This window comes from uncultured Limimaricola sp. (assembly GCF_964022235.1).
Taxonomy (GTDB): Bacteria; Pseudomonadota; Alphaproteobacteria; order Rhodobacterales; family Rhodobacteraceae; genus Limimaricola.
On record NZ_CAXHZL010000009.1, the window covers coordinates 114,884 to 162,740 of the forward strand.

At 64.2% G+C, this 47,857-nt stretch carries 43 protein-coding genes (1 of these 43 only partly in view); 22 read left to right on the forward strand and 21 right to left on the reverse strand.

Annotated features, from left to right (window positions below; translation table 11 throughout):
* The 3 genes from AADJ02_RS12535 to AADJ02_RS12545 all read right to left on the reverse strand — a co-directional run.
* Positions 1-331 carry the beginning of a TRAP transporter large permease gene (locus AADJ02_RS12535; protein ID WP_341213352.1) on the reverse strand. It extends 1,001 nt beyond the left edge of the window, so only the first 331 of its 1,332 coding nucleotides appear in the window; its start codon is at positions 329-331; its stop codon lies off the left edge, out of view.
* Positions 324-815, reverse strand: coding sequence for a TRAP transporter small permease (locus AADJ02_RS12540; protein WP_341213353.1), 492 nt, complete (start codon positions 813-815; stop codon positions 324-326). The genes AADJ02_RS12535 and AADJ02_RS12540 overlap by 8 nt, the downstream gene beginning before the upstream one ends.
* A 67-nt stretch (positions 816-882) precedes the next feature.
* Complete coding sequence (locus AADJ02_RS12545) at positions 883-1,887, reverse strand: DctP family TRAP transporter solute-binding subunit (protein ID WP_341213354.1); 1,005 nt, start codon at positions 1,885-1,887, stop codon at positions 883-885.
* A 155-nt stretch (positions 1,888-2,042) separates the two neighbouring features.
* On the opposite strand from AADJ02_RS12545, the gene AADJ02_RS12550 reads away from it, so the two are divergent.
* Genes AADJ02_RS12550 through AADJ02_RS12560 form a run of 3 tightly spaced genes read left to right on the forward strand, consistent with a single transcriptional unit; the run spans position 2,043 to position 5,310 of the window.
* Positions 2,043-2,885: an IclR family transcriptional regulator gene (locus AADJ02_RS12550; protein ID WP_341213355.1), complete on the forward strand. Its 843-nt coding sequence runs from the start codon at positions 2,043-2,045 to the stop codon at positions 2,883-2,885.
* Positions 2,882-4,471 (forward strand): acyl-CoA synthetase, encoded by a 1,590-nt coding sequence (locus AADJ02_RS12555; RefSeq protein WP_341213356.1) that lies wholly within the window; start codon positions 2,882-2,884, stop codon positions 4,469-4,471. The genes AADJ02_RS12550 and AADJ02_RS12555 overlap by 4 nt, the downstream gene beginning before the upstream one ends.
* Positions 4,468-5,310, forward strand: coding sequence for a hypothetical protein (locus AADJ02_RS12560; RefSeq protein WP_341213357.1), 843 nt, complete (start codon positions 4,468-4,470; stop codon positions 5,308-5,310). The genes AADJ02_RS12555 and AADJ02_RS12560 overlap by 4 nt, the downstream gene beginning before the upstream one ends.
* 33 nt (positions 5,311-5,343) lie before the next feature.
* Here the strand turns inward: AADJ02_RS12560 and AADJ02_RS12565 are convergent, their stop codons facing one another.
* The gene (locus AADJ02_RS12565) at positions 5,344-6,081 is read right to left on the reverse strand and encodes an RES family NAD+ phosphorylase (protein ID WP_341213358.1); all 738 of its coding nucleotides are present in this window, start codon (positions 6,079-6,081) and stop codon (positions 5,344-5,346) included.
* 3 nt (positions 6,082-6,084) lie between these two features.
* Complete coding sequence (locus AADJ02_RS12570; RefSeq protein WP_341213359.1) at positions 6,085-6,495, reverse strand: antitoxin Xre-like helix-turn-helix domain-containing protein; 411 nt, start codon at positions 6,493-6,495, stop codon at positions 6,085-6,087.
* Between the two features lie 277 nt (positions 6,496-6,772).
* On the opposite strand from AADJ02_RS12570, the gene hppD reads away from it, so the two are divergent.
* The 4 genes from hppD to AADJ02_RS12590 are packed head-to-tail and all read left to right on the forward strand — an operon-like array spanning position 6,773 to position 10,871.
* Positions 6,773-7,879 carry a 4-hydroxyphenylpyruvate dioxygenase gene (hppD, locus tag AADJ02_RS12575; RefSeq protein WP_341213360.1) on the forward strand — a complete coding sequence of 369 codons (1,107 nt, stop codon included), beginning with the start codon at positions 6,773-6,775 and terminating at the stop codon, positions 7,877-7,879.
* A 3-nt stretch (positions 7,880-7,882) separates the two neighbouring features.
* Positions 7,883-9,253, forward strand: coding sequence for a homogentisate 1,2-dioxygenase (hmgA, locus tag AADJ02_RS12580; protein ID WP_341213361.1), 1,371 nt, complete (start codon positions 7,883-7,885; stop codon positions 9,251-9,253).
* Entirely contained in the window at positions 9,250-10,518 is a 1,269-nt protein-coding gene (fahA, locus tag AADJ02_RS12585; protein ID WP_341213362.1) for a fumarylacetoacetase, read from the forward strand. Before hmgA ends, fahA begins: the two co-directional genes overlap by 4 nt.
* Positions 10,515-10,871, forward strand: coding sequence for a Rieske (2Fe-2S) protein (locus AADJ02_RS12590; protein WP_341213363.1), 357 nt, complete (start codon positions 10,515-10,517; stop codon positions 10,869-10,871). The genes fahA and AADJ02_RS12590 overlap by 4 nt, the downstream gene beginning before the upstream one ends.
* Positions 10,872-10,901: 30 nt before the next feature.
* On the opposite strand, the gene AADJ02_RS12595 is transcribed toward AADJ02_RS12590, so the two are convergent.
* Both AADJ02_RS12595 and AADJ02_RS12600 read right to left on the reverse strand, forming a co-directional pair.
* Entirely contained in the window at positions 10,902-12,101 is a 1,200-nt protein-coding gene (locus AADJ02_RS12595; RefSeq protein WP_341213364.1) for an aromatic amino acid transaminase, read from the reverse strand.
* 23 nt (positions 12,102-12,124) lie between these two features.
* Positions 12,125-13,072 (reverse strand): DMT family transporter, encoded by a 948-nt coding sequence (locus AADJ02_RS12600; protein WP_341213365.1) that lies wholly within the window; start codon positions 13,070-13,072, stop codon positions 12,125-12,127.
* A gap of 113 nt (positions 13,073-13,185) precedes the next feature.
* Between AADJ02_RS12600 and AADJ02_RS12605 the strand changes: the two genes are divergently transcribed.
* The 3 genes from AADJ02_RS12605 (at position 13,186) to AADJ02_RS12615 (ending at position 16,385) form a co-directional block, all read left to right on the forward strand.
* Positions 13,186-13,644: an Lrp/AsnC family transcriptional regulator gene (locus AADJ02_RS12605; protein WP_341213366.1), complete on the forward strand. Its 459-nt coding sequence runs from the start codon at positions 13,186-13,188 to the stop codon at positions 13,642-13,644.
* A 132-nt stretch (positions 13,645-13,776) separates the two neighbouring features.
* Positions 13,777-15,000 (forward strand): FAD-binding oxidoreductase, encoded by a 1,224-nt coding sequence (locus AADJ02_RS12610; protein ID WP_341213367.1) that lies wholly within the window; start codon positions 13,777-13,779, stop codon positions 14,998-15,000.
* Between the two features lie 143 nt (positions 15,001-15,143).
* The gene (locus AADJ02_RS12615; RefSeq protein ID WP_341213368.1) at positions 15,144-16,385 is read left to right on the forward strand and encodes a glycerophosphodiester phosphodiesterase family protein; all 1,242 of its coding nucleotides are present in this window, start codon (positions 15,144-15,146) and stop codon (positions 16,383-16,385) included.
* Positions 16,386-16,524: 139 nt separating this feature from the next.
* Here AADJ02_RS12615 and AADJ02_RS12620 read toward each other — a convergent pair whose 3' ends face one another.
* The 6 genes from AADJ02_RS12620 to phnD form a co-directional block, all read right to left on the reverse strand.
* Positions 16,525-17,034 carry an N-acetyltransferase gene (locus tag AADJ02_RS12620; RefSeq protein ID WP_341213369.1) on the reverse strand — a complete coding sequence of 170 codons (510 nt, stop codon included), beginning with the start codon at positions 17,032-17,034 and terminating at the stop codon, positions 16,525-16,527.
* Positions 17,035-17,245: 211 nt separating this feature from the next.
* Complete coding sequence (locus AADJ02_RS12625; RefSeq protein ID WP_341213370.1) at positions 17,246-18,157, reverse strand: HAD-IIA family hydrolase; 912 nt, start codon at positions 18,155-18,157, stop codon at positions 17,246-17,248.
* Positions 18,154-18,957 (reverse strand): phosphonate ABC transporter, permease protein PhnE, encoded by an 804-nt coding sequence (gene phnE, locus AADJ02_RS12630; protein ID WP_341213371.1) that lies wholly within the window; start codon positions 18,955-18,957, stop codon positions 18,154-18,156. The genes AADJ02_RS12625 and phnE (AADJ02_RS12630) overlap by 4 nt, the downstream gene beginning before the upstream one ends.
* Positions 18,954-19,736 (reverse strand): phosphonate ABC transporter, permease protein PhnE, encoded by a 783-nt coding sequence (gene phnE / locus AADJ02_RS12635; protein ID WP_341213394.1) that lies wholly within the window; start codon positions 19,734-19,736, stop codon positions 18,954-18,956. The genes phnE (AADJ02_RS12630) and phnE (AADJ02_RS12635) overlap by 4 nt, the downstream gene beginning before the upstream one ends.
* A gap of 71 nt (positions 19,737-19,807) precedes the next feature.
* Complete coding sequence (phnC, locus tag AADJ02_RS12640) at positions 19,808-20,584, reverse strand: phosphonate ABC transporter ATP-binding protein (RefSeq protein ID WP_341213372.1); 777 nt, start codon at positions 20,582-20,584, stop codon at positions 19,808-19,810.
* Between the two features lie 61 nt (positions 20,585-20,645).
* On the reverse strand, positions 20,646-21,632 hold the full coding sequence (phnD, locus tag AADJ02_RS12645) for a phosphate/phosphite/phosphonate ABC transporter substrate-binding protein (RefSeq protein ID WP_341213373.1): 987 nt from the start codon (positions 21,630-21,632) through the stop codon (positions 20,646-20,648).
* 143 nt (positions 21,633-21,775) lie between these two features.
* On the opposite strand from phnD, the gene AADJ02_RS12650 reads away from it, so the two are divergent.
* Positions 21,776-22,552, forward strand: a complete 777-nt coding sequence (locus AADJ02_RS12650) for a DeoR/GlpR family DNA-binding transcription regulator (protein ID WP_341213374.1) — start codon at positions 21,776-21,778, stop codon at positions 22,550-22,552.
* A 158-nt stretch (positions 22,553-22,710) separates the two neighbouring features.
* The gene (locus AADJ02_RS12655) at positions 22,711-24,150 is read left to right on the forward strand and encodes a mannose-1-phosphate guanylyltransferase/mannose-6-phosphate isomerase (protein WP_341213375.1); all 1,440 of its coding nucleotides are present in this window, start codon (positions 22,711-22,713) and stop codon (positions 24,148-24,150) included.
* A gap of 305 nt (positions 24,151-24,455) precedes the next feature.
* On the opposite strand, the gene AADJ02_RS12660 is transcribed toward AADJ02_RS12655, so the two are convergent.
* Complete coding sequence (locus AADJ02_RS12660; protein ID WP_341213376.1) at positions 24,456-25,868, reverse strand: oligosaccharide flippase family protein; 1,413 nt, start codon at positions 25,866-25,868, stop codon at positions 24,456-24,458.
* Between the two features lie 555 nt (positions 25,869-26,423).
* Between AADJ02_RS12660 and AADJ02_RS12665 the strand changes: the two genes are divergently transcribed.
* Positions 26,424-27,584, forward strand: coding sequence for a glycosyltransferase family 4 protein (locus AADJ02_RS12665; protein WP_341213377.1), 1,161 nt, complete (start codon positions 26,424-26,426; stop codon positions 27,582-27,584).
* Between the two features lie 6 nt (positions 27,585-27,590).
* Here the strand turns inward: AADJ02_RS12665 and AADJ02_RS12670 are convergent, their stop codons facing one another.
* From AADJ02_RS12670 to AADJ02_RS12685, 4 genes are all read right to left on the reverse strand, one after another.
* The gene (locus AADJ02_RS12670) at positions 27,591-28,433 is read right to left on the reverse strand and encodes a sulfotransferase (RefSeq protein WP_341213395.1); all 843 of its coding nucleotides are present in this window, start codon (positions 28,431-28,433) and stop codon (positions 27,591-27,593) included.
* 65 nt (positions 28,434-28,498) lie between these two features.
* A complete protein-coding gene (locus AADJ02_RS12675; protein ID WP_341213378.1) occupies positions 28,499-29,653 on the reverse strand; it encodes a glycosyltransferase in 1,155 nt (384 codons plus the stop codon).
* A 2-nt stretch (positions 29,654-29,655) separates the two neighbouring features.
* Positions 29,656-30,627, reverse strand: a complete 972-nt coding sequence (locus AADJ02_RS12680; RefSeq protein WP_341213379.1) for a glycosyltransferase family 2 protein — start codon at positions 30,625-30,627, stop codon at positions 29,656-29,658.
* Positions 30,620-31,480 carry a family 16 glycosylhydrolase gene (locus AADJ02_RS12685; RefSeq protein WP_341213380.1) on the reverse strand — a complete coding sequence of 287 codons (861 nt, stop codon included), beginning with the start codon at positions 31,478-31,480 and terminating at the stop codon, positions 30,620-30,622. The genes AADJ02_RS12680 and AADJ02_RS12685 overlap by 8 nt, the downstream gene beginning before the upstream one ends.
* Before the next feature lie 19 nt (positions 31,481-31,499).
* On the opposite strand from AADJ02_RS12685, the gene AADJ02_RS12690 reads away from it, so the two are divergent.
* Both AADJ02_RS12690 and AADJ02_RS12695 read left to right on the forward strand, forming a co-directional pair.
* A complete protein-coding gene (locus tag AADJ02_RS12690; RefSeq protein WP_341213381.1) occupies positions 31,500-32,453 on the forward strand; it encodes a glycosyltransferase in 954 nt (317 codons plus the stop codon).
* A gap of 469 nt (positions 32,454-32,922) precedes the next feature.
* Complete coding sequence (locus tag AADJ02_RS12695) at positions 32,923-34,488, forward strand: hypothetical protein (protein WP_341213382.1); 1,566 nt, start codon at positions 32,923-32,925, stop codon at positions 34,486-34,488.
* Between the two features lie 177 nt (positions 34,489-34,665).
* Here the strand turns inward: AADJ02_RS12695 and AADJ02_RS12700 are convergent, their stop codons facing one another.
* Together AADJ02_RS12700 and AADJ02_RS12705 are read right to left on the reverse strand one after the other, a co-directional pair.
* A complete protein-coding gene (locus tag AADJ02_RS12700) occupies positions 34,666-35,628 on the reverse strand; it encodes a glycosyltransferase family 2 protein (protein WP_341213383.1) in 963 nt (320 codons plus the stop codon).
* On the reverse strand, positions 35,574-36,581 hold the full coding sequence (locus AADJ02_RS12705) for a glycosyltransferase family 2 protein (RefSeq protein ID WP_341213384.1): 1,008 nt from the start codon (positions 36,579-36,581) through the stop codon (positions 35,574-35,576). Before AADJ02_RS12705 ends, AADJ02_RS12700 begins: the two co-directional genes overlap by 55 nt.
* 513 nt (positions 36,582-37,094) lie before the next feature.
* Between AADJ02_RS12705 and AADJ02_RS12710 the strand changes: the two genes are divergently transcribed.
* The 3 genes from AADJ02_RS12710 to AADJ02_RS12720 all read left to right on the forward strand — a co-directional run bounded on the left by AADJ02_RS12710 (position 37,095) and on the right by AADJ02_RS12720 (position 40,662).
* Positions 37,095-37,859, forward strand: a complete 765-nt coding sequence (locus AADJ02_RS12710) for a hypothetical protein (protein ID WP_341213385.1) — start codon at positions 37,095-37,097, stop codon at positions 37,857-37,859.
* A 4-nt stretch (positions 37,860-37,863) separates the two neighbouring features.
* Positions 37,864-39,342, forward strand: a complete 1,479-nt coding sequence (locus tag AADJ02_RS12715) for an FAD-dependent oxidoreductase (protein WP_341213386.1) — start codon at positions 37,864-37,866, stop codon at positions 39,340-39,342.
* Between the two features lie 141 nt (positions 39,343-39,483).
* Positions 39,484-40,662: an NAD-dependent epimerase/dehydratase family protein gene (locus AADJ02_RS12720; RefSeq protein ID WP_341213387.1), complete on the forward strand. Its 1,179-nt coding sequence runs from the start codon at positions 39,484-39,486 to the stop codon at positions 40,660-40,662.
* A 244-nt stretch (positions 40,663-40,906) separates the two neighbouring features.
* Here AADJ02_RS12720 and AADJ02_RS12725 read toward each other — a convergent pair whose 3' ends face one another.
* On the reverse strand, positions 40,907-41,590 hold the full coding sequence (locus tag AADJ02_RS12725; protein ID WP_341213388.1) for a sugar transferase: 684 nt from the start codon (positions 41,588-41,590) through the stop codon (positions 40,907-40,909).
* A 912-nt stretch (positions 41,591-42,502) separates the two neighbouring features.
* Here AADJ02_RS12725 and AADJ02_RS12730 point away from each other — a divergent pair.
* The 4 genes from AADJ02_RS12730 (at position 42,503) to AADJ02_RS12745 (ending at position 47,110) form a co-directional block, all read left to right on the forward strand.
* Positions 42,503-43,534: an NAD-dependent epimerase/dehydratase family protein gene (locus tag AADJ02_RS12730; RefSeq protein ID WP_341213389.1), complete on the forward strand. Its 1,032-nt coding sequence runs from the start codon at positions 42,503-42,505 to the stop codon at positions 43,532-43,534.
* A gap of 227 nt (positions 43,535-43,761) precedes the next feature.
* Positions 43,762-44,562 carry a class I SAM-dependent methyltransferase gene (locus tag AADJ02_RS12735; RefSeq protein WP_341213390.1) on the forward strand — a complete coding sequence of 267 codons (801 nt, stop codon included), beginning with the start codon at positions 43,762-43,764 and terminating at the stop codon, positions 44,560-44,562.
* Between the two features lie 335 nt (positions 44,563-44,897).
* Positions 44,898-45,680, forward strand: a complete 783-nt coding sequence (locus AADJ02_RS12740) for a hypothetical protein (protein ID WP_341213391.1) — start codon at positions 44,898-44,900, stop codon at positions 45,678-45,680.
* Between the two features lie 230 nt (positions 45,681-45,910).
* A complete protein-coding gene (locus tag AADJ02_RS12745; protein ID WP_341213392.1) occupies positions 45,911-47,110 on the forward strand; it encodes a hypothetical protein in 1,200 nt (399 codons plus the stop codon).
* Positions 47,111-47,857 lie beyond the last annotated feature (747 nt).

Here is a 47,857-nt window from a genome sequence, read left to right on the forward strand (position 1 = left end):
CCCAGAACAGGCACACGACGGTGCCGACCACGCCCATGCCGCCGGGCGTGGAGCCGATCAGCACGCGAAAGAACCGGATCATCCGCTCGGCGATGCCGAGAGCACCCATCAGCGTGCCCGCAAGGATGAAGAAGGGGATCGCCAGCAGCGAATACTTGGTGATGCCAGTGGCGATGAGATCGCCCGCCAGATCGAAACCGAAGCCGATGCGCCACATCGCGTACATCGCCGAGAGCCCGAGAGCGAAGGCCACCGGCACCCGCAGCGCCATCAGTCCGAAGAAAGCCAGCACCATCTGACTGCCCGCCGAAAGGCCCAGCAGATCAGACATCGGGAACCGCCCCGGGGTCCGGCACGCCGCGCAGCGTGGCAACTGCGTGTTGCAGATAGCGCAGCAGCACCAACGCAAAGCCGAAGGGCACGGCGGCCTGATAATACCACGCGGGCAAGCCAAGCGCGTAGGAGCGCATGCCGTTGCCCCACTGGTTCGCCAGCACCTGCCACGAGAACCACGCCGACATCGCCAGCAGCAGGGCCGACAGCCCCAGCGACAGAAGGAACACCGCGCGGGCCAGAGGACGCGGCAGCGCGTCGGCCACTAGCGTCACCGCCAGATGCTCCCCCCGCCGCGCCGCGATGGCCGCGCCAAAGATGGTGAGCAGCAGAAAGCCGTTGGTCAAAAGCTCTTCGGTCGCGGCGAGAGAGTAGTTCGTGCCGTAGCGCACCACCACATTGGCAAAGCCAAGCAGCGTCATGGCAAGAAAGATCACGGCGCAGACGATCTTTTCAGCGTCGCGCAGGATGAAGCCCAGCATGCGGCTCTCCGAAGGATCGGGAAGGGTCGGGAAGGGGCAGGGCGGCACCGGGCCGCCCCGCGCGCGGTCACTGCGCCGTGGCGATGGCGTCCTTGAAGGCGGCGACGATCTCGGGGCCGACCTTTTCGGACCACTGGTCGAAGGCGGGCTGCGTCGCCTCGCGGAAGGCGGCCAGCTCGGCCTCGCTCGGCTCGTAGACCTCCATGCCCTTGTCGCGCAGGAAGGCGATGCCCTCTTCGGTGCTCTGGCGGGTGATCTCGCGCTGGTAGGTCATGGCCTCTTCGGCGGCGGCGCGGATCTGCTCTTGGGTTTCGGCGTCGTAGTCGTCCCACTTGGCCTTGGAGATGCCGAGGAAGATCGGGTCGTAGGAGTAGTGCCACGCCGTCAGGTGGTCCTGCACCTCGTAGACCTGCTGCGGGATGATCACCGCGCCGATCGGGTTTTCCTGCCCATCGACCACGCCTTGCTGCAGCGCGGTCAGTGTCTCGCCCCACTGCATCTGCTGCGGGTTGGCGCCAAGCGCGTTCATCACGTCGATGTACATCGGCCCCGCCACGCGCATGTTGAGGCCCTTCATATCCTCGGGCGACTTGATCGGGCGCACCGAGTTGGTGACCTCGCGAAAGCCGTTCTCGCCCCAGGCCAGAACCTCGATGCCCTTGTCGCGCAGGATGTCCTCGAGCAGGTCGGCGGCGGGCCCTTGGGTCGTGGCATCGACCTGCGCGTAGTCGGCATAGAGGTAGGGCAGCGAGAACACCGCCATTTCGGGCACCAAGGGGGTGACGTTGATCGCCGAGGTCACCACCAGATCGAGCGCGCCACGCCCGACCATCTCGGCCTGCCGCATCTGGTCGCCGCCCGAGAGCTGCGCGTTGGGAAAGACCCTCGCGTCGATTTCGCCGCCGGTCTTCTCGGCCAGAAGCTCGGCAAAGCGCTCCGCCCCCTTGTGCCATGTCGTCGTGTCGCCGGTGTTGTGCGACAGGCGCAGCGTTTCGGCAGAGACGGTCCCGGCCATCAGGCCCCCGGCCAGAATCGAGGCCACGGTGAGCGCGCCCAGCTTTGCGAATGTCATGCGATTCCTCCCTGAATGTCGCAGGCCCCAAGGCCTTGCCGCTCCTCCCCGAGCGGTACGTTCCACATCATGGAGCAAATTACGTGGCGTCGAACAAGTAGAACTTGCCAAAATCGTGAACTCGGCCTGAACATGGGATCGGGGAGGAGATGGTTTTGGGAGAGCGTGCGAGGGGCGAGGTCCACATCGTGGAAGGGCAGGCTGGCGGCGCGCAGAGCGTCGACCGGGCGCTGGCGCTGTTGCGTCTTGTCGGGCGACAGCCGGGCGACGGGGTGCCTCTCGCCGCTCTCGTCGCGATGAGCGGCCTCAACAAGCCGACGGTGCGGCGGCTGATGCTGGCGCTGATCCGGGCCGGAATGGTCGAGCAGGACGCGGCGGGGCGCAGCTACCGTCTGGGACAGGAGAGCTATGTGCTGGGCACCCTCGCGGCGGTGCGCCACGGTCTGGCCGAGATGGCGGGCGACGCGCTGGCGGATCTGGCGCGCGACAGCGGCGACACCGCGTTCCTGTCGGTGCGGCGTGGCGACGCGGCGGTGTGCCTGCAGCGCGAGGAGGGGGCCTATCCGATCCGCACCCACGCGCTGATGCCCGGCGCGCGCCACCCTCTGGGCGTCGGCGCGGGATCGCTGGCGATGCTGGCGGCACTGCCCGAACCCGAGGCCGAGGCGGTGCTGGAGGCGAACCGCGAAACGCTCGCCCGCGACTATCCCGCGCTGCCGCCAGAGCGGCTGCGCGACCTTGCGGCCAAGGCGCGCGCGGCGGGACACGCGCTGAACCCCGGTCTGGTCTTTCCCGACAGCTGGGGCCTTGGCGTGGCGCTGCGCCGCCCCGACGGCGGTGTCGCCGGGGCGGTGTCGATCGCCGCCGTGGCGGGGCGGATGCAGTCGCCCCGCCCGCAGGAGCTTGCCCCGCTCCTGACGGCGGCGGCGACCCGGATCGAGGCGCGGCTGGCGCAAGCCTATGGCGGGCCGCCTGCAACAGGAGGAGTGGGACGATGAACGCGACACCATGGGCGGGCATGACGCCGGTCTCGGACCGGGTGATGAACCTGTCGCAGCTCTTGGGCGAAACCGCGCGGCGGCATGGCACGGCGTTGGGCTTCGTCTGGGGCGAGGCGCGTTGGAGCTGGCGCGAGATGGAGGCCCGCTCGGCCGCCTTCGCGCAGGCGCTGCTGAGCGAGTTCGGTGTGCGTCCGGGCGACCGCATCCTCGTGCAGTCGGCCAACTGCAACCAGATGTTCGAGGCGATGTTCGCCTGCTGGCGCATCGGAGCGGTCTGGGTGCCCGCGAACTTCCGGCAATCCCCCGACGAGGTCGCGTGGCTGGCGCAGGCCTCGGGCGCGCGTGGGTTGATCTGCGGTGCCGGGTTTCCCGACCACGCCGCCGCCTGCGAGGTCTCCTTTACCGTGGCGATCGGCAAGGCGGGGTTCGCCGAAGACTACGAGACGCTGGTGGCGCGGTATCTGGGCCAGACGCCCCCGCCGGTCGCGGTGGGGCGCGACACGCCCGCGTGGTTCTTCTTTACCTCGGGCACTACGGGGCGGCCCAAGGCGGCGGTGCTGACGCATGGCCAGCTTGCCTTCGTGATCAACAACCACCTGTGCGATCTGATGCCCGGCACCACCGAAGCCGACGCCTCTCTCGTGGTCGCGCCGCTGTCGCATGGGGCGGGCATACACCAGCTGTCTCAGGTGGCGCGCGGTGTGAAGACGATCCTGCCCGCGAGCGAAAAGTTCGACCCGGACGAGATATGGCGGCTGATCGCCGAGTGGCGCGTGACCAACGCCTTCACCGTGCCGACCATCGTCAAGCTGCTGGTCGAGCACCCCAGCGCCACGGCGCATGACCACTCCTCGCTGCGCCACCTGATCTATGCGGGCGCGCCGATGTACCGCGCCGATCAGATCCGGGCGATCGAGCTTTTGGGCCCGGTGCTGGTGCAGTATTTCGGTCTGGGCGAGGTGACGGGGAACATCACCGTGCTGCCGCCCGCGCATCACCATGCCGACGACGCGGTGATGCGGATCGGCACCTGCGGTTTCGCGCGCACCGGCATGCAGGTCGAGGTGCAGGACGCGTCGGGCCGCGCCTGCGCGCCGCATGAGACCGGCGAGATCGCGGTGATCGGCCCGGCGGTCTTTGCGGGGTATTTCGACAACCCGGAGGCCAACGCCAAGGCGTTTCGAGACGGCTGGTTCCTCACCGGCGATCTGGGCCACATGGATGAGGAGGGGTTTCTCTATCTCACGGGCCGGGCCTCGGACATGTACATCTCGGGCGGGTCGAACATTCATCCGCGCGAGATCGAGGAGAAGATCCTCATGCATCCCGACATCTCCGAGGTCGCGGTGCTGGGCGTGCCCGATCCGGTCTGGGGCGAAATCGGCCTCGCGGTCTGCGTGGCGCAAAGCGGGGCGCAGCCCGACGCGGCGGGCCTTCTGGCGTGGCTGGAGCCGCGGATCGCGCGCTACAAGCTGCCGCGCCGGGTGGTGTTCTGGGACGAGATGCCGAAATCGGGCTATGGCAAGATCACCAAGAAGATGATCCGCGAAGCCCTCGTATCGCGCGGTGAGATCACCCCGTGAGGGAAGCGCCCCGTCACCCCGGCCCGCCGCGCGCCGAACGCATCGCCAGCCTGGCTTGCCGTGCGCGCCCGCTGCGGCTGCGGCTGCGCGCGGGGCTGCCGCTCGATCAGGCCATGGCCGAGGCCTTTGCCGCGCAGGGGCACAAAGCGGGGTACCTGCGCCTGCGGGGCATCGACATGGCGCGGATCGACTACGTGCGCCCGGCCCCGGCGCCGGGACATGGGCCCGTGGCGTGGTATAGCGCGACGGAACGGCTGGAGCCTGCATGGCTCGCGGAGGCGGGGCTGCATCTGGGCCGCCGCGACGGCGCTGCGTTCGTGCATGGTCACGGTCTGTGGCGCGGGACCGAGGAGGGCGCGCTGCGGATGGGGCATCTGCTTGGCCCCGACTGTCGCCTCGGGGCCGAGGTCGAGGCGGTGGGCTGGGGGCTGAGCGGCGCGATGCTGTCGGTTGAGGCCGACGCGGAAACCGGGTTTTCCCTCTTCGTCCCTATCGCCGCGCCCTCGGACGATACCACCGGCGGGCATCCGGCGGCGCTTTGCGCGCTCCGACCCCATGTCGATCTGCACGCAGGTCTGGCGACGGTGGCCGCGCAGCACGGATTGGCGCGGGCGCGGATCGAGGGGTTGGGCAGCCTCGTCGGCGCGGCCTTCGACGATGCCCCCGGTCTCGACAGCCTCGCCACCGAAGTGCTGGTGACGCGGGGCGATATAGACCGAGGCCGCGTCCGGATCGCAGCGGCGGCCATCGGGTTCGACGGCGACCCGGTACAAGGGGAGCTGCGCGAAGGCGCCAATGCCGTCTGCGTCACGAGCGAGATGCTATTGATCGGCTCTTGAGGCGCATGATCCGCGCGGGGACCACGGGCATTCTCAAAGCCGCGTCACCTCTGGCACCGGTGTGCCGTTCCAGACAAAGCGCCATGTCGCGCCCTGCCGAATGTTCTGGACGAGGTTCGGGCGGAACGCCGCGAGGCAGAGCCCGCCCGCGCGGCGCTGCGAGGGATAGACCAGCCCCGAGGCCCCGGCGGCGCGCAGCTCGCGCGCGAGGGCCTGCCCCGCGGGGTGGCCCACCACCGGGTTCGGTTCGAGCCAGGGCTGAGCGCCAGAGGCCCGCAGGTCCACGAAGGGACCGATGAACCCGGCCAGCAGTTCGCGGTAATCGGTGACGTTGTCATAGACGCCGACGTTCTCGAGCTCTCGGGTGAGGTGATAGCCGACCTCGGCCCGCGCGGTTTCGCCCGCCGCATCGCCCCAAGCGGCATACCACGCGCCGCGCTCGGGGCCGTTGAAACGGTTGCCACCGGGGCGGGTGTAGCAAAAGGCGGCGTTGACATAGCTCCAGCCATAGCCATGCGCGTCGCTCAGAAGCTCGGCTCGCCGCAACCCGCTCGGCAACGGCATTTCGGCGTCCTGACGGATCGAGGTCAGCGCCTCGATGTCGGCGAGGAAATCGAGCGCATCCGCGTCATCGGCAAGCGGGGCCAGGGCGGGCTCGTCGATATAGGCGGTGCTGATCAGGCGGATCGTCGCGGGCTCGGCCAGTTCGCATAGCGGCAGGTCATGCGGAATGCGCCCCGGCGGGGTTTCCTCGGGCGAACGACGGCTCACCTCTCAGAGGCCCCCGCGCAGCGCGTCGATGTGCTGGCGCACGGCAGCCATCGCCGGGATGCCGCCGGCGATCATCATGTCGAGCGGGCGGCGTCCCTCATAGGGCGCGCCCTTGTTCGGCAAGCCCGGCCAACGCCCGGTAAGCGGGCCGTTGAACAAAAGACGAAGCCCCTTGTAGATGCCGAGGATAAGGCTGGCGCGGGTGACCTTGTCGCGATCCAGAGAGCCGTTGAAGCTGCCGGACTTCATCCGCGCCCATGTGGCGGGCGGCACGTCGAAAAGCGCTGCGGCCTCGGCCGAGGACAGCCCCCAAGAGGCAGTTGCCCGCACCACCGCCCGCACGAGGGTCGCGACCTGATCGCGATCCGACAGGGGCCTGACGCCAGTTTCGTCTGCAAAAGCTGCCTGTGCCATGACGACCTCCATATGATGCTAATAGATATATCATATGGATGAAATATCAAGGTCAGCTTGCTCCGATGCACTTTGCCCGGATCAGCGCCACCCCGGTCCTCGCCGCATGTCCGAAAACGGGCCATCATCTATATTGCACCTGCATCCCTAATGTTGACGACGCACCACGCCGCCTTCTATTCTGCAGGTGTGGTCCCAAGGCGGGCCATCCCGCGGGCCGGGCGTCCGGGACAGCATGGTGGGGCACGCAACCCATGCGCATTTCGAAAGGGAGTCCATGGGACCGTTTCCGCATGATGCGCCGAAAGCCAAGATCGACGAGTTGAACAGGGCCGGGACCGACGGGTTCGAATTCGTCGAGTTCGCGCACCCCGAGCCGGGCAAGCTCGAGGCGCTGTTCGAAAGCATGGGTTACACCGAGGTGGCCCGGCACAAGAGCCGCGACATTTCGCTCTACCGTCAGGGCAGGATCAACTACCTCGTCAACCGCGAGCCGGGCAGCCATGCCGCAGGCTTCGTGAAGGAGCACGGCCCCTGCGCGCCCGCGATGGCCTGGCGCGTGGTCGATGCGCGGCACGCGCTGAAATGCGCGCTTGATTACGGGGCCGAGGAATACACCGGCCCGGGCAAGTCGCTCGACGTGCCGGCGGTGATCGGCATCGGCGGCTCGCTGCTCTACTTCGTGGAGACCTATGGCGAGGCGGGCTCTTGCTATGAGGCCGAGTATGATTGGCTGGGCGAGACCGACCCGCAGCCCGAGGGGGCAGGGTTCTACTATCTCGACCACCTGACCCACAACGTCGCGCGGGGCAACATGTCGACGTGGTACGACTTTTACGCCAAGGCCTTCAACTTCCGCGAAATCCGCTTCTTCGACATCAAGGGTCGGCAGACGGGTCTCACCTCGCGCGCGCTGACCTCGCCCGATGGCAAGATCCGCATCCCGATCAACGAAAGTGCCGACGACACCAGTCAGATCGCGGAGTACCTGCGCGATTACAACGGCGAGGGCATCCAGCACATCGCAGTGGGCACCGAAGACATCTATGCCGCCACCGACCGGATCGCTGAGAAGGGCATCGAGTTCATGCCGCCGCCGCCCGCGACCTATTACGACATGAGCGTCGAGCGCGTCACCGGCCATGAGGAGCCGCTCGACAAGCTGAAGAAACACGGCATCCTGATCGACGGCGAAGGCGTGGTGGATGGCGGCAACACCCGCATCCTGCTGCAGATCTTCTCCAAGACCGTGATCGGGCCGATCTTCTTCGAGTTCATCCAGCGCAAAGGCGACGACGGCTTTGGCGAGGGCAACTTCAAGGCGCTGTTCGAGTCGATCGAGGCCGACCAGATCCAGCGCGGCGTGCTCAAGGCCGAGGCCTGAGCCATGGCCACCCCGCACGACGAGATCGTCATCGCCCAAAGCCGGGCGCGTTACAACGAAGGCTACATGCCCGGTTTCGGGAATGATTTCGAGACCGAGGCCATCGAGGGCGCGCTGCCGATCGGGCAGAATTCGCCGCAGCGCTGCCCTTACGGTCTTTATGCAGAGCAGCTCTCTGGCACGCCCTTCACCGCGCCGCGCGCCTCGAACGAGCGGACGTGGCTCTACCGGATGCGGCCTTCGGTGCAGCACATCGCAAAGATGCGGCGGATTGAGCTGCCCGAGTTCCGTTCGGCCCCGACGCCCAATGAGAGCGGCCTGCCGCTGGCGCCGATGCGCTGGGATCCGGCCCCGATCCCAGAGGATGCGGGGACATGGCTCACCGGCATGCGCAGCATCGCCACCGGCGGCGACGTGCTGACCCAGACGGGCTATGCGATCCACACCTACGCCGTCACCCAAGGCATGGAGGAAGAGGTCTTCTACAATGCCGATGGCGAAATGCTGGTGGTGCCCGAAATCGGCAGGCTACGCTTTTTCACCGAAATGGGCGTGATCGACGTGGCGCCGGGCGAGATCGCGGTGCTGCCGCGTGGGCTGAAATACAAGGTGCTCCTGAACGGCGACGCCAAGTGTCGCGGCTATGTCTGCGAGAATTACGGCGGGGCCTTCTCGGTGCCCGAACGCGGCCCGATCGGGGCGAACTGCCTCGCCAATCCGCGCGATTTCCTTACCCCCGTCGCGGCCTATGAACGCCGCGACGGCACGCGCCACGGCCTGACCGTGAAATGGTGTGGCCAGTTCCACCGCTGCGAGATCGACCACAGCCCGCTCGACGTGGTGGCGTGGCACGGCAACTACGCGCCCTACAAGTACAACCTGCGGCATTATTCGCCAGTGGGGCCGATCTTGAACGATCACGCCGACCCGTCGATCTTTACCGTGCTGACCGCCCCGAGCGGCGAGCCGGGCACCGCCAACATCGACTTCGTGATCTTCCCGCCGCGCTGGCTGGTGGCCGAGAACTCGTTCCGCCCGCCGTGGTATCACATGAACATCATGTCCGAGTTCATGGGGCTGATCGAAGGCGTCTATGACGCCAAGCCCGAGGGCTTCGTGCCGGGGGGGATGTCGATCCACAACATGATGCTGCCGCACGGCCCGGACGCCGAAGCCTTCTACAAGGCCTCATTGAAGGATCTCGGGCCGGAGCGGCTCCAGAACACCATGGCCTTCATGTTCGAGACCCGCTTTCCGCAGCAGGTGACACGCTATGCCGCCGGGCTGCCGACGCTGCAGGCGGGCTATCCGGAGGTCTGGGCCCCGCTGCGCAACCACTTCGACCCCGACCGCCGCGACTGGCAGGGCGAATGAGCGGGCTGAACGCCACCCACGACCCGGCGCGGCAAAGCTGGGTCGAGAGCGCCAATGCAAAGGGGACGGATTTTCCGATCCAGAACCTGCCCTATGGCGTCTTTTCCCAAGACGATGGGCCGCGCCGCGTCGGTGTGGCGATCGGCGAGATGATCCTCGATCTCACCGCCGCCGAGGCGGCGGGGCTGCTGCGCCCCGCCCCGACACCGGTGTTCGACGGCGGTACGCTCAACGCGCTGATGGCGCGCCCCCCCGACGACTGGTCGCGCACCCGTGCGGCGGTGGCGGCCTTGCTCGATGCCGAGGCGGGCCCGCGCGACGATCTGGTGCTGCTGCGTCAGGACGCGGTGCGGATGCACATGCCGGTCTTCGTGCGGGGCTTTACCGATTTCTATGCCTCCAAGGAGCACGCGACCAACGTCGGCGCGATGTTCCGCGACCCCAAGAACGCCTTGCTGCCGAACTGGCTGCATATCCCGATCGGCTACAACGGACGCGCTTCGACGGTGGTGGTCTCGGGCACCGGCATCCGCCGCCCGCTGGGACAGATCAAGGGCCCGGACGATGCCGCCCCCCGCCTTGGCCCCACCGCCCGGCTCGACATCGAGCTGGAACTGGGCGCGCTGGTCGGGACGCCTTCGTCGATGGGTCAGCCGATATCGGTGGCACGGGCGCAGGAAATGATCTTCGGCTTCGTGCTGCTCAACGACTGGTCGGCGCGGGACGTGCAGGTGTGGGAGTATCAGCCGCTCGGGCCGTTTCAGGCCAAGGCCTTCGGCACCACGATCAGCCCGTGGATCGTCACGCGCGAGGCGCTCGAGCCCTACCGCGTGCCGACGCCCGAGCGGGGGACGCCGCTGCTGCCCTATCTGCGCGAAGAGGGCGATTACAACTATGACATCCGGCTCGAGATCGACATCGCCCCGGCGGGCGGCACGCCGCGAACGGTGAGCCGCACCAACGCCTGCCACCTCTACTATGCCGCGGCCCAGCAGCTCGCCCATCACGCGATCTCGGGCTGCGCCATGGAGACGGGCGATCTGCTTGGCTCGGGCACGATCTCGGGGCCGGACCGCGACAGCTACGGATCGCTTTTGGAGATGACGTGGAACGGGAGCGATCCGCTCGACCTCGGTGGGGTGCGTCGCGGCTTTCTGGAGAATGGCGACATGGTCCGGCTGCGCGGCTGGTGCGAGGGGGCGGTGCGGATCGGCTTCGGGGTCTGCGAGGGCACGATCCTGCCCGCCCCGGAACAGCCGGCATGAGCTGGCGCCGCCTGCCGCGCGCGCCTGCTCCGGGTGCGGAGGTCTGCGCGGCGGATGCGCTGCCGGATCGCGGCACGCTGGGGGTCGAGATCGACGGGTTTCCGCTGCTTCTGGTGCGTCTTGAGGCGGGGCTGTTTTGCTATTTCAACGCCTGCCCGCATCAGGGCCTGCCGCTCGACTGGCGCGGCGGCGGCGTGCTCGGGACACAAGGCGCGGTGCTGCGCTGCTCGAACCACGGGGCGGGGTTCGACGCGGCCACAGGGCAGGGCTGCGAGGGGTTGGGCAGGGGCTGCGCGTTGATCGCGGTGCCTGTCGTCCTTCGGGGTGACAGGGTCATCGTCGAGGGTGATTGACCCTGCCACCAAACCGCTCGCGGCGCGTCTCTAGGCCGCCGATGCGTGGTGCTCTGGTCCTGCAACCCGTACCAAGGCCCGTGCCAGAGGGGCGATCTGCGCGGATGTCAGACCGGCGACGTTGATGCGGCCCCCGTCGGTGCCATAGATCGCGTGCTCTTCGCGCAGCCGCTGCATCGCCCGAACCCCAAGCGGCAGCAGCGAGAACATCCCCTTTTGCCGCCCGAGCGAGGCGAACCCGGCCCCCGCACCCTCGGCCTCCAAAGCCGCGCCAAGTTCCGCGCGCAGCACGGCCACGCGTTGCCGCATCGCCTCGACCTCGCGCAGCCAGCCCTCCGGGGCGGCCAGAAGCGCGGCGGCCACGGCGGCACCATGCTCTGGCGGCATGGAGTAGCTGGCCCGCGCGATCCGCTCCAGCATCGGGCCGACCGGGGCCAGCGCGGCCGCGTCCGGGCCGACGACCATCGCGGCACCGGTGCGGTCGCAATAAAGCCCCATATTCTTGGAACAGCTCGCCGCGACCAGCACGGTCGGGTTCTCGTCGACCACCCGGCGCAGACCGGCGGCGTCGGCCTCCATCCCGTCGCCAAAGCCCTGATAGGCCATGTCGACCAATGGGATCAGCCCGCGCCGCGCGCAAAAGGCCGATACCTCGGCCCAGTCATCGGCGGCCATGTCGATGCCGGACGGGTTGTGACAGCAGCCATGCAGGATCACCACGTCGCCGGGCCGCGCCGGGGCGAGATCCTCCAGCATCGTGCCAAGATCGAAGCCGGTGTCGTCCTCGCGCAGCCGGTAGGTCTCGAACCGCAACCCCGGCGCGGTCATCAGGGGCCGGTGATTGACGTAACCCGGATCGCTCGACCAGACCGTGGCATCGGGCGTGGCCCGCGCTACCAGCTCGGCCAAAAGCCGCAGCGCCCCGGTGCCGCCGACGCTCTGCATCGTGTGCTGGCGCGCCAGCCGCGCGGGGTCTTGCCCCAACAGGAGGTGTGCCATCCCTGCGTTGAACGCCGCGTTGCCCCCAAGCGCGCGGTATGCCTTGGACGCGCCCGCCTCGGCCAGCCGCAGCTCGGCCTTGCGCACCGAGGCCAGCACCGGCGTGGTGCCGGTCTCGTCGCGGTACATGCCGACCACGAGGTCCATCCGCTCGGGCCGGGGATCGGCGCGAAAGGTGGAGATCAGGCTCCACAGCGGGTCGGGGCTGGCATGGGGCAGGTCTGCGAGCATGGGGCTCTCCTTGGTCCGGATGGTCAATGGCGGGTGGCGCGAAACACGCCGAAGGTAACGAGAGCGATGCCCGCGACGACGATGGGCGTCAGCGCCTCGCCCAAGAGCGGCACCGCGCCCAATGCGGCCAGCGCCGGAGCGAGCGAGCCGATGGCAGCGCAGCGGGCGGGCCCCAGACGCGAGATCGCGGCGGCATAGGCGAGGCTCGCCAGCACGCCGACACCGAAGCCCTGCACCGCCACGAAGGGCAGGATCTCGGACAGCGGGGCCTGCGCAATGCGCGTCTCGACCGCGCCCGCACCAATCAGCACCAGCAGCAGCGCCAGCGACGGCAGGCCAAGCAGCAGGGTGCAGCCCACGGGGTCGAGCCCGGCACGTCGCAGGCCCAGCGTGTAGGCCCCCCAGAGCAGACTGGCGCAGAGCAGCAGCCCGGCCCCGGCGAGCACGGCCCCGTCGAGCGCACCTTGCCCCGCCACCAGCAGCACGACGCCGCCAGAGATCAGCGCCAGCGCGGGCCCGAGGCCGGGGGTGATGCGGCGACGCTCGACCACGCGCAACAACAGCGCCACCGACAGCGGCGTGGTGCCCGCAATCAGCGCGCCGACATGCGCCGCCGAGGTCAGCGCCCCGCCCATCGAGGCCAGAAAGAAGAACGGCAGCCCCGCGCCCGCGGCGATGAGTATCGCGTCGAATGGCCGGACCCGGCGCAGCGCCGCGATCCGCGATGGCAGCAGCGGCGCCAGCACGAGCACCGGCACGCCGAACCGGATCAGCGCCACATCCGCCGGGGCCAGCATCGAGGCCCCGATCCCCCGGATCGACAGGGCAAACCCCGCCCAGATCGTCACCGCCACCGCGATGGCTGCATATCCAAGCACGGTCGCGGCACCGGGAAGGGAACTGGGCGCGGAGTCGGACAGAGTGCCGGGCAGAGTGCCGGCGGCGGGGCGGGTGATCGGGGTGCTGCTCATGGGTTGCTCCTGCGGTCTTGGTCGCAGAATGGCGTGGCCTCGGCGCAATCGGATTGCTATCTCTGCCATCCAAGGCAGTGATATTGGCATGATCTGCCAGAGAGGCGCGCGAAATGGACGACAAGGATCGGCAGATCATCGCCGCGCTGCAGGCGCATGGTCGGCTGACAAATCAGGAATTGTCGCAAAAGGTGCACCTCTCGCCATCGCCCTGCCTGCGGCGGCTGCGGATGCTTGAGGATGCGGGCATCATCCGCGGCTATGCGGCGATCGTCGACGAGACCGCCTACGGCCTGCCGATCACCGCCTTCGTGCGGGTCCGGCTGGAGCGGCACAGCGAGGCGGCGGTGGGGGTGTTCGAGCGCAAGGTGCGCGACATCGACGCGATCCTCGACTGCTACATGATGACCGGGGACGACGACTACCTGTTGCGGGTGCTGGTCTCGAGCCTGCAGGATTACGAGGTCTTCGTGCGCCAGCAGCTGCACCAGATCGGCGGCATCGCCGCGATCGAAACCAGCTTTGCCTATGGCACCGTCAAACGCGGCACGGTGTTCCCGCGCCTTGACTGATCGCGACGGCGCAACCGCGATATCGACAAGCGGAGCGCGACAGGTATCGTCGCGAGAGTCGCAAAGACGCCGTCAGGGGGCACCGATGATCCGCAGGACGACACCGCGCGCCTCCGCGCAGGCCCGGCCCATATGACGCGCGAGGTCATCGTCGTGGGCGCGGGCGTCATCGGGCTGTCGGTGGCGCTGGCCGCACAAGCACGCGGGTTCAAGGTGCGGGTCATCGACCGGTCGGGTCCGGCGGCAGGCGCGAGCGCCGGCAACGCGGGGGCCTTTGCCTTTCCCGAGATCCTGCCGCTGGCCTCGCCCCGGATCCTTCGACAGGCACCGAAATGGCTGCTCGATCCCCTCGGCCCTCTCAGCGTGCCACCACGCTACGCGCATCGTATCGCGCCATGGATGTGGCGGTTCTGGCGGGCTTCGAGACCCGCACAGGTGCGGGCGTCGACCGAGGCCCAAGCGGCGCTGATGCGGCTGTCCCAAGAGGCGCTCGATCCGCATCTGGCGCGCACGGGGCTTGCCCATATGCTGCGCCGCGATGGGCAGCTCCAGCTTTACGAAGGCGCTCGGGCGTTTCGGGCCTCTCTTCCGGGCTGGGCCGCGCGCGAGGCCGAAGCCATCGCGTTTCGCCATCTCGAAGGGGCCGAAATCGCGGAGTATCAACCGGGCCTCGCGCCCCGCTTCACCCATGCGACCTTCACCCCCGGCTGGTTTTCGATCTCCGATCCCCGCGACTACACCCATGCCCTGGCCGAGCGGTTCCGGGCGACGGGCGGCGAGATCGAGATCACGGAGGCGCGCGCATTGATCCCCGGCGGGCTGCGCACCCAAGCGGGCGACCGCGCGGGCCGGGTGGTGATCGCGGCAGGCGCCTATTCGCACCGCTTGGCACGAACGGTGGGGGTGAAGATCCCTCTCGAAACTGAGCGGGGCTACAACACGACCCTGCCGCACGGCGCCTTCGATCTGCGGCTGCATTTGACCTTCGGCGGTCATGGCTTCGCGGTCTCATCGCTGGCCTCTGGCCTGCAGGTCGGGGGGGCGGTGGAGCTGGGCGGTCTCGACCTGCCGCCCAACTTCGCGCGGGCCGACGCGATGCTGAAAAAGGCGGCTGCCTTCCTGCCGGGGCTGAAAACCGAGGCTGGGCGGCAATGGATGGGCTTTCGCCCCTCGCTGCCGGACAGCCTTCCGGTCATCGGCGCGCTGCCGGGGCGGGACGCGGCAATCTGCGCCTTCGGTCACGGGCATCTGGGCCTCACGCAATCGGCGGGGACGGCGCGGATCGTGGCGGATCTTCTGGAGGGGCGCGCCCCCGCCATCGACCTCGCCCCCTTTGCGCCGCTGCGGTTTTCGTGACGTGATCTAGCGCACGACACCGCTGGCCCCCGGCCCCTGATTGATCGCGTCACAAAAGATTATTCCGAACGTCATCTTTCGCATAGGCTCCTCGATCAGAAGACCGGCACACAAGATGCCCGGATTCACAGGGAGGACGACACATGAAGACGATGACACTGCTCGCGCTTGCCACGGCGCTGCCGTCGATGGCGCTCGCCGAAAGCCACATGGAGGCGGGCGGCGGCGCGCTGAGCTATGGCGAACGCCCCTTCTACCTGATCGATGCGATGGAGGACGGCGCGCTCAAGGACAAGCTGATGTCCTGTCAGGGCCAGACGCCCGCGCGCTCGGCCTTCTCCATAGCCCACCGCGGCGCGGCCCTGATGCTGCCCGAGCATACCAGGCAATCCTATGTCGCGGGCGCGCGGCAAGGCGCGGGGATCGTCGAATGCGACGTGACATTTACTGCCGACAAGGAGCTGGTCTGCCGCCACGCGCAGAACGACCTCGCCACCACGACGAACATCCTCGTCAGCGATCTGGCCGGGAAATGCACCACGCCCTTCACCGCTGCTGCCGGCGAAGAGGATGCCTCGGCCGAGTGCCGGACCTCGGATCTGACGCTGGCCGAGTTCCGCGAGCTCAAGCCCAAGATGGACGCCTCGAACGCCAAGGCCACCACGGCCGAAGAATTCCAGGGCGGCACGGCGCCCTGGCGCACCGAGCTTTATGTGCCCGGCGCCGAGGTGATGACCCACGCGGAGTCGATCGCGCTCATCGACAGCCTTGGCGCGGACTTCACGCCCGAGCTGAAATCGGCCTCGGTCGAGATGCCCTATGACGGCTTCAGCCAAGGCGATTACGCGCAGAAGATGATCGACGAGTACAAGGACGCGGGCATCGATCCCTCGCGTGTCTGGGCGCAGAGCTTCAACCTCGACGACATCAAGTACTGGATCGAGAACGAGCCCGAGTTCGGCGCGCAGGCGGTCTATCTGGATGACCGTTACGAGGCCGAGGACGACGACGAGGGGCTGATCGACGCCAACGACCCCGCGACCTTCAAGCCGACGATGCAGGAACTGGCCGACATGGGGGTGAACTACATCGCGCCGCCGATGTGGATGCTGGTGACGACCGACGAGGCGGGCGAGATCGTGCCTTCGGCCTATGCCGAAGAAGCCAAGGCCGCGGGCCTCGAGATCATCACCTGGACGCTGGAACGCTCGGGCCCGCTGGCCGAAGGGGGCGGCTGGTATTTCCAGTCGGTCGAGCAGGCCATCGACGATGATGGCGACACCTATGCCATGCTTGACGCGCTGGCGCAGAAGGTGGGGGTGAAAGGCGTGTTCTCGGACTGGCCGGCGACGGTGACGTATTACGCGAACTGCATGGGGCTGTGAGCGGCTCCTGAGATCAGGGCAGGGGGCTATCCGGCCCTTTGCCGAAATGTCCACAAGATTCAAATGACGGCGCCGTGCGTCCGGTGCCTCGAAGCGAAGACGCCCTCGCGGATATCCGCGAGGGCGCTGTGATCCCTAGTCAGTTCAGACGGGAGGAATAGACGTTGTTCAGATAGCTTTCCATGCCGATGCGGAAATGCGTCTCTCCGACATGCTCGAAGCCTTTCCGGAGATAGAACGCGATGGCGGGCGCGTTTTCCGCGTTGGTCGTGAGCCAGACCGTATCGGCCTGCGTTGCGCGACAATGCCCGAGGGCCGCGTCGAGCAGGCGCGACCCGATCCCTTTCCCATGGTGACGCGGCTGGACGTAGAAGGTCGCGATCTGCAGGTCGGAACATCCATTCACAGGCGGCTTGCCGCCTGCGGATACGCGTATGAATCCGTCGATGCCCTCATCGTTCTGCGACACCATCACGAACTCCGACGGATCGGCTATGAATTTCTCGGCATTGGCTGCGGTAAACATGTCCAGGACATAGTCCGCGAAGAAGGGGCTGACGCCGCGCTTCAGATAGGTGCTGATCCACACCTCCAGGGAGAGGGCGGCGATGCTCGAAGCGTCCGAAATCTGGGCCGGTCTGAGGGTCATGGCTCTGATATGCCTTTGACCGAAGCAGGGGTAAACGCTGAATGTGGGAGGGAAGTGCGGATACTTTACTTCCTCATCTCTAGCTCAGGCCGATGAGATGAAGGCGCCCTGTTCAAGCAGACTCTGCTTATGAACCAATCATCGACGTGACGAACCGCGACCTGTGATCTATCCGTCGACGGACCTGCCCAAGCGCGGCCCTCTCCAGCCTTCAAATATGCGGGATCACGAAGTCGGGCATGATGCCCGCGCGGTCGATTGCTGCGATCACGTCCTCGCCCGCGAGCGGCCCGTGTTCGGTGACCAGCGCCGAGGCGAAGCCCATGGCCCGCGCGCCCAGAATGTCGGTGTGCAACGTGTCGCCCACCATCAGCACCCGGTTGGGCGCGGGGGGCGGGTCGAGGCGCGAGAGCGCCAGATCGAAGATCGCGCCAAACGGCTTGCCAAAGAACTCGGGAGCGCAGAGACCGGCATCCGCCAAGGCATGGGCGAAATGGCCGGGCTCAAGCGACAGGCCGGTCTCGCGCGGGGCGACGAGGTCGGGGTTGCCTACGAGCACGGGGCGGGTGCGGGCCTGTAGGCTCGCCGTCAAAAGGCGCTGCCGCTCCACGGTCCAGCCGTCCGAGCCGACGAGCAGGAAGCCATCGGCCTGATCATAGCCTGCCGCGTCGTCGAGCAGCAGGTGCGCGTCGATCTCCTCGAACTCGCGCAGACCGTGGCCAACCCCCAGCATCACGCCCCACAGGCGCGGCGGCGCTTGGGCGAGATGGGCGAGCAGCGCCTCGCGGCTTGTGACCACCTCGTCCGGGGCAAAGTCGAAGCCGAGCCGCTCGAACCGCTGCATCATCGCGCGCTTGGGATATCCGGCGGAGTTCGACACCACCATGATCCGCTTGCCCCGGTCACGCAGCTCGGCGATCCGCGCGGCCGCCCCGAGGATCGGCGTCTCTCCGACATTGAGCACGCCGTAGGCATCGAACAGGATGACGTCGAACGGATCGGCGATGGCGCCCAGATCCGGCGCGTGGCCAAACCCGCCCCCCAAGGGCGCCTCGGGCAGGCGGTGACGGACCGCGACATAGGCGTCGAAGGCCGTGCGCCCGCTGGGGGGCGCGCCGGTCACAGGATCCGGCGGCGCAGCCAGGCCGAGACGATCTCGCCCAGGATCACCAGCCCGAGGATCGCGATCAGCACGGTCGCCGCCTCGCGCCAGTTGAAGGTGTCGATCGCGCCTTGCAGGATGATGCCGATGCCGCCTGCGCCGACGAGGCCGAGCACCGTGGACTCGCGCAGGTTGATGTCCCAGCGCAGGATCGACACGGCCCAGAAGGTCGGCATGACCTGCGGAACGATGGCATAGGCGATGACCTTGAAGCGCGAGGCGCCCGTGGCCTCCAGTGCCTCGACCGGGCGCTTGTCGATCTCCTCGATGGCTTCGCCCAGAAGCTTGCCCACGAAGCCGATGGAGCGGAACATGATCGCGACGATGCCCGCGACGATGCCGGGTCCGAAGATGGCCACGAACAAGAGCGCCCAGATGATCGTGTTGATCGAGCGCGACGACACGAGGATGAAGCGCCCGACCCAGAGCGTGGCGCGGTTGGGCGTGGTGTTCTGCGCCGCGAGCCACGCCACGGGGAGCGACAGGATCACCGCGAAGGCGGTGGCGATGGTGGCGATGTTCACCGTCTCCCACAGCACCCGCAGGATCACGCCAAGGTTCGACGGATCGGGCGGGATCATCCGGCCAAAGAGGTCGCCCATCTGTTCCGGTGCGTCCCAGACCCAATCCCAGATCACCTCGATCGAGGTGATGGCCCAGGCGATCGCCAGAGCGGTCAGCGCGAAGACGGCGTAGCGCTGCAGCCGTTGTTTGAGGGTGAAGCGGGTCCAGTCATCGCGTCCGAGGTCCGAAAGGGTCATATGCGCTTCCTGATCTGGCCGGACACGGCCTCGGACAGAAGGATCGCGCCGACGATGACCATGGTGATGGCCAGCGCGAAGTCATAGTCATAGCGCCCGAAGGCGTTGGCGAGCGTCGAGCCGATGCCGCCCGCGCCGACGATGCCGACCACCGCCGAGGCGCGCAAGTTGCTGTCGAGCTGGTAGATGGTGAGGCCGATCTGGCGCGGCATGATCTGTGGCACCACGGCATAGATCAGCGTCGACAGATAGGGCGCACCGGCGGCGCGCATCGCCTCGACCTGGCCGAAGTCGATCTCCTCTATCCGTTCGGCCAGCATCTTGGCGACGAAGCCGATGGAATAGACGATAAGGGTCAGCACACCCGCCAGCGGGCCAAAGCCCACCGCCTTCACGAAGATGATCGCGACGATCACCGGGTGAAAGCTGCGCGCGACGATGATGATGGCGCGGCCGAGATAGAACACCGCCTTGGGCACCACGTTGCGCGCGGCCATGAAGGCGATGGGAATCGACAGGATCACCCCGCCGAAGGTGGCAAGGATCGCGATCTTCAGGCTTTCGAGAAAGCCGTCGATCAAGAGCCCCGAGCGTTCGAAGCTCGGCGGGAACGCCCCGCCGAAGATCCGGCCCGCCCGCTCTACGCCTTCGGCCACGCGAGCCCAGTCGATCGGCAGGGTGCCGAGAGTCCAGACGACATAGAGGATCGCGCCGCCATAGACGAGCCAGCGGATCACCGGGTTGGCGATGAAGCTCTTCTTGCGCCAGTGGTCCCGCATAGCGGTCGCACCCGACGTGGCGCCGCCCGCGGCACCGGCGGGTACGTCCGGGCCATCCATCCGGCCCGTGCTCATGACGCCTCCTTCAGTCCGCTCGCACGGTCGGCGGCGGGGCTGCCGGAATAGATCCGGTCCATCGCGTCCTGATCGAGCATGCCCGGCAGGTCGTCGAAGATGATCCTTCCATAGCGCATGCCGACGATGCGGTCGGTGTACTCCTTGGCCTCGTGGACGTTGTGGATGTTGATCAGAACCGGGAGCTTCAGCTCGCGCGAGAGGTCGCGCAACAGCCCCATGATCTGCTCGGAGGTCTTGGGGTCGAGAGAGGCGGTGGGCTCGTCGGCGAGCAGGATCTCGGGCTTTTGCATCAGCGCGCGCACCACGCCGACGCGCTGGCGTTCGCCGCCCGACAGTTCGTCGGCGCGCTTGTCTGCGTAATGCGCGATGCCCACGCGCTCCATCAGCTCGAAGGCGCGGCGGATGTCTTCCTTGGGGTAGCGCCGCGACAGCGCGGCCCATGTCGAAATGTAGCCCAGACGCCCTGACTGGACGTTCTCCATCACCGTGAGCCGGTCGACGAGGTTGAAGCCCTGAAACACCATGCCGATCTTGCGCCGCGCGTTGCGCAGGTCGCGCCCGCGCAGCGTCGTCAGCTCCGTACCGTTCAGCTCGACGCTGCCCGATGTCGGCTCGACCAACCGGTTGATGCAGCGCAGAAGCGTCGATTTTCCGGCCCCCGAAGAGCCGATGATCGACACCACACTCTCGCCCTCGATGGTCAGGTCGAGGTTCTTCAGGACCGGCTCGCCCTTGCCATAGCGCTTCACGAGATCCGTGATCTTCAGCATCGCAGTCTCCTTGCGAACCCCGGCCCGCCCGGTCTGGGGAACCGGGCCGGGGTCATGGGCGTCACTCGGCGGCGAGGCCTTCGGGGGTGTATTCCACGCCGTTCGCGGCTTGGATCTGCCGGATCACCGCCCATTGGTCCTTGTAGGTGATCGGGATGAACTTGCTGACGCCGGTGAACTCCTCACCCAGAGCCGTGCCTGAGAAGTCGTAGCTGAAGAACGCCTCCTCGATCTTCTCCTTCAGCTCGGGTGTCAGATCATGGGCATAGGTGTAGGAGGTGGTCGGGAAAGGATCGCTCTCCCAGACGATGCGCACCTCCTCGGGGTCGTAGAGGCCGCGCTCGGCCATGCGGTCGACCACCTCGGAGGCCACGGGGGCCGCATCGTAATCGCCCGCGACAACGCCGAGCATCGATTGGTCGTGGCTGCCCGAATAGGTGACCTCGTAATCCTCGTCAGGGGTCACGCCGAGATCGGGAAACAGCGCGCGAGGCGCGAGGTTGCCCGAGTTCGATGTCGGCGAGGTATGCGCCACGCGCTTGCCCGCGAGATCCGAAGGCTCCTGAATGTCGCTGTCGGCTTGGGTATAGAGTTGCAGCTTGTAGCCGAACTGGCCGTCATCCGAGCCCATGATCGCGAAGGGTACCGCGCCTGCGAGGTTCACCGCATAGGGGGTGGGGCCGGTCGAGAAGCCCGCGATATGTAGCCGCCCCGAGCGCATCGCCTCGACCTCGGCCGAGTTCGACTGCACCGCGAAGAACTGCACCTCTTTGCCCGTCACTTCCGAGAGATGCTCGATGAACGGCTCCCAAATGTCGGCATAGATCGCCGGATCCTCGACCGGCGTATAGGCAAAGACCAGCGTGCCGGGGTCTTGCAGTTCGCCTTCGTCGGTCGGCGCGTCGGCGACGAGATCGCCGTCGGCGTCGCAATACATCGGGTCGAGCGTGCCGCGCTCGGCGCAGTCGTCCTGCGCCGTGGCCGCATGGGCCGAAAGCGCGATGGCGGCGATCGTCGCCGCGCCAAGAATCGTCGGGTGCTTGAGCATGTCGAGTGGTCCTCCTCCCAGAGACAGTCCGCAGCGTCACTCCTCAACGACGCTGTAGATCGCTTGGATCGAAGCACTTCGAGTTTGACAGTGCAACATTTTCTTGCCTGAGAATGTCTGAGGTCGGACATCGGAGGCAGGACATGGCCATTGGCGCGCGCCCCGCCAAGGCGGACCGGCAGGCACAGATCCTGATGGAGCTGAAGCTGCGCCCGCATGTGCGCATTGCCGATCTGGCCGAGCGGTTTTCGGTGACGCCCGAGACGATCCGCCGCGATCTCGGCGCGCTCGACGGGCGGGGGCAGATCCTGCGCGCCTATGGCGGCGCCACCGCCCCGTTTCCGGGCACGCAGCGCGATCTCGAGGCGCGGCAGGGCACGCAGGTCGCGGAGCGCGCGCGGATCGGACGGCACGCGGCCGCGCTGGTGACCCCGGGCGAGACGCTGATGATCGACGCCGGCGCCACGACCATCGAATTCGCCCGCTACCTCGCCATCGCCGCCACACCGGTCACAGTGATCACCAATTGTCTGCAGGTGGCGCAGCTGCTGGGCGGGGTGTCCGGCTCGGAGGTGCGGCTCTGCGGGGGAAGGCTGCTCGCTCGAGAGGGGGCGATGATCGGCGAGGAGGCGGTCGAGGCACTGTCGCGTTACCGGGTCGATGCGTGCTACCTCGGGGCCTCGGCGATCAACGCGGAGACGGTGAGCGAGGCGGTGCGCGGCTTCGACATGGTCAAGCGCGCGATGGTCACCGCGAGCGAGCGGGCTGTGCTGCTCATCGATGCGAGCAAGCACGGTCTGACGCATTTCGCACGCGTTGGCCCGCTGTCGATGTTCGATCTCATCCTGACCGACGCCGCGCCGAATGCGGGTTTGGTGCAGGCCTGCGCCGATCAAGGCGCGACGCTGCGCGTGGTGTGACACGGTCGGATCGCGGCCCCGCGTTTATGGTCCCGAACCGTCAACACTGCCTGTCGCGAGAAACAGACCTTCCAGCCGAACACCGGTTTGCGTAACAGCATCCGTCTGATATGCCTTTCAGATCCAAGGCGCTCCAGTTTTTACGGGGGATATCGACCATGATTCACCCCGTTCTTCTTTGTGGCGGTTCTGGCACGCGACTGTGGCCCCTGTCGCGCAAATGCTACCCCAAGCAGTTCGTGCCCCTGACGGGTGAGGAAACGCTGTTTCAGGCTTCGGCCAAACGCCTGAACGGAGAGGGTCTTGGCCACGACGGCCGCCTCGGCTTTGCGGCGCCGCTGGTGCTGACGAACGCCGACTTCCGCTTCATCGTGACCGAACAGCTCGGCCTTGCCGGTATCGATCCAGGCGCGGTGCTGATCGAACCGGAGGGGCGCAACACCGCGCCCGCAATCCTTACCGCGGCACTATACCTATGCGCGACCGATCCTGAGGCGGTGATGCTGATCTCACCCTCGGATCACGTCGTTCCGAACGTGACCGCCTTTCACGCCGCAATCGAACGCGGGCTCGAGGCGGTCCGGGCCGGGCGCCTTGTCACCTTCGGTATCCAGCCCGATCGCCCCGAAACCGGCTATGGCTATCTCGAACTTGGCACCGCGTCCGTCGATGGCGCGCCGCAGCCGCTGGCCCGCTTCATCGAAAAGCCCGACGCGGCGCGCGCCGAGGCGATGCTCGCCTCGGGCAATTTCCTGTGGAACGCAGGCATCTTCATGGCGCGCGCGGCAGACATGGTCGCGGCCTTCCGCACCCATGCGCCAGAGATCTTCTCGCCGGTCGAGGCCGCGCTTGCCGCCGCCAAGACCGACTTGGGCTTCTTGCGCCTCGACCCCGACGCTTGGGCCGCTGCGCCGGATATCTCGATCGACTACGCGGTGATGGAAAAAGCCGAGAATCTCTCGGTCGTCCCCTTCATGGACGAATGGTCGGACCTAGGCGGCTGGGACGCGGTCTGGCGCGAGAGCGGACCCGACGACGACGGCGTCGTCACATCTCGCGGCGCCACGGCCATTGACTGCCGTGACACCCTGTTGCGGTCGGAAAGCGCGCAGCTGGAGATCGTCGGCATCGGGCTTGAGAACATCATGGCGATTGCCACGGGCGACGCGGTGCTGGTGGCCGACATGTCCCGCGCCCAAGACGTCAAGAAGGCGGTCGAGGCCCTCAAGAAAAGTGGCCGGCCCCAAGCGACCCGATTCCCCAAGGATCATCGGCCCTGGGGCTGGTTCGAAAGCCTCGCAATCGGCGGCCGTTTCCAAGTGAAGCGCATCATGGTGCACCCCGGCGCGGCGCTGTCGTTGCAAAGCCACCACCACCGTTCCGAGCATTGGATCGTGGTCGAGGGCACGGCGCGGATCACGGTGGACGATGAGGTCCGGCTCCTGACCGAGAACCAGTCGGTCTATATTCCGCTCGGTGCTGTCCACCGCCTCGAGAACCCCGGCAAGCTGCCGATGGTGCTCATCGAGGTGCAGACCGGTGCCTATGTCGGCGAAGATGACATCGTGCGCTATGAGGACCTTTACGCGCGCGGATGAAAGTCGGGTTAACGTCGGTTTCGGAAACAACGCGCCAACTTGAAGCTGAAACATCGGTCCGGTGGATTTCAGAATAGCCTTATAAACTTATAGGGGATTAATGGCTCTGTTGCGCAACAGAGCCCCGGCGAGGCCCCATTGCCGCTCAATAGCAACAAAGGCAGTTCCTGCCATGCGAAACGAAACCTGGACCTAATTCGCGCAGAAAATGTTGGCGGGAAATCTTTTGGAACCGCCATTACACACTTGCTCGCTCGCAGTCGTGGCGCGACCAAGCGACCGGCCAAGAGGATAGGTGGCGTCCGTCATGGGCTCAGTATCGAGGCCGCCCGGTGAAGGCGCGACATTTGCGGCAGAATGGCGAGAACCCATGTCAGAAGAAGAGTTGCACACGACAGCCCGAGCATCTGCCACGCCCCATAAAACTGGGCGCTATAGAACATGGCGACCCATCCGATAGCCGAGGCCAAAGCTCCAATGGTCATGGCGCTTAGTACGGCACTGCCGTTGATCGGCGCGACCCGCGCCGCGAACCAGAGGTAGCGCGGCAGGTAGGCGATGGAGAATAGCGTTAGCGCAAGCGCCACCGCCTCGATCCCGAACGGCAAGGCGATCGCGACAGCGATCGTACGCAGCAGCGTCCGCTCCGCGATCATCCTGAGCCGCAACCGGGTCCGGTCGAGCGCCTGCAGCATAACCCCGACGCTAGCGGTCGCTGTATCGATCATTACGCCGGGAGCGGCGAGGGCGACGATCACCGACGCAGAGGCCCACGTATCTGAAAGCAGAAAGGGAAACAGGCTACCACCGCTGCCGGCCAGCACGGCCATCGGCGGAAAGACAGCTACAGCAAGAACCCGGCAGCTCGCGACATATATCTCCGCGACCTCCTCCCGCGCAGCTTGAGCCTTGGCAATGCGCACGAAGACCACCTGCGACACGGGCCCGGCGATGGCATTCCGTGGCAAAGTCAGAAAACGCTGAGACATCGAGAACAGCCCCGCTGGCACGGCACCAAGAATGCCTCCAATCAAAAGGATGGGGCCCTGTCGTTGGGCGCTGAACAACAGCGAGACGCCGATGTTATCGGTTGCGAACCGAATATGTCCCCCTAGAGGGACGAAATTGTGCGGCCTTGTAGGGCGAAAACTGCTTTGGATCCAGGTTCCGAGACTTTGGACCATGGCGATCACGACTTGCTGCCCCACGAGCGACCAGGCCCCGGCGCCGAACACGGCCAGCACCAAGACGGTGACCAGCCCTGCGACACCGGCCCCGACCCGGATTAGGGCGAGACGTGGGAAGCGGCCTTCTCGCTCCATATGGGCTGTTGCGACCGCGGTGAGAGCATTTAGGAACGGGAGCACCGAAAGAACTGCCACTAGCCAGAGCAACGCCGGCCTATCGAACAGGGCAGCCCATACCGGTGCGAGAGCGGCAATACCTAGGGTGAGAAGCGTCCCGACTGCGGCCAGTAGCCAAAACACGCTGTTCCACTCAGCGGGGTCATAGCTGGGCTGGCGGATCAGCGACCGGCCCATGCCCGCGTCGCTCAGCATCTGTGCGAAGACAACGATGCTCATCGCGATGGCCATGTCCCCGAACTCGGACGGGGTGAGATAGCGGGAAACGACCGGGAGGACGAGGATCTGGGACAGGGCGAGCAGCGTTCGGGAGGCTCCCAGGGAGCCGGCATTAAAAAGAAAAGTTCTAGCCATCCAATCGCACCGTCACCCTTGCCGCGGCGAACGAACCCCGCGTCGCCACGATGTCACTACGCTACTAGTTCAATCGCTGCATTAAACGTCAACTCCCGATTGGGATTTGACGCTGATCCCTTGGCAAGGGGAACTTTTCCTTGCCGGAACGGGTAGTTTGGCGACATGATGGAGCAATACGGCGAACCGGTCCGGACCCGAGCGGGTGAAAATAAGGCTTCTTGCGTTTCCAATGCGGGACAAGTTTTTGATGTTTCTCATGCAGATATCGACAGGCGAAAGACCCGGCGGCTGCAAGCTTAATTTAGCGGCTATATTTGCTTTCGCACCGCGACAAGGGGATATGAAACGCCTTGTTTCGTCGGAGCACTACACGCAGCGTAGCAGTCGCAGTTTCGATGCGGCACGAGACCAGAGCCCCTGCGTGCCGGCAAGGTCAAGGGCCGAAGCAGAGGTTATGCCGCCGGGAGTGGGCAAAAGGGCCTTTAACTTCGTTGGGGGTGACGACCCCTGGTGGCTTGTCGGTCCTCCAGCCTGGCGCATTATGGCAGGGCTATGAAGAAGATATTGGTACTGGCGCCTCAACCTTTCTTCGTTCCGCGCGGGACGCCCATTGCGGTGCGCAATCTCCTGAAGGTCCTCTCCGCCGAGGGGCATCACTGCGACGCGATCGTGTACGCGGAAGGCGTCGATCCCGGCGACGAAGGATACAGGGTACTTCGCGTTCCGTCGCTTCCCGGCACACGGAATATGCCCCCCGGCTTTTCCATCAAGAAGATCATTGCGGATATCGGCCTGACCTGGCTTGCGATACGGCAGCTGCATAAGGGCTCCTACGACTTGGTCATCGCGGTCGAAGAGGCGGCCTTTATCGCAATGCTGCTACGACCGGTATTCGGGGTGCCATTTGTTTATGACATGGACAGTTCAATCCCCGAACAGCTGGATGACAAGTTCGGCCTGCCTCGGTGGCTCCGGGCCAGCGTGGCTTATGTCGAGCAGCGCGCCGCGCGCGCGAGTATCGGCGCGCTGACCTGTTGCCGTGCGCTGCAATCGACCATGGAAGACTATGCGCCCGGACTGCCCGTGCAGACGATCGAAGACGTCTCACTTGTCGCGGACTCCGGCGAAGTGCCGCCGGACTGCCAGTTCGAAGAACCGATCGTCATGTATATCGGCAACTTGGAGGGGTATCAGGGGGTCGATCTGTTGATCGAAGGTTTCGCGAGAGCGATCGCAACCGGACGCACTGCCCGGCTCGTCATCATTGGCGGGACGGATGCGCACATCGCAGCCCATGCCGCGTTGGCGGGCCGGCTGGGCATAAGCGGCCAAGTCAGCTTGCTTGGTCCACGCCCGGTCGAATTTATCACGGACTACCTCGGGGCCGCCGCGATAGTCGCCTCGCCACGCACGCAGGGGCGCAACACGCCGATGAAAGTCTACTCCTATCTCGACAGCGGCAGCCCATTGATCGCGACACGCCTGCCGACCCACACGCAGGTTCTCGACGACTCCATCGCGATGTTGGTTAACCCCGATGCCGAAGACATGGCGCGGGGGCTGGGCGCGCTGCTCGATGCACCGGAACTACGCGACCAGCTGGCCGCCTCGGCGCAACAGAGGGTGGATGCGGAATTCAGCCCCGCGGCCTACCGGCGCAAGTTGCTCGGCTTCTTCGATGGACATATCCTGCCGCAGCTTTCGAAGGTCTGAGTTGGCTCAGGCATAGCCGAGATGTGACAGCCAGCGATCGAATTTGGCCGGGGCCGTTGCCAGTTCGCCCTTGCCAATCTCGCCTCGCCATTTGCCGACTGATGAGGTGGAAATGGCGCGCCCCACGCCGGCATGATGTTGCAACTGCTCAACATCGCCGAGCTGTCCGACGTTGGTCGACAGCATCGCGGGGGTGAAGGTCAGCCCAGCCCAAGTAAATACATTGGCAAACACGGTTTCCGGGTCGGCAACGAGATCCTCGTAGCGCACCTGCAGCACGTGAGGGGACCAACGAGCGAGGCGGGCGCAGGCGCCGTTTGCCTCGCCCCATCGAAGCGCGGCGGCCTCGAAAGTCGGGATGAGTCCCGCTTTGCGGTAGGAGAGAGCTACATCGCGGCCGTCCCGGACAAGCCAGAGATACCGCGCCTCGGGAAAGGTCCGAGCGATAGATGGCAGGTGGTAGGTATTCCACGGGGTCTTGTCGCCCCAGCGCGTTGCACTCGAATTCGAAGCGCGCGCGAGGTAATGGTAAAACGCCTCAATCAACGGTCGAAGACGCTGGGGCCGCAATTGCTGCGCTTCGGCGGCGAACCCGTTGAGATTGGGCAGCTCGAAGGTCGGCCAATGGTGATGCTTCTCGAAATGGGCGCAGAAAAGCCATATCTGTTCGCGCCAGCTCAGTGTCCAGGCGCGCGGCCAGAGAGTTATCAACTCTCCGAGAACAAAAGTCTCGGGAGGAATGTAGATCTGGCCCGAAGCCATTAGCACGCGCCTGACGAGCGTATTGCCGCTCCGCCCGGAGCCGATGACAAAAAGCGGGCTTTCCGCGGAAGCCGGTGTAAAGCGCAACCGCGGCAGTGCCGCGACATGAGAGCGGCGAACCAGCCCGGTCGTCACGCTGTGTAGGCGCGGTCTCACCCTGTTCCCCCTGCAATACGGCGCCGGTAGTGGCCGGCCAGCTTGTGTGCGACCAAGCCCGGCGAGGCGGCCGCGCCGGAGCGGTCACGTACGCCCTTATCCGATACGATCAACTCCAGCCTTCGACCGAGGCTCTGGGAGCCGTAGTTTGCGGCCATCTTGTCACGGACCTCTGTCGCGCGCTGACGGGCCAATGCGGGGTTCGCGGCCAGTCGATCAACCGCAGAGGCGACTTCGGAGGGGGTGCAATAGCTTGCCAGGTCACCGAAAGTCCGCCTCAATCGCGGATCGAGAAGGAGCGGGCGTCCGCAGAGTGCGGCCTCCACCACCGTCCTGCCGAAGGCCTCCTCAATCCCGGGGTGGTAGAAATAAACGAATATGTCTAGAGAGTTGAGGAAATCCGCCACCGGCTCCTCGCCGAAGGCGAGGATGTCCCAGCGCTGGGGATGCGCGCCGATCTTCTTGAGCGCTTCTACTGGACATCCCATCACGCGCACCTTCAGATCCGGACCGGCCGGGTAGGCAGCGTCGTTCTCGGCACCAGTCGCAGGAAACTTGAGCGTGTCGACCCGACTGTGCCGTCCGATCACCGTCGGACCATTACCCGAGAACGGCGCGCGGAGGACTGGCCAATCCTCGGTCGCGAAAATGTTCGGCCAGTCCATCGAGCTTTGCACCACAAGTGGCGCAAAGGATGCGAGCTGGGCTCGGACATAGGGAGAGACTGGTGCGAAGCGCGCCGAGATGCCCAAGGCTGCGCGGGCCCGCCGGATCGCGCCGACTGGGTTGTACTCTAGCGAGCCGTCCGACCGGAAAGGCGGGTGATGAGCCACGAGCAGAGCGCGCCTGACCGACAGCCGGGCCCGTTCTTCGATGCCCCGCGAAAAGACAAGCGGGTGATGCAGAAACGCAACGTCACCGCGAGCCCGGCAGCCTGGGGATAGGGCGGTCACGCCAGGCAGATCGCGCAGCGCCAGCGCCTTGGTGTTTGCGACGTCGCGGCTGTCGTCGAGATAGGCGGACCGTACGAAGAGCAAGCCAATCTTCAGGCCGAGTGCCGACATCGCCGTGACATCGGAGACGAGCGCGGCGGTACTACCCCCGGCAAAGCGCGGGTCGGCAACCACGAGGCAATCGAACGTCTCATCCATGGCTACCCCATTCCAACCCGTTGCCTGACCCTTGTGATCGACTCCCTTGTCAGCCGGCTGAGCAGGTCCGCGACGACGCGCGGGGGTGCCCAGAAGCAGCGCGCCGCAGCGACCGGGTCTGCATCGCGAACCGCGTCGATCAGCTGTCGCCATGCGAGTTTCCGGCGCTGCTCCAGCAGATGTGCCTCAAGAGCCTGCTTGGTGGTAGCAGGCAGATCCTGTCGGCAGAGCATATCGCGATCGGCCGCTGCGAGCCGGGCGTGTACATCGGTCGCGTGCCTCCCCGACAGTGACGTGGATCGCACCGTGGCCACGTAGCCAGCCGGTGGGACCAGCACGAACACCGCGCCCTCGAGCAATGCCTTCGTATAGAGCACGTAATCCTCGCCAAGCCGAATGGCTTCGTCGTAGCGTAACTCATTCTGCAGCAGGAACTGGCGTCGCATCAGCGGCTTTAGAAACCCCATTTCCCGGCGCCCGCCATGCTCCGCTGTGAGATTGGAGGAGATAAATCGCCCTGCCGAAAGGATTTGCGGATCATCCACATCGCCGAGCATTGCTCGGCGTTCCGAGACGGGTGCGCCCTCATCGATCTTCCAGATGTCGTCGGCTACAAAATCCGCATGGCGGTGCCGGGCAAAAGCGAGCAGCGCAGCAAGTCGCCCGGACTCCATCCAGTCGTCGGAATCGAGCACGGTGACCCATTCCGCTCGGCTTTCGACCAAGGCGCGGTTCCGCGCGGCAGCAGGGCCTTGGTTATAAGCTTGCCGCAGAACCTTTAAGCGCGGTTCGCGTATGGCCAGTTCCTCGACGAGTGCCAGCGTTCGGTCCGATGAGCAGTCGTCGACCACGACGATCTCGAGCGGCACAGTTTGGTCCAGAGCCGATCTGATGGCTCGAACGACCGTGGCTTGGGCGTTCCAAGCCGCCATGATAACGGTGACCTCCGGGGTGACCGTCCCGTCCTCATTCATCGGAGTGCACCGTGGATGCACGCTCATCCGAGCATGAAGGCGCCTGCTCGTGCGGCAGGCGATATGAAATGCAGTAATATTTGGCGAGGCTTTCGGTGCTCTGATCGGCCCATCCAGCCCAATGCGTTTGGCCTCGCCCTCCGGTCCAGATGTCGAAATAGATACGCCCCGGAATGTCGGGAAGCACACGATCTTTAGCCTCGATACGGTAGATCTCGCGACCGTTCACAAACCATATAATTCGATCGGGAAGCCAGTCGAACGCATACACGTTCGGCCCGGCGGCGGCGTCGAGGCCTAAATCGATCCACTTGCCCGGCAACCGCTCGCCCTTGGCGAATCGATTGACCCAGACCTTCGTGGTATCGCGACCGAGAAACTCGAAATCTATTTCGTCATGTGGGTCACCGAAATAGGGCCCGGTATATGTGAAAAAGCTGGAAATAACGCCGTTGCCTCGCCCGGCCGTCATCTCTACCTCGTAATGGCCGTAATGGGTGCGTCTCTGGCGCTGCACCTGCCCGCCAAAGAAATTCTTGTCCGATTCCGCGGGGGCAGGATAAAGTCGCAACTCGAGCGGCATCCCTTTGAGGCCGCCGCTGGTCACCGCATTGCGGGTCCAGGCCGTTCTCAAGCCCGGTGAGCGAACTGCAAAATTACTTATCTGCCAGCCGTCAGGCAAGGGGTCGCCGTTGTCGAACCTCGAAAGGAAGCTGCCTTCTGGTTGCGCGTTGGCCGATCGCGCCGATAGCACGGCCAAAACTAGACCAAAGGCCGAACCTAGCATGCACACGAAACACAATCGCCAAATTGTTTTGCGCGAAACGACATATATCATCGCGGGCGGGACCATTCTTTGACAAAGTGAGCGTATGACGAATGACAAGGTCGTTGCAACGGTCATTATTGCGGCGTGGTGCGCCGAAGCCTGGCTTGCCAAGAGTGTGCGCGGTGCCTTGGCTCAGAATGTCTCTGGGCTCGAAGTGATCGTTGTCGACGACGCATCGACTGATGGCACCTGGCGTGTGGCGCGAGGGCTCGCAACGGCCGACTCGCGGGTCCGGACCGTATCACTTGATCGCAACGGGGGGCCCGCCCGTGCGCGCAACGTGGCCATCGAGATGGCACGGGGAGAATGGATTGCCGTTCTGGACAGCGATGACGACATGCGGCCCGGGCGCCTGCACAGTCTGATCGGAACGGCCGAACGCCTGAAGGCAGATTGCATCTATGACGATCTCGTACCAGTGGCTCCGGACGGCCGCTTGCTGGGAGCCAGTCACCTTGCAGATATGGGTATCCACGAGCCAGAGCAGTGGACGCTGGAGCGGTTTCTGTCGGGGTGTCGTGCCCGCCCCGGGCAGCCCGCCTTAGGCTATCTAAAGCCGGTTATCCGCCGCAGTTTCCTCGACCGGACCGGTCTTCGCTACGACCAGTCGCTGCACAATGGCGAAGATTTCCATCTCGTTGCGGAATTGCTCGCGCAAGGGGGGAACCTTTGGTTTGTACCGGAAGCGGGTTACTTCTACACACAGCGTGACGCGTCGGTATCGCGGCGGTTGGACCCGACCCATGGGCGCGCGCTCATGGTGGCCGACCAGAGTTTTCGCAAGCGTCATGCCGACAGCTTGACCCCTGAGGTCAAGCGTATCCTGCGTGAACGCACGAGAAACCTAGCTGATATGCTGGCCATGGAGGTGGCCGCCCGGGACATGAGGTCGGGGCGCTTGGGGCACGCAGCTGTCACCCTGTCGATGCGGCCAGCCGCTGCCGTTCGTCTGGGAGGGCTAATGTTGCGAAAGATGTGGCAACGCAAGGCAGTTTGATGGGTGCTAGAGCCGACTGCGGAAGGGTGTCACAGATGGCCTAATGCACTCTGCATCAGCCGTGTGAAAGCCGAAGATTCTCTGACGAGGAGGCCCAACGGGGCAATAGCCCGCCACAGCGGGCGTCTTCGGCAAGGCACTTTGCTAAACAATCCGACTGCCTAGTGCGAAACGTGAGAATAGCTGCCCAATGATCTGACACGATGCAGACGCAAACTGGAGAACGGTGATTGGCCCAAAAACTATGATTTGCACGCAACAGCCAAGCTGATCTAGCTTGAGCGGGGCAGATTCAAGTCGGAATCGGTGCGGCCGCCAGAGCAATTCGCAGATTGTGCATCGCTGAAGCTGCAGTAGTTAAACGGCCGTGTGACAGGGAGGATCGGACATTGAGCGCCAACAGTGTGATGACCGGTCACAGCTTCGACGGTTCGAAGGCCCTTTGCCCTTCGGCGAAGCAGAAAAACTCATGACCGAGTCCGTCGGCAAATCATACCCGCCAACCCCTTTTGTCTTGATTTTCTTCCTAGCGACCGCCGCTGCGTTCCGTGCAGGGCTGTTGACGGCTCCAGGAGAATTCGACGAATTCTATCACCTGCTCGCCGGAAAGGGGATCCTCGATTTCGGGGTGCCGAGGATTCTGGACGGCGAATATTGGCGCGGCGCGATATTCACGCGATTAATTGCAGAGCTATTCCGCCTTACCGGATCGGATGCGTTGCCCATGGCCCGCGCGGTGTCGATGGTGGCGGGGACACTGGTGCCGGCGCTGGTCTTCCTCTGGGCGGAACGAAATGCCGGTTTCGCCGTCGCATTCCTCGCCGCCGCGTTTGCTGTCGTTTGGCCACAAGGCATTATCGAGTCCCAACTCGCGCGCTTTTACTCCCTTCATACCTTGAGCTTCCTATCGGGTGCAGCGGCTTTCTATCTTTTACTAATGGATGGGCGACCCAAACTTATTCTGGCCCTCGTTACTGTGTTGAGCTGGTATCTGGCAGTCCGGTTGCAGATCAGCTCGCTCATCGGCATCGGGGGCGCCTGCCTTGGTGGGGCGCTCGTCCTGTGGTCTCGCAGCCGCTGGTCTTTCTGGCAGGGAATCGCCTTTATGTCGGTCATTGCCGCTTCGGCTCTCCTAGCTTTGGTCCTACTGGGCGGCACGGATGCGCCTGCAAAGGCTTGGGGCTTTTATCGCTGGACTCCTGGCCATGCCGCTCCACTGCGGGATTACTATGGGTTCTACTTTCAACAATTCGAGACGGATTACGGGGTGCTGTGGCTGGCCGGGTTAATCCTGGTGCCATTGGGACTGAGCGTGAACGCCCCGCTGGCAATTTTTTGCGCGGCGGTCTTTGGCGTGAGCTTCGTTGTCCATTCTTTCGGCGGCATGAAAGCCATGCGCTATATATCTTATGCGACACCGTTTCTGTTTGTTGCCTGGTCCCTAGGGCTTCGAGGTACCTATATTCTTCTCGTCGACAGACTTTCACCAAAGGTATCGGTTGGGATTGTGTCAATCGCCGGACTCGCGATCATCAGTGCGACCGCATTCGTGCCGAGGTCACTTGAGCTTGCCGCTGGCCGGGGGATTCCGTCGCGGGGCGACTGGAGCCATGGTCTGGATGTGGTGGGCGATTGGCTAAGCCTCCCATTCGTCGCGACGACAAGAGAGCTTCATCATATCGCCTATCTTGGCAACTACGACATTCTATTCAGCGCTAGTCGCCGTTCGGAACTGGATCCGCCCCACAACTACAGCGTGGATGTGAGAACTGGCCGTCCGGTTGTCGGAGACGTCGAAGAGATGGCACGTGTGATGCTCTGCGTACCGGAGGGGTTGCTCGTGACCACTCCGAATTGGTGGACCACCCAAGGTTGGGGCGATCGCATATTGCGAGAGCTTGCGGGCGAGGCCCCGGCGTTGACCACGCGCGAAGACGGGGCGCTCTTGGCGATCCGGTGGCGACACAAGTCGGTACCGCCGCAGAACTGCGAACTAACCCGCAATCGTATTGTAGGCCGGCTTGCGCCAACTTAGGGTTTGGGCCCGCTTGACTCTCTCGGCATCGCCATTTCGTGGCCGTTGATACTCCAAAGGGCCGCGAGCCGGTTTTAGGGCCGACACTGGCCTAGACGAGAAAGGTGCAATCCGGCGGCCACATGCGACTTCTGTGCTCTGACAGCGAGGGCCGAGGGGCAGATCGGAGGATAGCTCTCAAATTTGCCCTTCCGTTTTGATCCCGTAAAGTTCCGCTTGCGCAAGATTGATGCAACCAGCGACGACTCCGGCATGCAGGATGCCCCGCAACAGCCAGTAGTTGCGCCGCGGGGTCGACAAGGCGGTCGGGATCGCAGCCAGTCCACAGCTCAAGAGCTTGGCGCTGGCCGTTATGATCAACAAAATCTTTGCCCTGCGCCCGGAGGCGAAGGCGGCGAAGCTTTGCCCAGATCGGTATCTACGCCGTGCAAGCCACCTGAACGTCAGCCGATTTGCCTCGATTTCTTCTTTCACCACAGCATCAAGGCAGATTTCGAATCTGGCACCGATCTGATACAAATCAAGAAAAAACGCGGTGTCCTCGCCGCCCGAGCGCCCGCGTGATAGATCGAAGCGCGCACCCGTCCAGGGGGCGCCGTTCCAACGCAACAGGGCATTGCAGGTATGGCCGGTAATGACGCTGCCCGCGTTCCTGGTCGGGATGTTGGAATGATAGTCGCCGGCCCTTATCCAAGGCGGCGCGAGATCGCCGTATCTCGCAAGCGAGGGGCCGAAGACACCATCGGCGCTCGTGGCCTGTGCACAGTCCAACAGCGTCGCCAACCATCCCGGCTCCGCGATCTCGTCATCATCGAGAAAGGCGACCCAGTCGACATCGCCCGCGGCTTCGAGCCCGGCATTCCTTGCAATGGATATGTTTCCCGCCGGGGCATGGACATAGCTCACCGGCCATATGGCCTTAGTCGCGGCCGCTTCGATCGCAGGGCGGGCGGTGTCGGTTGTGTCATTGTCGACCACAATGATCCGAAGCCGCATTCTATCCGGCAAACTCTGTCTATCGACCGAGTGCAAGGTCTCGACGACCTGCGGCCTACGAAACGTACACATGGTGACCGCGACGGTGGTCATCGGACCCGGGCTTTTCCAAAGGGTTTTCCGCAAATAAATCCTAGGGCCCATGCATTGTGAATGATGAAGGCCGCCACGCCGGCCCATAGTCCGCATAGGCTCCGCATCTTCGCCATGGCCACGACGGAGGCAGTGGCCATGGCGAAAAGATACAGGGCCGGCAGCGCCAGCGAGGCCGGCCAGACCGGTGCCATGAGCAGGGCGGCCAGTTGCGCCACGAGCGACAGCGCCGGGGTCGCTTGGCGCCATTGCAACCGTACCTCGTGCTTGCGTGTCGTCCGGGCCCTTCCCTTGCCATAGCGCCAGTACTGCAACCACAGCGCTTTTGGCGTTGGCCGCATAACGTAGTCAATGCGAAGATCGCCGTCGAGCCAGATCCTGCCGCCACTTGTGATCAGCCTGTGATCATACTCCGCATCCTCGTTGTGGGTGAAGGTCGGATCGTAACCGCCTAGCCGCTGGAACCAGTCGAGCCGAAAACCGGCATGGTGGCCATGTTTTACCCAGCCCGACCGCGTGCCGCCCCGGTGGGCCGACCCGCCCGACCCTAGCGGCGTATCAATCAGCCACGCGCTGGCGCGCTGGAAGCAGTTCCGCCCCCCGGCATCGAGAACTCCGACAATGGAGCCTGCATCGGGATGCTGGGCGAAGGCTTGGATCACGCGGCGGATATAGCCGTTCGGATAGAGTGCATGCGCGTCGCATCGAATGAGATACCGCGATCCGGGCCTTGCCAAATCACGGACCGCTTTGTTGATGGCCGCGGACTGAACCCTGTCGGGATTGTCGATCAGATGAATATTGGCGAACTCCCTGCGAAGCGACGAAACGATCTTGCATGTGTCGTCGCTGCTGCCGCCGTCGACAATCGCGACCCTCACTTCCTTGCAGAAGTCGTCCCGCCCAATGAGGGAGCGCAGACAGGCCTCGATATGCACCGCTTCGTTCAGGGTAGGGATCGCAACTAGAACGGCATCCGGCCGAATACCGTCTAGCCCCAGCATGTCGTCACAATCGGATGATTCCGACAGCAACGTTGATGCCCCCGGACCTCGCGCATTACGAAGGGCAGCGGCATATCGCCCAAGGTTTGTCAGATCCGTAGAATCCTGCATGCCACTCGAAATCATTTCGTGGTGAAAGTGCACACCTTGCATCTGCCCGTCCCGCCACGGCCATTGACATGCAAAGCTGCCTTCGATTTTCGGGGGCGAACCAGCGCCTGTCAACAATCATGACTTCACGACCGATTAGGATCTTGGGTCGGCTTCGCCTTATGAGGAGGGACACCATGCCGGCGAACTCGCAAATTCCGGAACTTTCGGTCAGGCGGCGACCCTGAGGGCCTATTGGCCGCGATCGCGCCTCTGCCCGCTGGGTGTCGAAGGTCGAAACGACCCGAATCCTGCACGACCGGACTATATTTGTGCCCAAACTCGGTTAGTGTCGACCGGCGGGGCCTGTGCTGCTCCGGCGGCGCGGCGGCGGCCGGGGCGTGCTTTCTGGGTGGCCGGGTCATGTTGATCGATACTCACGTACATTTACACGAATGCTTCGACCGAGCCGTGTTTCTCGATGCGGCGGTGATCAATCTGTCGAAGGCGGCCCGCGTTCACGACCATTCAGAGGAGCCCGGGGCACTGGTGCTGACTGAAATCTCTGAAAGCGGCGTGTTCGAGGCCTTCGCGGCCGGGCAAGGATTGCCGAAGAGCTGGCGGGCCGAGCTCACCCAGGGCGATCCAGAAGCGGTGTGGCTGCAAAGAACGGACGGGACGAGGTTGCTGATTGTCTCGGGGCGTCAGATCGTGAGCGCGGAGGGGCTTGAGGTTCTGGCGCTGGCATCGCGGCCAGCCAGCTTGAGCGGACAAACGGCGAAGGAGATTTTGGCCAGTTTGGGGCAGGCACGCATACCAGCCGTCCTACCGTGGGGGGCGGGCAAATGGCTCGGTCGTCGCGGTCGGGTACTGCAAAGGCTGCTGGAGGCGGGACCACGGGGGGGGCTGTTTCTCGGAGACAACGCCGGTCGCCCTGCAGGCTGGCCAGCGCCAAGCTGTTTCGGCGGAATGCCGGTGCTGCCCGGCACCGACCCGCTGCCCCTCGCGGCATCGGTGCGGGACGCGGGGCGGTATGGCATCGTCCTCGACCCCGCGCCCGATCCAGCGTGCCCCGCCGCCGATTTGCGAGACCGGCTGATGCGGATGACCAAACAGCCCCCCACCTTCGGTCGACGATGCGGCCCCGTGACCTTCCTGCGCCGTCAGGCGCGGCTTAGAGCGGGTTAGGTCGGTGCGGCGCGCCACGCTTGGCGATCTCGGTGCCGTGCGCTGGGACGTTCTGGTAATCGGGGGCGGCATCTATGGTGCCATGGCGGCGCGCGAGGCGGCGCTGCGCGGGCTTCGCACGGCACTGGTCGAACGCGCGGATTTTGGCAGCGGAACTTCCCAAAATTCTCTCAAGATCATGCACGGCGGCATCCGCTACGTGCAGCACCTCGATTTTGCGCGACTGCGCGCGTCGGCCCGCGAAAGAGCCTTCTGGCTCAGAGCCGCCCCTGACTTGGTACGACCCTTAAAATTCGTCATTCCGCTCGTCGGACATGGCACGCGCGGCCCGGCAGCCTTCGCCTCAGTCGCCGCGCTTTATGGCCTTGGCGCCGTCGGGATCGACGGAACCCTGCCGGGCGTGCGGGTAGTGGGGCGCGCGCGCGCGCGGGCCCTGCTCGGGGCTATGGCACCCGAGGAGGTGACCGGCGCAGGGGTCTGGCATGACGGTCAGATCAAGGACACCGGGCGCTTGCTGATGGCGGCGCTGCGGGCTGCTACACAGGCCGGTGCCTTGGTCGCAAACTATGTAGAAGCCGAGGCGCTGCTGCGAACGGCTGGACGGGTGGAAGGCGCAGCGCTGCTCGACCGGATCGCCGGGACGCGCGGCGATGTCAGGGCCGACATCACCTTGTGCTGCGCGGGGCCGGCCGCAGCCGGACTGACCGTCTCGGCACTCGGCCCCGAGGCGCGGTCGCGGTTTCCCCGCTTTGCACGCGCCATGAATCTCGTGATCGACCGGCCTGCCGGGCCACACGCTCTCGGGGTGATCAGCAGGTCGCGTGCTGACGCCATAGTGAAACGCGGTGGCCGCATGTATTTCTTCGTGCCTTGGTGCGGTCGCTTGATGATCGGCACGCATGAAAGCCCGCACGAGGGCACTGATCTCAGAGATGGTCTGGACGCCAGCAGTGCTTTCCTCGATGAGATCAATGCGATCTGCCCTGGTCTCCATTTGCGCCCTGACGAGCTGCTGCATGTTCATTGCGGACTGATCCCAGCCGATGTCGACGACGCACGCACCACGGTCCGGCGGCTGCGAAGCGGCACAGTGATCGACCACGAGGCCGAGGTAGGGGTTGGTGGGCTGATCAGTTGTACGGGGGTAAAATACACCACCGCCCGGCTGGTCGCCGCACGCATGGTGACGCTGGTACAGGCGCGGCTCGGCAAAGGTCTGCCTCCGCGGCAAGGAGCTGCACGTAGCTTGGCCACGCGGCTTCCCGTCATTTCCGAGCCCAACCCCGCAAGCCCGCCGAACTGGGCTGCGCGGATCGAGATGGCTGTGCGCGACGAAATGGCGATGAGCCTCGACGACGTGCTGTGGCGCCGCTCCACGATTGGGGAAAGTGGCGCGCTGCGCGGGGCATCCGGCATGCACCTTTGGCGCGAAGCCGCTTGCGCGGCTCAGACGCTCGGTCTGCCGCTGCGGATAGCTCCTTAAAAGGCCGCTAAATCACGGGTGAACAGTAAGTTTCTACACCTTAAGGTGAATGACGCACTGTCGTGCTTGCCGGATTGACCTGCTTCGTGCTGCAATTGGAGGTAAGCAAGAGAGGGGGGCCATGCTGTGGAAGCAAGTGACATGCCGCCACCCGGTCTGTCGGAAGACTTCTCGGGGCGCACGGTGCTGGTTCTAGGAGGTGACGGGTTCTGTGGCTGGCCGACGGCCCTGCGCTTTTCCACCCTCGGTGCCAAGGTCTCGATCCTAGACAATGGCGCGCGACGCCGGATCGATAAGGATCTCGGCACCACACCTCTGTTACCGATTTGCAGCCTGCCAGAACGTCTCGCGGCGTGGCAAGAACAGACCGGGCGGACTATCAGGTCGCATGAGATCGACCTCGCTACCGATCCAAAGGCGCTTCGGATCTTGCTGGCCGAGACCCGCCCCGACATCATCATTCATTTTGCCGAACAGCGCTCGGCACCCTATTCCATGATGTCCCCCGAGGCGGGGCGCTATACAGTTGATAATAACCTCCGAGCCACGCACAACCTGTTGGCCGCGATTGTCGAGGCAAGCTGCGATCCGCATCTCATCCATCTCGGCTCTCTGGGGGTCTATGGCTATCGCAGCGCCGGGTTGCGCTTGCCCGAAGGTTATCTGTCGGTCCGCGCCTTCGGGACCGATGGCCGCGAGGCTGAGAAAGAGGTGCTGTTTCCCGGTGAGCCGGACTCGATCTACCACATGACCAAGTCGCTTGATCAACAGCTCTTCGCCTTTTATGCGCGGTTCCACGGGCTCCGCATCACGGACCTGCACCAAGGCGTGGTCTGGTGCACCCAGACCAAAGAGACCCGGATCGACGCGCGGTTGGTGAACCGGTTCGATCATGACCGGGTCTATGGCACCGTGGTCAATCGCTTCATGTGCCAAGCCGTTGCTCAGCGGCCCCTGACGGTGTTCGGGAGCGGCACTCAACGGCGCGGCTTCATCCATATCTGTGACATGCTGCGCTGTTTGGTTTTTGCCGCGGAAACGCCGCCCCACAACGGCGACCGCGTACGCGTCGTCAACCAAGTCGCCGAAACCTGCTGCGTCCTCCATATCGCCGAAACCATTGCCAAGCTGACTGGCGTGCCGATCGTCTTCGTCGACAATGAGCGGCGCGAACCCGAAGGCAACGAACTCGACGTCGACAACTCGACGCTGCGCGGTATCGGTTTCACGCCGCAGTGCTTTGATACCGGACTGGCTGAGGAGATCGCGGACGTCAAGAAGCTGCTGCGCCCCAATCTTCAACGCGTTGCAGCGAGCTGATAGGTCGCAGTCGCTGCAGGGCAGGGGCGCGAAGCCGTCGAGCCTAGCAGTCGCACTCTTCGGCAGAGGGCGTGGCGTGCCCGTGCATGGATAGCATCCCTTTCTGTGACCCGACCGCCCGATGCAACAGGCCGGGGGGGGGGGGGGATTAGCCATCGCGGCTGTGACAAGTACAAGGGAGGCCTGTGCGTATCCGCAAAGAAGTCTGGCCCCTGAGAACAGTCACGGATTGCCGTCCCGCGATTCAGTAACCAGTTCGGCGCAACACAACCGCCATGGTACGCAGCAGAATGTGAAAATCCGTGCGAGGCGACATCCGGTGCAAATACTCGGCGTCGAGCTTGATCCGTTGATCGTAGGTTGTGTCGTTGCGACCCGAAACTTGCCAAAGACCGGTGACGCCCGGACGCAGCGACAGGTAAATGGGACGCTGACGACCATAGCGTTCCAGCTCATCGACTGTGATCGGGCGCGGGCCGATCAAACTCATCTCGCCCGTCAGCACGTTCCAGATCTGCGGCAGCTCATCGAGCGAGGTTTCGCGCAAGAAGGTCCCGAGGCGGGTCACCCGCGGATCGCTGCGCAGCTTGCGGTCTCGCTCCCACTCGGCTCGCGCCTCGGGGTCACTTGCCAGCAGTTGATCCAATTGCCTGCTAGCATTAGGAACCATGGTGCGGATCTTCCAGCAGCGGAACATCCGCCCACCGCGCCCGACACGGGTATGCCCGAACAATCCCGGCCCGCCATCCAGCCGCACGATCAGCCACAGGATGGTAATGATCGGGACAAGTGTAGGCAAAAGAAGAAGCGCGAGAGACACGTCGATGCAGCGCTTGACGGCTCCATCATACCGAAACTGAAAAAAGTGGCGGCTACGTTCGACCCTTATCGGTCGTTCCGGCGGGGCGGCCGTAGAAGTATCCGTCATGACTACATCCTACAATTTAACCGTTTAAAAACACCTTTGACTTCTTACTGTACCCCGCATCCCCCATGGCGGGTGCTGAAACTGCCTCGTTGCGAAGGCCGGCTCTGACGGTCGACTTGCTTATGGTCAGGACCTTCTGCGAGGCAGGGGGAGCCCGGCGGCAAAAATGGTGCCTTGGCCGAACTCGAGCGGAAACCGCGTATCTGCCGGTTGCCTATGGAACCCTGCAATCCTCGCGTGAAACATAATCCCAACACCTACCCCTACTATAAGCCGCAAAATCGCCATATTGCAAACCTTCGGTGCATCCCGATGGAACCCGCATACCGGATCGACCCTTAATAGGAGGAATTCGGCCGGTTTTTTGGCTCGCCGGTCCGTGTCATTGCGGTCCTATCAGTGAACGCGTATCTAGCAAGTCGATGAAGGTACCGCACAACATGCGTTCTGCGGGTCCGCATAATGGCGCTACTCAACTCAGCGAAAGGCAGGGGCATCGTGATCAACGCCCAGACCGATATGGAGGCGGAGGCACCCGCTACGATATCCCCACCCAGACCCTTCGTCCGGAGACGACCTGTCATATTCCTGGCGCTACTGCTGCTGCCCCTCTCGGCCAGCATTGCCCTCTGGATCGTTTCGGCTGCGGAGCTGTCGCTGCTCTGGGCCATTCCTCTGCAGGGCTTCGTCGGAGCGCTCCTGACCATGGCTGTGGTTCTGGCGCGATATGGTAAGCGACGTTGATCCCAGCTACACTGGCCAGGCGTATTTCACATAGAACTTGACGGTCGCGATGCGATCGGCCGATGCTTTGACGAATGTTGGCGCTGCGACCCAGTCCGGCCAGCATTTTCGATGCGAGTCACCGGTTCGCTCTTCGGTGTGAGTTCTTCAATAGATCCGGAGCCTGCTATGCCCCCAAAAAAAGCAGAACGGCCCATTTATCTGGTGACGGGCGCGGCGGGGTTCGTCGGCGGGCACCTGGTGCGTCACCTATCGGCTCGAGGTGAAAGGGTGCGGGCACTGGTCCGCAAGCCAGAGCAAGCGGCGGCACTCGAGAAGCTTGCTGAGGTCGTCATCGGTGACGTGACGCAGCCCGAGACGTTAGGTCCAGCCTTTGAAGGCGTGACTGGGGTGTACCATGTCGCTGGCCTGTTCCGTCAGGAGGGAGTTCCTGATCAGGCCTTCTGGGAGGTGAATGTCGAAGGAGTGAGGCACGTCTTCGAGGCCGCCATCGCAGCGGGAGCTGCGCGCATTGTGCATTGCTCGACCAATGGCGTGCACAGCCATATTGAGAATCCACCAGCCAACGAGACCGCAGCCTTCAAGCCAGGCGATCTCTACCAGATCACAAAGCTCGAAGGAGAGAAGGTCGCCGCCAGCTATTTCGAAAGCGGTCGTATCGGTGGTGTGGTGATCCGGCCCACCATGATCTATGGCCCCGGCGACGACCGAACATTGAAGCTGTTTCGCATGATATCCCGCAAGCGGTTCTTCTATGTCGGACCGGGCACTGCCTTGACCCATTGGGTCGACGTACGGGACCTTGCCGAAGCCTTTCATCTGGCCATGCAGCGCGCCGATGTAAACGCTGAAGCCTTCTTGATCGGAGGCGCCCGGTATCACTGCCTCAAGGACAACGTTCGCGAGATAGCCCGGCAACTCGGGGTGCCCGAGCCGAAATTGCATCTGCCGGTTGCGCCGGTCATGACAATGGCCTTTCTGACGGAAAAGATTTGCAAGCCGATCGGCGTGGAGCCGCCGCTATTCCGCCGCCGTGTTTCGTTTTTCCTGAAAAATCGAGCATATGATATCGGCAAGGCGCAGCGTATTCTCGGTTTTACGCCTAGGCAGGATTTCGCGGGCGAGGTCGCCGAAATCATTGCCGATTACCGCAGCAGGAACCTTCTTTCTCCGGCAGGCAACAGGCAAGAGGCAGGCTGATCTTCCACCAGCTTTCAGGCTTGCACACAGGCCGTAAGCGGTCGTCCTGATCATGGATGCCGCAAATTTGCTCGAACTGTTGTCGCAGTTCGACGATCGTGTCGCATTTAGCTCCGAATTCGCCCAATTTTGCGCCGAGTATTTTCGCAAGGCCGGACAGGTCCGCTTTGCGCGAAGTCGGGCCGGCGCCGTGCGGTCACGTCGCACCGTCAAGAGAGGCCAAGCGAATGAAATCCGAAAAGCTCACGGCTCTCTCGACGGCCGTGCACTTCGGGGAAGGGTTGGCAAAGCCGCACCCAGCGGCGCCTGCCGATATCGGGACACCGTGCCCCGACCTCGTTTCCTCGAGCGATCGCTATGCCCGTCGTTTCGAGGGGCCAGCAGGGGAGTGGCTGCTGGCACGACAGTCAAGCCTGCTGCGCGAAATGATGCAGCCTTGGCCCGCGGCCCGTGTGCTTGATATCGGCGGCGGGCACGGTCATGTCGCCAAGGCCCTGCTCGTCGATGGCCACTACATAAGAATCCGCGCTAGTATTCCCGACGCGCTTGGCCAAGTTCGGCATTTCAATGATGACCGCCTCACGGTCGAGACGGGACCACTGGTGGCGCTCCCGCACCCGGATCGCAGCTTCGACGTGGTCACGGCGTTTCGTGTACTCGCCCATGTCGGTCAGTGGGAGGAGGTGTTGCGGGAAATGTGCCGGGTGGCACGTTACGCGGTAATCGTCGATTTCTCGACACAGCGCGCGGGCAACCTGTTCGGGAAACAGCTGTTCGATCTCAAGAAGAGCATAGAAGGGGATACGCGACGCTACCGGCTCTTCCGCTCCGAGCAGGTCTGTAATCTACTGCGGGCCTCCGGATTTGGACAGAGCAGGTCCGTCGGGCAATTCGTTCTGCCGATGGTATTGCACCGCATTCTCAAGCGTCCGGCCTTGTCGGAGCTGCTGGAGCGAGGCCTGTCCACATTGGGTGGTGCAGCAATTGCAACACCCATAATCCTCTGCGCACGCCGATCCGATCCCTGAGACAAACGGAAGTGGTGTCTGGGCAAGGCTGTCCAGCCCCGAAAGCCCGAAAGTTCTCAGATCACATTCGACATCGCGCTTCCATCCTCGCCACAGGGCACGTTAGCGTGAAACCGACAGCAAGCTAGTCGGCGTCCGGAGAAGGGTTTGCACCCCACTCACGGAGCCGCCGGCAGTACGGCGGTTGAGATTTTGCGTGCGTCGAGGACAGGAATGGGTTCATGGAGAATGCAGGAGGGCCTACGGTCGTTTTCATCGCGGGTGAGGGGCGTTCTGGCTCGACCGTGCTCGACCGGTGTATTGGGTCGATTGACCGAGCCGCGTCGTTTAATGAGATGCATGAGATCGTGCACCAGTTTCAACGCAACCAGAAGCGGTGCAGCTGCGGTGCGCTTCCGCAGGGCTGCTACTTCTGGCGCGAGGTTTTCGCCGACCAGACCTTATTGGCCGCCTTGCCCGAACTTATCGACGGGTTCGAGCGATACGATGGTTCACGACAGACGCTACGGTTGCTGGCGGGTGCCTACGGACGAAGCGATCGGGTTCGGCTCAGGCGGTACGGTATGCTCACGGCGCATCTCTATCGCCGAATTGCGCAGGTAGCCGGCGTTTCGGTCATCGTGGACTCCTCCAAGAACCCTTCACGTGCGCTGATACTGAAGCGTTACGCGAGGCTTGATGTCTGGTGCCTGCACCTCGTGCGTAACCCTGTCTCGGTCGCAGAGTCGTGGCGCCGCAGCAAGGGTGCAATGGACGACAACCTGCCGACCTATACTCAGGTGCAGACCTACAAGCGCTGGATGCTGAAGAACCTCGTCTGCGAGGCGTTGCAAGCGCGGGTACCCTACAGACGCGTGCCGTTCGAAACCTTCACCGCGGCGCCACGGGAAAGCCTGCGTGACATCAAGCAATGGGTTCCGGCGTTGCGCGGCAAGCAGGACGGGTTTGCAACCACCTCCGAGATTGATTTTGGGCCGTGCCACAGTTTGCAAGGTAACCCTGATCGCTTCGAGAATGGTCGCGTCGAAATCCGCACCAGTTCCTCGCGGCCGCTCGCCAATAGTGGCATGACGCCGATTCAGATGTGGTTCGCCTCGAGATATGGCTATAGCCGGTGACGGTGCGCAACAGTTGGGATTGGGGCGCGGTTTCAAGTAGATCGACGCAGAGGCCCCGGTTAGGCTCGAATTGAAACGGCGTGCCGGGCACCCGCCGTCGGGTCGTGCCCCGAGGTCGCAGGCGATCGTGACACCGCGATGTCCTGCCTATCGTTCTGTAGCGCCCGTCCCTCTGGTCTTTAGGCGCTGCGCATCGGCCAGCGGTACAAGAGCGACTGTAGGAGGATTGGATGGACCGAGCCCTTGAACCAGCGCAACCGGACAGAGTCAGTACAGCACCACGTCCTCTAAAACTGGTGGTTCTGGGTGGTGACGCCACCAACCCCACCTTGATCCTACGCATACGCTCGTTCCTCCGGGCCGGGGCCGGGCTCACGGCGTTCACCTTCCGGCGTCATAAGTACAACACGGAGTTCCAGCCCGAATGGGAGAATATCCATCTCGGCGAGACCGTCGATCGCAATTATCTGAACCGCCTACCGCGGCTGATGCGGGCCATCCGGCGGCTTTGGCACCACCGCGACCGTTTCCGGCATGCCGATGCAATCTATGCACGCCAGATCGATTTGCTTGCGCTGGCATTGATCGGCAAATGGCTCTCCGGGAGCCGGGCAAAGGTTGTCTACGAGGTGGAGGACATCCAGGCCGTCTATTTTCGTGCCGACGCCACCGGCGCGCTGTTTCGCGCTACCGAGCGGCTGGCACTGCGCTTTGTCAACCTCCTTGTGCCACTGTCTCCCGGGTTTCTCAGCGGGTTCTACGGCCCCGTGATGCGCTATACGGGGCCGAGTTTTGTGTTGGAGAACAAGATCCAGCCGGGTGAACTGACCGGACGCGCGACCTCTGCCGGACGGGCTTGGGAAGAGATTAAAGACCGCTGGGTGATCGGCTGGTTCGGGACGCTGCGCTGCCCCACGAGCATGGCCTTGCTCGAAAACATTGCTGAGCGGCTTGGGCCGAAGGTCGAGATCTACACCCGTGGCTACCCCACGGAAACCGGCCTCGCAGCCTATATGAAGATCGTCGACCGCCACCCGAATTGGACCTACGACGGTGAATATACCATCCCTGAGGATCTTGAGCAGATGTATGGGCGCGTGCATTTTTCATGGTGCCTCGACCTGCTCGACGAGCATGGCAACTCGCAGTTGCTACGTGCCTGTCGGGTCTATCAGGGCGGCTATTACGGCGCGGTACCGCTGGTGATGGAGGGCACGGAGATGGATCGCTGGCTCGGTAGTGCAGGGATCGGCCATGCTTTTGCACCGCCTTACGACGCGCCCATCGCTCATTTCCTCGAACATGTGGATCCGGCCGCCTACTGCGCTGAACGGCAGCAGGTCATGAAATTGCGCGATGCATTGTTTCTCGAAGATGGACGCGAGGCCCGTGCTCTGCTGGACACCATTCGTGCGTTGCCATCGCAATAGAGCGACGTCATCTATGCGGCGACTGCTGTAGGCACGAGCAAACCGTAGTCCAAGCTAAAGGACACGAGCGCTTTAGAGCAACTAAATGGCGTCCGGGGACGCCATCACGATGCGCGTCGGAGTTGCCTGACCACCTCATCTCAGGAACGGCGTTATCGACCCCGCGCACTCGGGACGGGTTATTAACCTTACGCAGATAGGCCATTCATAGATCGGCAATTCGCTTTGCCAACCCTCTAAGATTGGGCACCCGGAACTCGCTATATTCCGCCAGTATAACGAGCAGATCGGCACCCTCGGCGGCACCTTCGCGCGAAGATTCGGGGTTCGAAATGGCGTCGAATTTCAGTGCAAGGCCGGCGCCGGCAAGCAACTTTTCGCCAGTCGGCGGGCTCTGATAAGAACAGTTGAGTTGTCAATGGCCGCTAGATACTCCCGCGCCAAGTCGGAACGTCAACGCCAATTAATAGAGTTTCGACGCTCCGAAGAGCCGCAGTCGAAGCGAAAGCAAAGGACAGCCTCTCAACCTCGACATCTCGGCCAGAATTTTAATCGAGGCCCGACTAGAATACAGGCACCTCGCAAAACGATATTCCATCGATCTGCTTGATTTATCTGTCAGCACAAGCGGCCTCACGACCGAAATCCGAGGGTCGCCCCGCGGATGCATTCCTGGAATACAAAGAAGGCCTGACTGAAGCGCCCCGGTTTTGTCGGAGGCTTCAACTCCTGAGTAAGGTGGAGCAT

Coding starts and splice junctions, on each gene's coding strand:
- AADJ02_RS12650 (WP_341213374.1), top strand. CDS start 21,776: ATGGCCATTGGCGCGCGCCCCGCCAAGGCGGACCGGCAGGCACAGATC.
- phnE (WP_341213371.1), bottom strand. CDS start 18,957: ATGACCCTTTCGGACCTCGGACGCGATGACTGGACCCGCTTCACCCTC.
- AADJ02_RS12675 (WP_341213378.1), bottom strand. CDS start 29,653: ATGGATGAGACGTTCGATTGCCTCGTGGTTGCCGACCCGCGCTTTGCC.
- AADJ02_RS12700 (WP_341213383.1), bottom strand. CDS start 35,628: ATGGGCCCTAGGATTTATTTGCGGAAAACCCTTTGGAAAAGCCCGGGT.
- AADJ02_RS12685 (WP_341213380.1), bottom strand. CDS start 31,480: ATGGTCCCGCCCGCGATGATATATGTCGTTTCGCGCAAAACAATTTGG.
- fahA (WP_341213362.1), top strand. CDS start 9,250: ATGAGCGGGCTGAACGCCACCCACGACCCGGCGCGGCAAAGCTGGGTC.
- AADJ02_RS12600 (WP_341213365.1), bottom strand. CDS start 13,072: ATGAGCAGCACCCCGATCACCCGCCCCGCCGCCGGCACTCTGCCCGGC.
- AADJ02_RS12665 (WP_341213377.1), top strand. CDS start 26,424: ATGAAGAAGATATTGGTACTGGCGCCTCAACCTTTCTTCGTTCCGCGC.
- AADJ02_RS12740 (WP_341213391.1), top strand. CDS start 44,898: ATGCATGAGATCGTGCACCAGTTTCAACGCAACCAGAAGCGGTGCAGC.
- AADJ02_RS12555 (WP_341213356.1), top strand. CDS start 2,882: ATGAACGCGACACCATGGGCGGGCATGACGCCGGTCTCGGACCGGGTG.
- AADJ02_RS12605 (WP_341213366.1), top strand. CDS start 13,186: ATGGACGACAAGGATCGGCAGATCATCGCCGCGCTGCAGGCGCATGGT.
- hppD (WP_341213360.1), top strand. CDS start 6,773: ATGGGACCGTTTCCGCATGATGCGCCGAAAGCCAAGATCGACGAGTTG.
- phnE (WP_341213394.1), bottom strand. CDS start 19,736: ATGCGGGACCACTGGCGCAAGAAGAGCTTCATCGCCAACCCGGTGATC.
- AADJ02_RS12735 (WP_341213390.1), top strand. CDS start 43,762: ATGAAATCCGAAAAGCTCACGGCTCTCTCGACGGCCGTGCACTTCGGG.
- AADJ02_RS12540 (WP_341213353.1), bottom strand. CDS start 815: ATGCTGGGCTTCATCCTGCGCGACGCTGAAAAGATCGTCTGCGCCGTG.
- AADJ02_RS12660 (WP_341213376.1), bottom strand. CDS start 25,868: ATGGCTAGAACTTTTCTTTTTAATGCCGGCTCCCTGGGAGCCTCCCGA.
- phnC (WP_341213372.1), bottom strand. CDS start 20,584: ATGCTGAAGATCACGGATCTCGTGAAGCGCTATGGCAAGGGCGAGCCG.
- hmgA (WP_341213361.1), top strand. CDS start 7,883: ATGGCCACCCCGCACGACGAGATCGTCATCGCCCAAAGCCGGGCGCGT.
- phnD (WP_341213373.1), bottom strand. CDS start 21,632: ATGCTCAAGCACCCGACGATTCTTGGCGCGGCGACGATCGCCGCCATC.
- AADJ02_RS12725 (WP_341213388.1), bottom strand. CDS start 41,590: ATGACGGATACTTCTACGGCCGCCCCGCCGGAACGACCGATAAGGGTC.
- AADJ02_RS12615 (WP_341213368.1), top strand. CDS start 15,144: ATGAAGACGATGACACTGCTCGCGCTTGCCACGGCGCTGCCGTCGATG.
- AADJ02_RS12705 (WP_341213384.1), bottom strand. CDS start 36,581: ATGCTGGGGCTAGACGGTATTCGGCCGGATGCCGTTCTAGTTGCGATC.
- AADJ02_RS12620 (WP_341213369.1), bottom strand. CDS start 17,034: ATGACCCTCAGACCGGCCCAGATTTCGGACGCTTCGAGCATCGCCGCC.
- AADJ02_RS12590 (WP_341213363.1), top strand. CDS start 10,515: ATGAGCTGGCGCCGCCTGCCGCGCGCGCCTGCTCCGGGTGCGGAGGTC.
- AADJ02_RS12710 (WP_341213385.1), top strand. CDS start 37,095: ATGTTGATCGATACTCACGTACATTTACACGAATGCTTCGACCGAGCC.
- AADJ02_RS12595 (WP_341213364.1), bottom strand. CDS start 12,101: ATGCTCGCAGACCTGCCCCATGCCAGCCCCGACCCGCTGTGGAGCCTG.
- AADJ02_RS12610 (WP_341213367.1), top strand. CDS start 13,777: ATGACGCGCGAGGTCATCGTCGTGGGCGCGGGCGTCATCGGGCTGTCG.
- AADJ02_RS12730 (WP_341213389.1), top strand. CDS start 42,503: ATGCCCCCAAAAAAAGCAGAACGGCCCATTTATCTGGTGACGGGCGCG.
- AADJ02_RS12690 (WP_341213381.1), top strand. CDS start 31,500: ATGACGAATGACAAGGTCGTTGCAACGGTCATTATTGCGGCGTGGTGC.
- AADJ02_RS12545 (WP_341213354.1), bottom strand. CDS start 1,887: ATGACATTCGCAAAGCTGGGCGCGCTCACCGTGGCCTCGATTCTGGCC.
- AADJ02_RS12570 (WP_341213359.1), bottom strand. CDS start 6,495: ATGGCACAGGCAGCTTTTGCAGACGAAACTGGCGTCAGGCCCCTGTCG.
- AADJ02_RS12680 (WP_341213379.1), bottom strand. CDS start 30,627: ATGAATGAGGACGGGACGGTCACCCCGGAGGTCACCGTTATCATGGCG.
- AADJ02_RS12695 (WP_341213382.1), top strand. CDS start 32,923: ATGACCGAGTCCGTCGGCAAATCATACCCGCCAACCCCTTTTGTCTTG.
- AADJ02_RS12720 (WP_341213387.1), top strand. CDS start 39,484: ATGCCGCCACCCGGTCTGTCGGAAGACTTCTCGGGGCGCACGGTGCTG.
- AADJ02_RS12745 (WP_341213392.1), top strand. CDS start 45,911: ATGGACCGAGCCCTTGAACCAGCGCAACCGGACAGAGTCAGTACAGCA.
- AADJ02_RS12655 (WP_341213375.1), top strand. CDS start 22,711: ATGATTCACCCCGTTCTTCTTTGTGGCGGTTCTGGCACGCGACTGTGG.